We start from the raw sequence: 55,525 nt of genomic DNA, 5'->3' as shown, positions 1-55,525 counted from the left end.
CGTATCCGTTCCGCAGCGCGAACCGTGAGGGCTTCGCCGCGATGGGGGTCGCGGAGGTCCTGCTGCACACCCATGACATCGCCGAGGGACTCGGCCTGCCGTACCGGCCGCCGTCCGAGCTGTGCACCTGGGTCCTCACCCGGATCTTCCCGCACGTCCGGCCCGAACCCGACGCCCCGTGGAGCACGCTCCTGTGGGCCACCGGGCGCGGTGACCTGCCCGGCCGCGCACCGCTCACCGAGTGGCGCTGGAGCAACAACCTGGTGATCGACACCGAGCGGCTCACGCTCCAGGGGGTCACCCCGGCCGCCGCCGTCGATCTGCGCGCGGGCGGCACGGGCGGCTTCGAGTGGATCGAGGGCGGCCCGTTCGAGGGCACGCGGGACGCCGCCGGGATGATCGTCAAGGCGTACGAGGAGGGGGTGCACCGGCCGGAGTGGGGCATGTTCGTCCTCGTACGGCGCGAGGACGGGATGGCGGTCGGCGGGATGGGCTTCCACGGCGTGCCCGACGAGGAGGGGCGCGCCGAGGTCGGCTACGACCTGGCGGAGAACGCCCGGGGCCACGGCTACGCGACCGAGGCCTTGCGCGCCCTCTCCGAGCGGGCCCTCGCCCGCGACGACGTGAAGCTCCTGTTCGCCGCCATCGACCGGGACAACGCCCCGTCCCAGCGCGTGATCGCCCGCGCCGGTTTCACCCGCGTGAGCGAGGACGTGGAGCAGGTCGCCTACGAACTGCACGGCATGGAGAGATCGTTGCGGCTGTACGCCCGAGAGGGCTGAGACGGCGGGGCCGTTGGACGCGCGTGCTCAGCCCGCGTGTGGTCAGCTCGCGCGCTTACGGCGGCGCAGACCCGCCCCGTGCAGCAGCCGTACGACCTCGCGGCTGCTGACCTCCACCGCGCCCGCGGCGACCGCGTCGGTGTAGCGGTGCGAGGGGATGTCGTAGTGGTCGCGCTCGAAGGCGCGCGGGGGTGCACCCAACTCCTCGGCGAACGCGTGGAGTTCGTCGTAGGAGACATCACTGATCAGGTGGGACCACACCCGGCCGTGCCCCGGCCAGGTGGGGGGATCGATGTAGACGGTCACGAGGGTGGGTTTCCGCCGGTCGCCGAGCTCAGGGAGCCCACCGAGGCGACCTTCACGCCCGCCTGGTGGCACACCCAGTGCGGGTCGGGGCCCAACTCGGGCTCGACGTCGAGGGCGTGCGGGTCGCCGCTGCCGCACACCGGGCAGAGCGGCCACCGCCCGTACCGCTCCAGGAGCGCGTCCTGCACGTCCTGGGCGACGAGCCCGGCGACGAACCCGGCGCCCTCCGGCCACTGCTCGACCCACCAACGGCGCTGCACCACCGAGTCCTCGACGAGGGAGACGACGTCCGCTTCGGCGACCTGGCCCGCGATCAGGTCGGCGAGCACACGGGCGCGTGCCGCGTGCAACGCCTGCTCCAGGGGGCTGAGTGGGTTGCCGGTGGGGTCCATGCCCCTATTGTGCGCACCCTTGACCGTATGCCCCAAAGGAAAATATCTTTCATGGTGTGACCCATGACGTGAAGGAAATTTTCGCGGGTGAGGCACCGCCCGCCCCCGCCGCCCTCGCGGCCAAGGTGCGGACCCTCGCCCCCTCGATGACGCGCTCCATGCAGCGGGTCGCCGAGGCCGTCGCCGGTGACCCGGCCGGCTGCGCGGCCCTCACGGTCACCGGACTCGCCGAGCTCACCGGCACCAGCGAGGCCACGGTCGTGCGGACGGCCCGGCTCCTCGGCTATCCCGGATACCGCGACCTGCGCCTCGCGCTCGCCGGGCTCGCCGCCCAGCAGCAGTCGGGGCGGGCACCCGCCGTCACCGCCGACATCGCGGTCGACGACCCCATCGCCGACGTCGTGGCGAAGCTCGCGTACGACGAGCAGCAGACCCTCGCCGACACCGCGGCCGCGCTCGACACGGTCCAGCTCGGTGCCGCCGTCGCCGCCATAGCCACCGCCCGCCGCATCGACATCTACGGCGTCGGCGCGTCCGGTCTGGTCGCCCAGGACCTCCTGCAGAAGCTCATGCGGATCGGACTCATAGCCCACGCGCACAGCGACCCGCACCTCGCCGTGACGGGCGCGGTGCAGCTGCGCGCCAAGGACGTGGCGATAGCCATCACGCACTCCGGCTCGACCGGCGACGTCATCGAACCCCTCCGGGTCGCCTTCGAGCACGGGGCGACGACGGTGGCGATCACCGGCAGGCCGGGCGGACCGGTCGCGCAGTACGCCGACCACATCCTGACCACCTCGACCGCCCGCGAGAGCGAGCTGCGCCCGGCGGCCATGTCGTCGCGCACCAGCCAGCTCCTGGTGGTGGACTGTCTGTTCGTGGGGGTCGCCCAGCGCACCTACGAGACGGCGGCGCCCGCGCTGTCCGCCTCGTACGAGGCTCTGGCGCACCGCCACTCCCCGCGCAGCGGCCGATAGCCGCACCGCGCGAACAGACCAGCCGCCCGCACAGACCGGCCTCGCGAACAGACCAGCCTCGCGCACAGACCGGGGGACTCGAATCAGCGGGGAGACCGCGGTCCGTGGGTGGCTGGTCGCGCCCGCGCGGCGGTGCCGCACGTCGTCCCGGCCCGCACCCCTTTTCCGGGGCGCGGTACGACACCTCACCGGAAAGAGCCGCTCCCGTCATGACCTCCATGCCCAACTACGGCGATCTTCGAGCAGAGTTGGAGACGCTGACCACCGAGGCGTTCCGCCCCGAACTGTCCGAGATCGACCGGCTGCCCACGCTGGAGATCGCGCGGCTCATGAACGCGGAGGACGCGACGGTGCCGACAGCCGTCGCCGCGCAGCTCCCGCTCATCGCCGCCGCGATCGACGACATCGCGGAGCGCATGGCCCGCGGCGGGCGCCTCATCTACGCGGGCGCCGGCACCGCGGGCCGCCTCGGTGTGCTGGACGCCTCCGAATGCCCGCCCACCTTCAACACCGATCCGTCCCAGGTCGTGGGCGTGATCGCGGGCGGCCCGACCGCCATGGTCACCTCGATCGAGGGAGCCGAGGACTCCAGGGAGCTGGCGGCGGCCGACCTGGACGCGCTCGCGGTGACGGCCGACGACACGGTGGTCGGTGTCTCCGCCTCGGGCCGTACCCCGTACGCCGTGGGCGCGGTCGAGCACGCCCATAAGCAGGGCGCGCTCACGATCGGCCTGTCCTGCAACGCGCACAGCGCTCTCGCGGCGGCCGCCGACCACGGCATCGAGGTCGTGGTGGGCCCCGAGCTGCTCACCGGCTCCACCCGGCTGAAGTCCGGCACCGCGCAGAAGCTCGTCCTCAACATGCTCTCGACGATCACGATGATCCGGCTCGGCAAGACATACGGGAACCTGATGGTCGACGTACGGGCCTCGAACGAGAAGCTGCGGGCCCGCTCCCGCCGGATCGTCGCGCTCGCCACCGGCGCCTCCGACGAGGAGATCGAGCGCGCGCTGGCCGCCACCGACGGCGAGGTGAAGAACGCCATCCTGACGATCCTCGGCGACGTGGACGGCCCCACGGCCGCCCGCCTTCTGGAGGAGTCCGAGGGCCATCTGCGCGCCGCGCTGGCGAAGGCGTCCGACTGACCAGCACGCTCGGGGAGTGCGCACACCGGACTCCACCACAGCAGCGGCGATCCTCCCCCTCGTGGGCGGCCCGACGAACGTCCTCACCGTCGCCCACTGCATGACCCGGCTCCGACTGGGCCTGCGGGACTCGAACCTGGTGGACGAGGACGGCCTGCGGGCCCTGCCCGCCGTCCTCGGCCTGGTCGCGGACGGCGGCACATACCAGATCGTGCTCGGCCCCGGCACGGTCGCCCGGGTGACGCCGGAGTTCGAGGCCCTGCTGACGACCACGGCCGACCGGCTAGCCCTGCGCGGCAGCGAGCTGAAGGCCGCCCGGACCCGGCGCAACGCCACCCCCCTCAAACTCCTCCTGCGGCGGATCGCGGACGTCTTCGTGCCGCTGATCCCCGCCCTGATCGGCTGCGGGGTGATCGCGGGCCTCAACGGCCTGCTGATCAACCTCGGCGTGCTGACGGGTCTCACCCCCGCCCTGACCGCGATCGCCGCCGGATTCATGGCCCTGATCGCCGTCTTCGTCGGTTACAACACGGCCAAGGAGTTCGGCGGCACCCCGATCCTGGGCGGCGCGGTGGCCTCGGTCGTCGTGTACGCGGGGGTCGCGAAGGTGACGGTCCTCGGCGTGACGCTCGCCCCGGGCCAGGGCGGCGTCCTGGGTGCCCTGGCGGCGGCCGTCCTAGGGACGTACGTGGAGAAGTGGTGCCGCCGCTGGGTCCCGCCGACCCTGGACGTCCTGGTCACCCCCACCCTCACCGTGCTGCTGACCGGCCTGGTGACGCTGTACGCCCTCATGTACACGGCCGGTGAGCTGTCCTCCGCCATCGGCGCGGCCGCGAACTGGCTGCTCTCCACCACGGGCGCCTTCGCCGGGCTCGTCCTGGGCGCCCTGTTCCTCCCCCTGGTGATGCTCGGCCTGCACCAGGCCCTCATCCCCATCCACACCACGCTCATCGAGCAGCAGGGCTACACCGTCCTGCTGCCGGTCCTGGCCATGGCGGGCGCGGGCCAGGTCGGCGCCGCCCTCGCGGTGTACGTCCGGCTGCGCCACGACACCTCATTGCGTACGACGATCAGATCGGCGCTCCCTGCCGGTCTCCTCGGTGTCGGCGAACCCCTGATCTACGGCGTCTCCCTCCCTCTCGGCCGCCCCTTCCTCACCGCCTGCGCGGGCGGAGCGGCGGGCGGAGCCTTCATCGGCTTCTTCTCGATGCTGGGCGACCAGGTGGGCTCGACGGCCATCGGCCCCTCGGGCTGGGCCCTGTTCCCGCTGCTGTCCGGCAACCGGGGCCTCGGCCCCACCGCGGCGATCTACGCGGGCGGCCTGCTCACCGGGTACTTCGTCGGGTTCACGACCACTTATTTCTTCGGCCTCGGCGGTGTGACACCGGCCCGCCGGGCGGAAACGGCCACGGAACAGGCCGCCGTTTAGGACCTGTCCCGGCCGCACTGTCGGTGGCGCGTGCGAGGCTGGGTCCATGAACCACGCACAGCTGACCGCCCTCGGCCGCGCCCTGCGGCTGCTCGGGGAGCACGGCGACGCTCTGAACGCCGACACCCCCGACGCCAAGCTGCACGAGGTCAAGGCGGACCTGAAGCGGGCCCTGGACCTGCTCGACGAGACGGTGACGACGGCGGCGCCGACCACCCGCTGCTCCGAGCATCCGAACGGCCCGGTGGACGAGAGCGCCCCGGACCGCTGCCTGCTCTGCGAGACCCGCCGCCGCACCGCCCGCCGCACCGAGGTCAACGACGCGTACACGCACGGCCGGGCGCCCGCCCCGGACGAGCTGCCCGACCGCACCATGACCCGCTACGGAGTCCGCGCCGACCGCCCCCAGCCCCAGCAGCGCTGGCTCCCGGAGGTCTGGAGCGGCCAGGAGTGGCACCTCTGCGGCACTCCCCGGCGCGACCGCCAGGAAGCCGAGCGCTACCTCGCCGCCGAGCGCCGGACCCCCCGCCCCGGCATGGCCTACCGCCTCGTCCACGAGTTCACCGACTACGAGGTGCTCCGTATCTGGGGCACGCCCGTCAAGGTCGACATCGAACCGATGGGCAATCTGTAGGCGCCCGGTCCCGTCCCTGGCGCGCGGTCACGGCAGGCGCCCCTCCGCGTTGAGCCGCCGCACCCGCGCCCGAAGCACCTCCCCCGGCGGCGCCTCCCCCAGGGCCTCCGCGGGACAGTCCCACTCGCATCCGCCGCCGGGCGGCCGCAGTTGTACGTAGCCGCCCTCGCGCCCCATCACCTGGCCGAGCCGGCCGTCCCGCACGTCGATCGCGTACTCCTCCGTCGGCCGTACCCGGTTGCTCGACGTCATCTCCATCGCACCGATCCCTCCACGCTGAGTGTTCAAGTTCACCACCCAGCGTGGCCATCACCCCTCTAACCTGGCCAGAGTCGGCGCTCCAACAACCCCTCCTGTGTGACAGGGAGTTGCCATGCCCGGACCGAAGGACCTCGATCCGTCCTCCTCACCCCGCGCGATGATCGGTGCGGAGTTGCGGCACGCCCGCGAGAACGCGGGGCTCAGCCAGGCCGAGTTGGGCGAACCGCTCTTCGTCAGCGGTTCGTTCATCGGCCAGCTGGAGGCCGGGACCCGGCGGCTGCACCTCGAATACGCCGTCCAGATAGACGAGATCTTGGGGACGAGCGGGTTCTTCGAGCGCAATTGCAAGGCGCTGGCCAGGTCCAAGTACCCGGACCACTTCGCCGAGGCGGCGGAGGCGGAGGCGATCGCTACGGCGATCAAGCAGTACGCGGCGCTGCTGATCCCTGGCCTGTTGCAGACGCCGGAGTACGCGCGGGCCGTCTTCCGCGCGTACCGTCCGACGGCGACGAAGGATGTCATCGACGAGCTGGTGGCCGCCCGGCTGGAGCGCGCGCAACTGCTCGACGATCCAACAACGCCGCTGTTGTGGGCGGTTCTGGACGAGGCGGTACTGCGCCGAGAGGTAGGCGGAACCGGAGTGATGTCGGAGGCCCTGCGACACCTGACCGCGCTGATCCGACGGCACCGGATCATCGTGCAGGTGCTGCCGTTCGGCTCCGGGGCGCATGCTGCGATGGACGGGCCGCTGAAGCTCATGGAGTTCGAGGACGCACCCACACTCTCCTTCGTCGAGGCACCCGACATGGGGAAGCTGCTGGACGACCCGGCCACGGTCACCCGCCACGCGCTGATGTTCAACCTCCTCCAGGCAGAGGCGCTTTCACCTCAAGAGTCCCTGGCCCTGATCGAATCCGTGGCGCAGGATTACGAGCATGGAGACCAACACCCGTGAGAACGAACTGACCACCGTCGTCTGGCAGAAGTCCAGCTACAGCGGGGGCCAGGGCGGCGACTGCCTCGAAGTCGCCGACGGTCACCCCACGCTCGTCCCCGTCCGGGACTCCAAGAATCCGCTCGGTCCCTCGGTCACCTTCGGGGCCGCCGCCTGGACCGCCTTCGTCGGTCACCTCGGCGCCACCGGCTGACCGGCGCGGGGCAGCAAAAAAGGGACGGCGCCCGCGTTGCGGCGGGCGCCGTCCCTCCCCCGTTCCCCCGTGGTCCGGATGCCGAGCCCGCACGGCGGGCTCGGGTCGGCTCAGGTCAGCTCAGCGAGCGCAGCGCCGCCGCGTCGTACGGGGCCAGCTCGTCGAAGCGGCCGGCCAGGACCTTCGCGGCCCACTCGGGGTCCTGGAGCAGCGCGCGGCCGATGGCGACGAGGTCGAACTCGTCGCGCTCCATGCGGTCGAGGAGGTCGTCGATGCCCTTGACCGGGGAACCCTCACCCTGGAAGGCCTTGATGAAGTCGCCGTCCAGGCCGACCGAGCCGACGGTGATGGTGGGCTTGCCCGTCAGCTTCTTCGTCCAGCCGGCGAGGTTGAGGTCGGAGCCGTCGAACTCGGGCAGCCAGTAGCGGCGCGTGGAGGCGTGGAAGGCGTCCACTCCGGCGGCGGCGAGCGGCGTGAGGATCGCCTCCAGCTCCTCCGGGGTCTCGGCGAGCCGGGCGTCGTAGGCCTGCTGCTTCCACTGCGAGTAGCGGAAGATGACGGGGAACTCCGGCGAGACCGCGGCCCGCACCGCCGCGACGATCTCGGCCGAGAACTTCGTACGGGCCACCGGGTCGCCGCCGTACGCGTCCTCGCGGCGGTTGGTGCCCGCCCAGTGGAACTGGTCGAGCAGGTAGCCGTGGGCACCGTGCAGTTCGACACCGTCGAAGCCGATGCGCTCGGCATCGGCGGCGGCCTTGGCGAACGCCTCGATGACGTCGTCGAGGTCCTGCTGGGTCATGCTCTTGCCGGTGACCTCGGCGCCCTCCTTGTAGAGGCCGGAGGGGCCGACGGGCGGGGCGTCCGTGAAGGGCGGCTCGCCCGCCTTGCGGACCATGCCGATGTGCCAGAGCTGCGGGACGATCGTGCCGCCCGCCGCGTGCACGGCGTCGGCGACCTTCGCCCATCCGGCGAGCTGGTCCTCGCCGTGGAAGCGCGGCACCGCGTCGCTCTGTCCGGCCGAGTCGTGGCCGACGTAGGTGCCCTCGGTGACGATCAGGCCGACGCCCGCGGCGGCGCGGCGGGAGTAGTAGCCCACCACGTCCTCCCCCGGTACACCGCCCGGCGAGAACATCCGGGTCATCGGGGCCATGGCGATCCGGTTCGGGACGGTCAGGCCGTTGATCGAGACGGGACGGGACAGGATCTCGGCTGCGCGGGTCGCGGCGTCAGCGGTCACGTGGGGGCTCCTCGGCGGGGTGGTCGGTATGACGTCGTGGTCGGCGAGGCAGGAGATTCCATGCGGTATGTGCACATGCATCGACTGCTCTTCAGCGACAACCGCCGCACCGGGCACGGCATTCCGCCACGTCGCGAACTGCCGCTGTGATCCGGGCCACGCTCACGGGGAGGGAACCCGGCCGCAGGGACTCGGAAAACGCCCGAGGGCGGCACCCTCCCTCTCGGGAAGGTGCCGCCCTCGGAACGTCAGGACGATGATCGACCGGGGTCGATCAGAAGTCCATGTCACCGCCCGGCATGCCGCCCGGAGCGCCGCCGGCAGCGGCCTTCTCCGGCTTGTCGGCGATGACGGCCTCGGTGGTGAGGAACAGCGCGGCGATGGAGGCGGCGTTCTGCAGAGCAGAGCGGGTCACCTTCGCCGGGTCGATGATGCCTTCGGCGATCATGTCGACGTACTCACCGGTCGCGGCGTTCAGGCCGTGACCGACGGGCAGGTTGCGCACCTTCTCGACGATGACGCCACCCTCGAGACCACCGTTGACGGCGATCTGCTTGAGCGGGGCCTCCAGGGCGAGCTTCACGGCGTTGGCGCCGGTCGCCTCGTCACCCGTGAGCTCGAGCTTCTCGAAGACCGAGGAAGCCTGGAGCAGAGCCACGCCACCACCGGCGACGATGCCCTCCTCGACGGCCGCCTTCGCGTTGCGAACGGCGTCCTCGATGCGGTGCTTGCGCTCCTTGAGCTCGACCTCGGTGGCGGCACCGGCCTTGATGACGGCCACGCCGCCGGCCAGCTTCGCCAGACGCTCCTGGAGCTTCTCGCGGTCGTAGTCCGAGTCCGAGTTCTCGATCTCGGCACGGATCTGGTTGACCCGGCCGGCGACCTGGTCGGCAGAGCCGGAGCCGTCGACGATCGTGGTCTCGTCCTTGGTGATGACGACCTTGCGGGCGCGGCCCAGCAGGTCCAGACCCGCGTTCTCCAGCTTGAGGCCGACCTCCTCGGAGATGACCTCGCCGCCCGTGAGGATGGCGATGTCGCCGAGCATGGCCTTGCGGCGGTCACCGAAGCCCGGAGCCTTGACGGCGACGGACTTGAAGGTGCCACGGATCTTGTTGACGACCAGGGTCGACAGGGCCTCGCCCTCGACGTCCTCAGCGATGATCAGCAGCGGCTTGCCGCCCTGCATGACCTTCTCGAGGAGCGGGAGCAGGTCCTTGACGTTCGCGATCTTGGAGTTCGCGATCAGGATGTACGGGTCGTCGAGGACGGCCTCCATACGCTCCATGTCGGTGGCGAAGTACGCCGAGATGTAGCCCTTGTCGAAGCGCATGCCCTCGGTGAGTTCCAGCTCCAGACCGAAGGTCTGGGACTCCTCGACGGTGATGACGCCTTCCTTGCCGACCTTGTCCATCGCCTCGGCGATGAGCTCGCCGATCTGGGTGTCGGCGGCGGAGATGGAGGCCGTGGAAGCGATCTGCTCCTTGGTCTCGACATCCTTGGCCTGCTCAAGGAGGGCACCGGAGACAGCCTCGACGGCCTTCTCGATACCGCGCTTGAGGGCCATCGGGTTGGCGCCGGCGGCGACGTTGCGCAGACCCTCGCGCACGAGCGCCTGGGCCAGCACGGTCGCCGTGGTCGTACCGTCGCCCGCGACGTCGTCCGTCTTCTTGGCGACTTCCTTGACCAGCTCGGCGCCGATCTTCTCGTACGGGTCCTCGAGCTCGATCTCCTTGGCGATGGAAACACCATCGTTGGTGATCGTGGGCGCGCCCCACTTCTTCTCGAGGACGACGTTGCGGCCCTTGGGGCCAAGGGTGACCTTGACGGCGTCGGCGAGCTGGTTCATCCCGCGCTCGAGACCGCGCCGTGCCTCCTCGTCGAACGCGATGATCTTGGCCATGTGAAGTGGTCCTCCCGGACGGGGTGGATTGCTCCGGATCGTGCCCGCGCCCGCGACGGACGGCCTGCAAGCCTTGTGGTTCCTTGCCCCACAGGCCCGCGGGCCTCACTGGCCCGATCCAAGTTCTGTCACTCTCACTGGGAGAGTGCTAACGCCAATGATTAGCACTCGACCCCTGCGAGTGCAAGCGCCTCTCGTGAAAACGGGCCCCACGAGCGGCCTCCGTACGGGCCTCCGGGCGCAGCCTCCGCGCGGCGCCCGAGAAGGCGCTCGCGGGCGCGCGGGCGCGCGCAGGACAGCGGAGGGCGGCCGAGGACGCACGAGAGGCCCGCATCCCTGGTGGGATGCGGGCCCCCCGGCGTGAGTGCGTCGGTGGTCGTTCGCGCCCGGATCAGACGGCGAGTTTGACCATGTCCGCCTGCGGACCCTTCTGGCCCTGCGAGATTTCGAACTCCACTCGCTGACCCTCTTCAAGGGTGCGGTAGCCGTCCATCTGAATCGCGCTGTAGTGCACGAAGACGTCCGCACCACCGTCGACCGCGATGAAGCCGTACCCCTTCTCCGCGTTGAACCACTTGACGGTGCCCTGAGCCATGCCTAACTCCCCTATTACTGGCCCTTGCACAGATCCACACTTCGCGGATCCGGGTCAAACCTCACCCCCCCAACGGTTGGGGGTGTGCGCCGGAACGCGTCGACCGCGGCTGAATGTATCTGTCCAACTGCCGTCTGCAACAGGTCAATCGGACGAGAATTCTGGGCATGGCTGATCGCTGATATGCGGAGAATGTGCAAGGATTCAGGGCAAGTCGGGCCCCGTAAATGCCATAAACGGCTCAAATAGGCGGGGCAGTTTGGCTACTTCTTGTCGGATGCCGGGCAAGAACTCATATGCGTCCGGCATGAAACCAACATCGAAAGCGAAGCGACTTCCCCAACTGTAGCGCGCTCAACCCTACAGAATTGCCCCCTCCGTTTCTCTCACGGAGGGGGCAATTCGATGAACTCAGCGTGTTCGGCATTACCGAGGGTAACGATCAGCCTCCGGCGACGGCCGGAATGATCGAGACACCGACACCGTCCGGGGTCGCCGTCTGAAGGCCCTGCTCGAACCGGACGTCGTCGTCGTTGACGTACACGTTGACGAAGCGGCGCAGCTTGCCCTGGTCGTCCAGAACGCGCGCGGCGATGCCCGTGTGGTTGCTCTCCAAGTCGGCGATGACCTCGGCGAGGGTCGTGCCCTCGGCCGACACCTCGGCGGCGCCCCCGGTGTAGGTGCGCAGGATGGTGGGGATGCGGACGTTGACGCTCATGATGCGAGGCCAGCCTCTCGGAAGGAGTCGAGGTTCGGGCGGATGGTCGCGGTCAGCCCGGTGTCCGAGGCCACCGCGTCCAGAGTCTTGAGGCCGTCGCCGGTGTTCAGCACGACCGTGGTGAGGGTCGGGTCGAGAAGACCGTTCTCGATCAGCTTGCGGGTGACGCCCACGGTCACACCACCGGCCGTCTCCGCGAAGATGCCCTCCGTGCGCGCGAGCAGCTTGATCGCGTCGACGATCTGCTCGTCGTTCACGTCCTCCACCGCACCGCCGGTGCGCCGCGCGATGTCGAGCACGTACGGCCCGTCCGCGGGGTTGCCGATGGCCAGCGACTTGGCGATGGTGTCCGGCTTCTGCGGCCGTACGACGTCGTGGCCGGCCTTGTAGGCGACGGACACCGGGGAGCAGCCCTCGGCCTGCGCGCCGAAGATCTTGTACGGCTTGTCCTCGACGAGCCCGAGCTTGATCAGCTCCTGCAGTCCCTTGTCGATCTTCGTGAGCTGGGAGCCGGAGGCGATCGGCACGACGAGCTGGTCGGGGAGCTTCCAGCCGAGCTGCTCGCAGATCTCGTACGCCAGCGTCTTGGAGCCCTCGGCGTAGTACGGCCGCAGGTTGACGTTGACGAAGCCCCAGCCCTCGCCGGCCGGGTCGCCGATCAGCTCGGAGCAGAAGCGGTTCACGTCGTCGTAGTTGCCCTGGATGCCGACGAGCTCGCCGCCGTAGACCGCGGCCATGACGACCTTGCCCTGCTCCAGGTCGTGCGGGATGAACACGCAGGAGCGGAAGCCGGCGCGGGCCGCCGCGGCGCCGACGGCGCCGGCGAGGTTGCCGGTGGAGGAGCAGGAGAGGGTGGTGAAGCCGAAGGCGCGGGCCGCTTCGATGGCCTGGGCGACGACGCGGTCCTTGAAGGAGTGCGTCGGGTTGCCGGAGTCGTCCTTGACGAAGAGCTTGCCGGCGTCGACACCGAGCGCGCGGGCCAGGTTGTCGGCCTGGACGAGCTTGGTCCAGCCGGGGTTGATGTTCGGCTTCTCGGCCACGTCCGCGGGGACGGGCAGGAGGGGCGCGTAGCGCCAGATGTTCGCGGGTCCCGCTTCGATGCGCTTGCGGAGCTCCTCGGTTTCGTAGGCCGAGAAGTCGTAGGCGATCTCCAGCGGGCCGAAACACTCCTCGCAGGCGAAGACCGGACCGAGCGGGACGCGGTGCCCGCACTCGCGGCAGGAAAGCGCCGCGGCCGGGCCGAGGTCCACCGCTTCGGCGGAGCTCACGGAGTTCGTGGTGCTTGCAACTGTCTGCGCAGCCATGGAGGCGAGGCCCTTTCTCCTCATCTTCCTCACGACGCACTTCGCCGTGAGACGGATTTGGCACCTTCCCTAGCCGGGAGCCTCGCGACGCGATCGACATCGATCGGTACGAGACCGGCTGGAGGGTTGCCGGGGCTTCATCGGGCCGTATCCCTCTGCCCCTCTGGATGAGCGGTATTTAATTGTTGGACTGTTGAACGCGATACGTACCGACGATCCAGGACATGCGATGGTCATCCGCGTTGTTCAAGACTGTAACCGAAGGCCAGGACAGTTGAGATAGTCGTCCGAACCGCGAGACGACGGCAATCGATCTGCCGCTGGCCGCAGCGGGCACGCTGATGAGAGCGTGTGATCAGACAGTGAGGAGCCGCAGACCGTGCTGAAAGAAGTCGAAAGCTGGCTGGGCACACGCTCCTGGTCCCTGACCGACCGCCCGCTCCACAGGCTCATGGCCGCGAAACGCATCACGGGGTCGACGGTCAGTGTCGTGCTGCCCGCGCTCAACGAGGAGGAGACGGTCGGCGAGATCGTCGCGATCATCCGCCACGACCTGATGCAGCAGGTACCCCTCGTCGACGAGATCGTCGTCGTCGACTCGGGCTCGACGGACCGCACCTCCGCGGTCGCCGCCGCCGCGGGCGCGAGAGTCGTGCACCGCGACGACATCCTCCCGCGGATTCCGGCAGTGCCCGGCAAGGGCGAGGTGCTCTGGCGGTCACTGCTCGTGACGAGCGGGGACATCGTCTGTTTCATCGACGCGGACCTCAAGGAGTTCTCGTCCGACTTCGTCTCCGGAATCGTGGGCCCGCTGCTCACCGACCCCGGCGTCGATCTGGTCAAGGCCATGTACGACCGCCCGCTGGGCGGCGCCTCGGGACAGGGCGGCCGGGTCACCGAGCTGATGGCCCGCCCCCTGCTCAACATGCACTGGCCGCAGCTCGCGGGCTTCGTCCAGCCCCTCGGCGGCGAGTACGCGGCCCGTCGCTCCCTGCTCGAACAGCTCCCGTTCCCCGTCGGCTACGGCGTGGAGTTGGGCATGCTCGTCGACGCCCTGCACCTGGTGGGTCTGGACGCCCTCGCCCAGGTCGACGTCGGCGTCCGCAAACACCGCCACCAGGACGGCCAGGCCCTCGGCCGGATGGCCGCCGCGATCTACCGCACCGCCCAGCTCCGGCTGGCCCGCGGGCACCTGATCCGCCCCGCCCTCACCCAGTTCGAGCGCGGCCGGGACGGTTTCCAGCCGCGCACGTACTCGGTCGACACGGAGGAAAGGCCACCGATGACCGAAATCTCCGAGTACCAGCGGCGCAGAGCCGCGTAGACCAGCCCGACCGGCCGGCGATCGCATACGGCCGAAGGGAACGTTTGAGCGTTTCGACACGGGGCTAGGTTTCGAGGCATGGCTTCAACGCACGGTGCCCACCGGATTCTGGTCGCGTCCAACCGCGGCCCGATCACCTACGAGGTACGGGAGGACGACTCGCTGCACGCCCGGCGCGGCGGCGGCGGCCTCGTCTCGGGACTCTCGGCGATCGGGCCGGACGCGGGCGCGCTATGGGTGTGCTCGGCCCTCGGCGACGGCGACCGGGAGGCGGTACGGCGCGGAGTCGGCGAGGACGGCGTGCGGATGCTCGCCATCGACGCCGAGGTGCACGCCGACGCGTACAACGGCATCGCCAACTCCGTGCTGTGGTTCGTCCACCACATGCTGTACCAGACCCCGCTGGAGCCGGTCTTCGACGCGGAGTTCCGGCGCCAGTGGGAGTCGTACCGGACCTACAACCGTGCCTTCGCCGAGGCGCTGGCCGAGGAGGCCGCCGAGGGCGCCTCGGTACTGGTCCAGGACTACCACCTGTGCCTGGTGCCGGGGATGCTCCGCGAGCTGCGCCCCGACCTGCGCATCGGCCACTTCTCCCACACGCCGTGGGCACCCGAGGACTACTTCCGGATGCTCCCCGACGACATCCGCGCGGAGCTGGTGGGGGGCATGCTCGGCGCGGACCGGGTCGCGTTCCTGACCTGGCGGTGGGCGACGGCCTTCATGCTCTGCGCGGAGAAGGCCGACCCCGAGCGCTACTGCGCGACCTGGCCCTCGGGCACCCCCAGGGCGATCGAGCACCTGGACGGCGTCCGGCCGCCCGTGCGCGAGACCCTCGTCGGCGTGCACGGTCTCGGCGCGGACGCCGAGTTCCTGCGCGAGCGCTCCCACCGGCCGGACGTCGAGGAGCGGATGGCCGCGCTGCGCGAGGAGATCGGCGAGGGCCGCAGGACCGTCGTGCGCGTCGACCGGACCGAGCTGTCCAAGAACATCGTGCGGGGACTGCTGGCGTACCGGCAGCTTCTCGACGACCACCCGGAGTGGCGCGAGCGGGTGGTCCACGTGGCCTTCGCCTACCCCTCCCGGCAGGACCTCGCCGTGTACCGGGAGTACACCGCCGAGGTGCAGCGCGTCGCCGACGAGATCAACTCCCGGTACGGAACGCCCGGTTGGACCCCGGTGGTACTGCACGTCAAGGACGACTTCGCGCGCTCGCTCGCCGCGTACCGGCTGGCCGACGTCGCCCTCGTCAACCCCATCCGGGACGGCATGAACCTCGTCGCCAAGGAGGTCCCGGTCGTCTCCGACGAGGGCTGTGTGCTGGTGCTCTCGCGGGAGGCCGGGGCGTACGAGGAGCTGGGCGAGGACGCGATCTCCGTGAACCCGTACGACGTGACCGGTACGGCGCGGGCGCTGCACGAGGCACTCGTCATGCAGCCGGGCGAACGGGCCGAGCGCACCAAACGGCTGGCCGCCGCGGCCACCGCCCTGCCGCCGGCCCAGTGGTTCCTGGACCAACTGCGCGAGCTGGAGGCCTGAGCGGCAGGAGTTTCAGTCAGGTGAGATGGGCCGCGAGGGCCGCGAGGAGGCGGACGACTCCCGGCGGCCCGTCGACCACCAGGTCGGCCCGTTCGGCGAGTTCACCGACTTCGGAGCTGCCGCTGCACACCAGGAGTCCGGGGACGCCGTCGGAGCGGAGCTTGTCGACGGCGGAGAAGGCGGGCAGGTCGCCCAGGTCGTCACCCGCGTAGAGAACGGCTTCGGCGCCGATCTCCCGGACGTACTCCAGGAGGGCGACCCCCTTGTCCATGCCCGGCGGGCGCAGCTCCAGGACCATACGGCCGGGCTCGACGATCAGGCCGTGCCGGGCGGCCAGTTCGGCCAGCGGCTCACGGAGCGCCTCGAAGGCTGCCTGCGGGTCCGCGGCGCGGCGTGTGTGCACGGCGACCGCGCGGCCCTTCTCCTCGATCCAGGTGCCCTGCCAGGCGCCGATCCCGTCGAGGAACCCCGGCAGCTCGGCGCGGACGGTGGCCACACCGGGGTGCGGGGCGGGCGCGGTGACCGTGCCGCTCACCGCGTCCCAGCGCTCGGCGCCGTAATGGCCGAGGACGACGAGGTGCTCCAGGCCGGGGACGCCCGCGAAGCCGCCGTGCCGCACGGCCACACCGGCGGGGCGGCCGGTGACCACGGCGACGGAGGCGACCTTGGGGGCGAGTGCCGCGAGGGCGGGGACCGCGTCGGGGTGCGCTCTGGCCTGGTCGGGGTCGGGGACGATGGGGGCGAGGGTTCCGTCGAAGTCGAGTGCGACGACCGTCCGGGTGGGGCGGGTGAGGATCGCTTCCAGAGCGTCGCGCCCGGCGGGGGTCACCGGGGTCGGCAAGGAGTCCTTGGATTCGGGGTGGCTGCCCATGGGGCGACCCTATCCGGGTGCGGGCGGGCGCACCCCTGACTCATGGCCGAGCGGGGTACCCGCCCGGCCGGAATGCCTCGCTCCCACGGCTCCGCTTTGCCGAATCCCGGCTCTCGCCGATCCATCCTGCCCGAATCCCGGCTCTCGCCGATCCGTCCTGCCCGGATGCCCGGTCTCACAGATCCGCCCTGCCCTGATGCCCCGGCCTCACCGGTCCGCCCGGCGGGCCTCCCGCACCCGGCGCAGCCTGTTCACCGTCACCGGGTCGTGCGCCAGGGCCCTCGGATCGTCCAGCAGCGCGTTGAGCAGCTGGTAGTAGCGGACCGGGGCCAGGCCCAGCTGTTCGCGTATGGCGCGCTCCTTGGCGCCGGGGCCGGGGAAGCCGCGGCACTCCAGGGCCAGAATGCTCCGTTCGCGCGCGGGCAGCTCTTCCATGGACTGCACGGTAGTCCCCGGCACCGACAAGCACAGACAAGCACCGACAAGCACCGCCGCCGGCCGCCGCTAGCCGGCGCTGTCCGCCATGGTGGCGCCGGCCTGCAGGGAGCCCAGGATTTCGGCGGGATCGCCCTTCGCGCTCACGGCCTTGGCGATCTGGGTCTTGACGTCGGCGCTGACACCGGCCCAGGAGGTCTTGCCGACCGGGTAGAGCACCGAGGACGGAAGCTGGGCGAGGAAGGGCTTCAGGTCCGCGTCGTCCTTGTCGGCCGCCATCGCCTCGGACGCGGAGGAGGTGACCGGCAGCAGGTCGTACTTGTGGGAGAAGGCGAGGACGTTCTTGTCCTCGTAGACGAAGTCGAGGAAGTCGCCGGTCTGCTCGCCGTGGCCGTTCTTCTTGAAGGCCATCATCCAGTCGGCGACACCCATGGTCGCCTTGCTCGTGCCGTCGACGCCGGGCATCGGTACCATGCCGAACTTCACGCCCGCGGTGGCGGCCTGCTTCATCAGCGTGGGGTGTCCGACGAGCATCCCGACGTCACCCCGGGTGAACGCCGAGAAGGCGGCCGCGCGGTTCATCTTGGCAGGTGCGACGGGTCCGGTGAGCCCCTTGCCGACCAGTTCGTCCTTGAGCCAGGTGAGCGTCCGCACGTTCTGTGGAGAGTCGATGGAGTACGTGCCGAGATCGTCGGTGTAGCCGTTCCCGCCGCTCAGCAGCCACTGCATGGTCTCCGCCTGCGCCTCCTCGGGGCCGAGCGGCAGCGCGTAGGGGAACTTCACGCCCTTGGCCTTGAGCGCCCCGGCGTCGGCGGCGAGTTCGCTCCAGGTGTCGGGCGGGGTGATGCCGGCCTCGGAGAACAGGGTCTTGTTGAAGAAGAGCAGACGTGTGGACGCGGCGAACGGCATGCCGTACTGCGTGTGGTCCGTCTGCCCGGCGTCGGTGAGTTCGGAGGCGAAGTCGGCCTGTACGGGGATGGAGAGCAGGTCGTCCACCTTGTAGAGCTCGCCCTTCGCGGCGTAGTCGGCGTAGGCGCCGATCTGCGCCATGTCGGGGGCCTTGCCCGCCGCGACCATCTCCTTGACCTTGCGGTCCACGTCCGTCCAGGGGTAGACGCTGACCTCGACCTTGACGCCCGGGTGGCGGGCCTCGTAGTCCTCGACCAGGGCGTCCCAGTACTTCTGTGAGCTGGTGGCCTTGGAGTCTCCGTAGTCGGCGGCCACGAGTCTCAGCGTCACGTCGGAGGAACCGCCGCCCGGGCCGCCGCAGCCCGCGAGGACCGCCGTCATGCCGAGGGCCGAGATCGCCGAGATCGTTTCTGTCCTGCGCCGCTGCACCGCTAGCACTCCCCAGGCTGTGAGCCGTATCGGCTCCGTCTTTGCTTCTGCGTCCGTTGCATCCGTCTCGGAATGCGGATATAAGGTCTACACCACGTGAGTGGACTAGACCTCTCCAGGGGTAAGGGGCGACACTGTCCCCCGTGAGACATGTCATCGCCCTCGATGTGGGCGGCACCGGGATGAAGGCCGCCCTCGTCGGGGTGGACGGCGAGCCTTCCGCGGGCCGCCCCGACGAGCCGCCGTCGCGGGCCCCAGGGGCCCCCGCGCTGCTCCACCAGGCCCGCCGCGCGACCGGGCGCGAGCGCGGGCCCGACGCCGTCGTCGAGAACATCCTCGACTTCGCCGCCGAACTGCGCGGCTACGGCGAGGAGCACTTCGGCGAGAGCGCCCTGGCCGCCGGCGTCGCCGTCCCCGGCATCGTCGACACCCACAACGGCATCGCGGTCTACGCCGCCAACCTCGGCTGGCGCGACGTCCCGCTGCGCCGGCTGCTCGGCGAGCGGCTCGGCGGCGTGCCCGTCGCCCTCGGGCACGACGTGCGCACCGGCGGGCTCGCGGAGGGCCGGATCGGCGCCGGACAGGGAGCTGACCGCTTCCTCTTCGTCCCGCTGGGCACCGGCATCGCGGGCGCCATCGGCATCAACGGCAGCGTCGAGGAAGGCGCGCACGGCTTCGCGGGCGAGATCGGCCACATCGTCGTACGGCCCGGCGGGGCCCCGTGTCCGTGCGGGCAGCGCGGCTGTCTGGAACGGTTCGCCTCCGCGGCGGCCGTCAGCCAGGCCTGGGCCGAGGCGTCCGGCGACCCGGAGGCGGACGCGGCGGACTGCGCCAAGGCCGTCGAGTCGGGCGACCCGAGGGCTCGGGCCGTCTGGCAGGAGGCCGTCGACGCGCTCGCCGACGGGCTGGTCACCGCGCTCACCCTCCTGGACCCGCGCACCCTGATCATCGGTGGCGGGCTCGCCGAGGCGGGGGAAACCTTGTTCACACCCCTGCGGGCCGCGGTCGAGCGACGCGTCACCTTCCAGAAGTTGCCGTCCATCGTCCCCGCGGCTCTCGGGGACACCGCCGGTTGCCTCGGTGCCGGGCTCCTCGCCCGGGACCTCCTGAACACCACTTCTACGACTCCCCGGAGGTAACCACCCGATGGCCCCTAGCAAGGTTCTCGCCGGCGCCCGGGTGGTACTGCCCACCGGGATCGTGCACGACGGCCGCGTGATCATCGACGGTCCGCGGATCGCCGACGCGGGTGACCCCTCTGCGCAACCTGCCGGAGTCCTTGGGGGAGCCCCCGCGGACACGCCCGTGACCGACCTGTCCGGCCACTGGGTGGTCCCCGGCTTCGTCGACCTCCACAACCACGGCGGCGGTGGCGCCTCCTTCACCTCGGGAACCGCCGAGGACGTCCTGCGGGGCATCCACACCCACCGGCTGCACGGCACCACGACCGTCGTCGCCTCCACCGTCACCGGTGACATGCACGGCCTCGCCGAGCGCGCCGGGATGCTCTCCGAGCTGGCCGAGCAGGGCGACATCGCGGGCATCCACTTCGAGGGCCCGTTCATCTCGCCGTGCCGCAAGGGCGCGCACTCCGAGGAACTGCTGCGCGACCCGGACCCGGCGGAGGTCCGCAAGCTGATCGACGCGGCGCGCGGCCGGGCCAGGATGGTCACGCTCGCGCCCGAACTGCCGGGCGGCCTCGACTCCGTACGGCTGCTCGCCGAACACGGGGTGATCGCCGCGATCGGGCACACCGACGCGTCGTACGAGCAGACGAAGGCGGCCATCGACGCGGGCGCGACCGTGGCGACGCACCTGTTCAACGCGATGCCGGCGCTCGGACACCGGGCGCCTGGCCCCATCGCCGCCCTCCTGGAGGACGAGCGGATCACCGTCGAGCTGATCAACGACGGTACGCATCTGCACCCCGCCTCGCTGGAGCTGGCGTTCCATCACGCGGGGCCCGGCCGGGTCGCGTTCATCACCGACGCGATGGACGCGGCGGGCTTCGGCGACGGCCGCTACATGCTCGGCCCGCTGGAGGTCGAGGTCGCGGACGGCGTCGCCCGCCTGGTGGAGGGCGGTTCGATCGCGGGCTCCACGCTGACCCTCGACCGCGCCTTCCAGCGCGCCGTCACGGTCGACAGGCTGCCGGTCGAGGACGTCGTGGCGGCCATCTCCGCCAACCCCGCCCGCCTGCTCGGCATGGACGACCGGGTGGGCTCCCTGGAGCCGGGCAAGGACGCGGACCTCGTGGTTCTCGACGCCGACTTCGCGCTCAAGGGCGTGATGCGCCGGGGGGAATGGGTGGTCGCTCCCCAATTGGGCTGATCAGAGCGCCATTTCATCTACGACGAGTTGGCCAGACTCAAGTCGAGCCTGACTGAAATCTGATCGCCTCGAATGATCTTGGATCTAAGATACAGCCATGACCACAACAATGAATATCGTGGCGCGGGCGGCGGGGGCCGGGTCCGTGGCCCTTCTCCTCGCTGTAGCTGTGCCGGGAACCGCACAGGCCGCCGGTGATCCTCAATACGCGGGCTGCACCACAACGGGGGCCAGTGCTCTTATGCGCATCACCTCGATAACCAACGACGGCCCTGCCAGCAAGTACGCCGTCCATTTCGAAATCTCGGACACAGTAGCGGACGGCCACCACGCGAGCGTCCGCCTTCTCACCAAGGACGGCACTGGCACGTTGCATCGCTGGCCGTGGCACAGCAACACCAGCGGCACGGGCACGATCACCGTCAACACAACCGCCCAGGACGACCGGGGTATCTTCGCCTCTGGCGTCGAGGTCGCCAGGGCTGAAGGGTCTACCGTGCTCAACTCCTGCACCGACTGGACGTAGCGGCAGCGTTGACAGGCGCGGGGGTCTATCACAGCCCCCCGCGCGTTGGCATGATCGGGCCCGAAATGAATGGCACGCACACGCACTTCGAGGGAGGCCGGTCCGGGTGATCCTCACGGTCACGCTGAACACCGCTCTCGACATCACCTATCGCGTGCGGTCCCTGCGCCCGCACGGCTCGCACCGGGTGAGCGAGGTGACCGAACGTCCGGGCGGCAAGGGCCTGAACGTGGGGCGGGTGCTCGCCGCGCTCGGGCACGAGGTGACGGTCACCGGTTTCACGGGCGGCGCGACCGGCCGCACCGTTCGGGAGCAACTCACCGGAACGGCCGGGGTGGTGGACGCGCTCGTCCCGATGGAGGGATCGACGCGCCGCACGATAGCCGTGGTCGACACGACGACCGGTGACACGACTCAGCTCAACGAACCGGGACCGGTGATATCCGCCGCCGAGTGGGCGGCCTTCCAGGAGACGTACGAGCATCTGCTGCGCTCCGCCTCGGCGGTGGCCCTGTGCGGCAGTCTGCCCCCGGGGGTACCGGTCGGCGCGTACGCCCAACTCGTCCGCACCGCACGCACCCTGGCCGTCCCGGTCCTCCTGGACACCAGCGGCGAGCCGCTGCGCCGGGGGGTCGCGGCCCGCCCCGACATCGTCAAGCCGAACGCCGAGGAACTGGCCGAGCTCACCGGCTCCCACGAACCGCTGCAGGCCACCCGGAACGCCCGGCGGCGCGGCGCGCACTCGGTGGTCGCCTCCCTCGGCGCGGACGGGCTGCTCGCCCACACGGCCGAGGGCCACTGGCGCGCCGCCCCGCCCGTCCGGGCCCGCGGCAACCCGACCGGCGCGGGCGACTCGGCCGTCGCGGGCCTGCTGTCGGGCCTGGTCGAGAAGCTCGACTGGCCGGCCCGCCTCGCCCGCGCCGTCGCCCTGTCGACGGCGACCGTGGCGGCGCCCGTGGCCGGCGAGTTCGACCGGGCGCTGTACGAGAGCCTGCTGGACCGGGTCACGGTGACGGCGGAGTCCGTGGCAGCGTAGCGGCATGGTCCCGGAACGGCGAAGAGGCGGCGCCCGGAGCGCCTCCGCGCGCCCGGTCACCGCCTCGGCGGCCCTGGGACCGCCCCTGATCACCCGTGGTCCCGCAGGGCCCCGCACGGCCCACGGGAGCGTTTGCGGGACTACCTCTTGACCTGCCCCTTCTTCAGGGAGAGCTGGTCGAGCAGTATGTTGCAGCTGTCGCCGTCCCCGCAGGAGAGGGTGATCGTGTTGGTGCCCTTGTTGAGGGTGGGCCACGCATAGGTCGTCGTCCAGCCCTTGGCGAAGTCGCCCTCGGCGGCGTGCGCGTAGTTCTCCATGCTCAGCTTGGAGCCGAAAGCCTTGCCGTTGACGGTGAGCGTCATCGACGCGTCCTGGCCGGGCACGCTGTAGCGCGCGAACACGGTGTAGGCGCCGTCCTCGGGGATGCCGTTGAACGTCCAGGTCACCGAGGCGCCCGGATTGTTCAGTCCGGCCACGTAGACCCCGCCGTCGGACTGGGCGCCCTGGACGTCGAAGGCCGTCGTCACGCCGTTGCCCAGCTTCAGCGCCTTCGCGTCGACCTTGGGGAGCTCCGCGGGCTCGTCGGCGCCCTTCGACTCCTCCTGGGTCGGCGCGGCGCTCTGGGAGGCCGTCGGGGTCGTGTCCGCCTGGTTGTCGCCCTTGTCGTCGTCCCCGCCGCCGCCCGTCATGGCGATGGCGATGCCGATCACGACGGCGGCGACCACGGCGATCGCGCCGATGAGCAGACCCTTGGTGTTGGGGCCACGGCCACGTCCGCCGCCGTCACCGTGACCGGGCATCGGCGTGCGCGCCGTCTGCGCGCCGCCGGGGACGGTCTCGGGGGCCGCGTAGTGAGCGTTCTGCTGGCCGTGGCCGGCCTGCTGCGGCACCTGGCCGTACGGGGTGGTGGGAGCCTGCTGGCCGTAGGCGCCCTGAGCGGTCTGCTGGCCGTACTTGCGCTCGCCGACAGCCCGCACCCGGTTGACCGAGCCCGGGTAGCCGTAGCCACCGCCTCCAGAGGGCGGCGTGGCTCCGTTGGCCTGACCATCGGCGTACAGATAGCCGAACGGGTCGTCGTCCTCGGGCGTGCTCGCGCCGTTGTTGCCGGGCGTCATCCCTTGGTCTCCTCAGCGGGTGCGGTTCTGATGCGGTACACGAATGATTGGCGAGCCTACCCGGTTTCCCTGGACCAAACGGGGGGCCTTCACCGCATCGACCTACTGACCTGCGTGTTATCCAGCACGCCTGTGCTGTTTGGGACGAGACCGTTTCTCGACGTACATCCGTTCGTCAGCGGATTTCAACACCTCGTCCGCCGTCATGCCGCAGTGGGCCCATCCGATGCCGAAACTCGCGCCCACTCGGACGGCCCGCCCATCGACCCTGATGGGAGGAATGATCGCGTTCCGCAGGCGTACGGCGAGGTCCTGGGCGTCCGCCCGGCCGAGACCGTCGGCGAGCACCACGAACTCGTCGCCGCCGAGCCGGGCCACCGTGTCACCGTCCCGGACCCCGTGGGTCAGGCGACGGGCGACCTCGATGAGAACCTCGTCACCCGCGTTGTGCCCGAACCGGTCGTTGATCGACTTGAAGCCGTCGAGGTCGCAGAAGAGCACCGCGAGCCCCTTGGTGCCGTCGTCCGTCTCACCCTCGGGCGCGATGGTGTGCACATGGTGGTCGAAGGCGTCGAACGCCTCCGCGCCGGAGTCGAAGTCGAAGCCGTGCCCGTGCCCCTCGTAGGCGGGGAGGCCGTTGCCGTCGTAGTCGCCGCCCGGCAGCTCCGGGAAGTCCCCGTGCCCGTACGCCGCGTCCAGCGAGGCGACCGCGCCGGGCGGCAGGGACTGCGGGCGCTGGCAGAGGCGGGAGCTGAGCCGGGAACGCAGCTCGGCGGAGTTGGGCAGGCCCGTGAGCGCGTCGTGCGAGGCGCGGTGCGCGAGCTGGAGCTCACGGCGCTTGCGCTCCTCGATGTCCTCGACGTGGGTGAGCAGGAAGCGGGGGCCGTCGGCGGCGTCCGCGACGACGGAGTTGCGCAGGTGGACCCAGACGTAGGTGCCGTCGCGGCGCCCGAGCCGCAGCTCGGCCCGGCCGCCCTCGGCGGAGGTCCGCAGCAGGGTGCCGATGTCCTCGGGGTGCACGAGGTCGGAGAAGGAGTAGCGGCGCATCGCGGAGGCGGGCCGGCCGAGGAGCCGGCACAGGGCGTCGTTGGTCCGCAGGATGCGGCCGTGCTGGTCGCCCCCCATCTCGGCGATCGCCATGCCGGAGGGCGCGTACTCGAAGGCCTGCCGGAAGGACTCCTCGCTGGCGCGCAGGGCCTGCTGCTCACGCTCCAGGCGGACCAGTGCGCGCTGCATATTCGCGCGTAGACGCGCATTGCTGATCGCGATGGCGGCCTGGAACGCGTACATCTGGAGCGCTTCGCGCCCCCAGGCGCCCGGCCTGCGGCCGTTGCGCGGCCGGTCCACGGACAGCACGCCGATCAGCTCGCCGTGGCCGTTGCCGGAGACGTTCGGGGTGTACATCGGCGCGAAGAGGCGGTCGGAGGGGTGCCACTCGTCCTCGAAGCGGGGCGCGGGACCGTCGGTGTACCACTGCGGGACGTCGTCCTCGTCGAGGACCCAGCCCTCGGTGTGCGGTATGAACCGGAGGTCGCCCCAGGCCTCGCCCATGGTCAGCCGGCGGTCCCAGGAGGCGCGGGAGCCGACCCGGCCGGTGATGAGGGCCTCGGCCGCGGGGTTGCCGGCGAGAGCGGCGGCGACGAGGTCGCCGTCGGGGCGTACGAGGTTGACGCACGCCAGCTCGTAGCCGAGCCCGGTGACCACGCCGTCGGCGACGGTCTGCAGCGTGTCGGCCAGGCTGCGGGCGGTGTTCATGTCCGCCATCACCTGGTGCAGCTGCCGCAGGGTCGCAAGACGGACGTAGGGCTCCGACTCGGTCTCCATTCGCCCTCCCCTCGAGACCTCGCAGCAACTCCAGGGTTCTCTCGGCGTACTAGGTGCTCTTCGGTTCCGTGCTGACTGCTCGGTGCTCTCCGTGAACGGCTTTACGCCGTACTGCTTGGTAGCTTCCTGTGCAACGTCCCCGACACTGAATCACAGCGCGCTGCCCACTCGGTACACAGGGTCAACAAAATATCGGCCCTGTGACTCAAGTCACAGCGGAAGATGAGCAATTGAGTGGAGTTTCTGCATTTCAGCGTGCATTTACTGAACGCATTGTTGGACGACTGTGCAGAAGCTGTGCACGCTTGCGCCCACTGGATGAGTACGGATGAGAGTACGGCCGTCCCCGCTCCCGCTCCCGTCCGCCCCGCTTCCGTGTCCTCTCCGCCCCCGGACCTAGGTCCCGGTTCGGGCCGAGGTCCGATGTGCCGCCCCGGGAGCGGAGACTAGCGTTTCGGCGTGCTCACCACTCCCCCTGCCCTCCCCCTCGCCCCGTCCGTGCATGCTGAGGGGGTGAGCAACGACGAGTTCCGCGCCGCCATGACCCGGCTGGCCGCGGGCGTGGTCCTGGTGACCGCGCACGAGCCCGCGCTGGCCCCCGACGGGCCGGGCGGCGAGGACGTCGGCATGACCGCGACCGCCTTCATGTCCGTCTCCCTGGACCCGCCGCTCGTCATGGTCAGCCTGCGCGAGGGCTCCCGGATGGACGACCTGCTCGACGAACAGCCCCTGTGGGGCGTCTCCGTGCTCTCGGAGAGCCAGCGCCACATCGCGGGCCGCTTCGCCATGAAGGGCCGCATCAGCGACCGGCTCCTCTTCGAGGACATCCCGTACGTCCGCGGCGAGGCGTCCGGGGCCCTCCTGATGCGCGGCGCCCTGGCGACCCTGGAGTGCCGCACCGAGCAGCGGGTGCCCGCGGGCGACCACACCCTCGTCATCGCCCGCGTCCTGACGGCCCACGTGCCGAGCGCGGACGGCGGCCCCCTGGCGTACTTCAAGGGCCGCTACCGCCAACTGGGCTGAAGCGGCCCCGACCGGGCGAGCGCCTCAGCGGTCCAGAACCGTGACGTCGAGGCCGGCCAGTCGCTCGGGGTCGTTGACGATGTCGATCACGGCGATCCTGCCGTGTACGACTGTGAAGGCGAGAACGCCGGCCGGGCGCCCCTCGGAGATCACCACGACACCCGCGACGCCGTTGACGAGGGCGGGCCGCGCGATGCGGGCCAGGTGCGCGAAGCTGCTCGCGCCGGACGCGACGGCGATCGCTCCGGCCGTCACGCCTCCCTCCGAGCGGGCCACGACATCCGGGTCCAGGACGGCGACGAGCGCATCGAAGTCGCCGTCACGGGCCGCCGCGAGAAACGCCTCGACGACCTCCCGCTGCTGGGCGGGATCGGCGTCGGACACCGGTGCGCCGCCCTGCACCCGGCGACGGGCCCGGCTGGCCAGTTGCCGGGACGCCGCGGGCGTACGGCCCACGATGGGCGCGATCTCGTCGAAGGGCACGCCGAACAGGTCGTGCAGGACGAAGGAGAGCCGCTCCGCGGGTGTCAGCGTCTCCAGGACGACGAGCAGGGCGAGGCCGACCGAGTCGGCGAGCAACGCCTCCTGCTCCGGGTCGACGCCGCTGACGGAACTGAGCACCGGCTCGGGCATCCGCACCCCCTGCCCCTCCGCCGACGGCTCCAGCGGCTCCTCCCGGCGGGTCCTGCGCGAACGCAACATGTCCAGGCAGACCCGCCCCACCACGGTCGTCAGCCAGCCCCCGAGATTGCCGACCCGGCCGGAGTCGGCCCGGCTGAGCTTCAGCCACGCCTCCTGCACCGCGTCGTCGGCCTCGGCGAGCGAGCCGAGCATGCGGTAGGCGACGGCGCGCAGATGGGGTCGGTGGCTCTCGAACCGAGCCGCGAGGAAGTCGCCGCCGTCCCGCGCCTGCCCTCCGCCACCGTCCGGCATCCGCCCGTCCCGCGCCTGCCCGTCCTCCGGGAAGTCCTCATGGGCGCTGTCGCTCATCGCTGGTCACCACTCCTCGTCGCATGCCGTCATGGCGTTGACGGACCGCGGGGCACAGATGTGACAGCCGGGCCGGGCGACAGCCGACGGACGCGACCGCCGAGCCGATGCGATGCGGCAGCCGGACCGGACCGGGGCCTACCCCCAGTCGCGTCCGGTGCGGCCGCGCTTGGTGTCGGAGCGCTGCTTCTTCTCGCGCAGGCGGCGTTCGTTGATGCCGCGGGGGATGCGGGTGGCGCGGCGCGGCTTGGGCGGCGGCGCGGTGGCCTCGGCGAGCAGCGAGGCGAGGCGCACGGCGGCCGTCTCCCGGTTGCGCCACTGGGAGCGGTGCTCGGAGGCGCGGACGCTGATGACCCCGTCGACGAGCCGCCCCTCCAGCTTCGCGAGGGCACGGTCCTTCCACACGGGCGGCAGCGCCTCGGTGTTCGCGAGGTCGAACCGGAGCTCGACCTGGGTGTCGCTCGTGTTGACGTGCTGCCCGCCCGGCCCGCCCGAGCGCGAGAAACGCCACATGAGCTCGGCCTCGGGCAGGGAGACGGAGCCGCGGATGACATAAGGACCGGACATGTGTTCATGGTCCCGTGCCTGTCCGGTCCGCGTCACCCGGTTTTCAGCGTCTGTCCGGGTGATGTGCGGCTCCTAGGTAAAGAAAGTAAAGACAGGCGGAACCTCAGGGACCCCCCTTGGCGTTCATAGAGGTGACGGTAGCTTCGTCCCCAGTACGAAGCCCGTACGTCACGAGGGAAGGGACTCCCAACAATGGCTGTAAGCCTGTCCAAGGGTGGCAACGTCTCGCTCACCAAGGAGGCTCCGGGCCTGACCGCCGTCACCGTGGGCCTCGGCTGGGATGTCCGCACCACCACGGGCACCGAGTTCGACCTCGACGCCTCGGCCATCGCGGTCAACCCCCAGGGCAAGGTCTACTCGGACGCCCACTTCGTCTTCTTCAACAACAAGCAGACCCCGGACCAGACCATCGTCCACACCGGTGACAACCGGACGGGCGAGGGCGCCGGCGACGACGAGGCGATCAACGTCAACCTGGCGGGCCTCCCCGCCGACGTCGAGAAGATCGTCTTCCCGGTCTCCATCTACGACGCGGAGACCCGCACGCAGAACTTCGGCCAGGTCCGCAACGCCTACATCCGCATCGTCAACCAGGCCGGCGGCACCGAGATCGCCCGCTACGACCTCTCCGAGGACGCGGCCACCGAGACCGCCATGGTCTTCGGCGAGCTCTACCGCAACGGCGCGGAGTGGAAGTTCCGCGCGGTCGGCCAGGGCTACGCCTCGGGCCTGGCGGGTATCGCGCAGGACTTCGGCGTCAGCGTCTGAGCCTGAGCACCCGCACGTCGAGAGGAGCCCCCGACTTCGGCCGGGGGCTCCTCTCATGCGGCCGCGCCGCTCGCGATGCCCGACGGCCGTGGCGCTCGTGCCGCCCGAAGGCGTGATGCTCGTGCCGCCCGGCGGCTCACGGGTGGTCGGGCTTGCCCTTTCCGTACAGCCAGTCCTTCCAGATCCCGCTGAAGTCCTTGTCCGGCGCGGTCTTCTCGACGTACGCGGTGAACTCGGCCGTGTTCGCGTTCGCATGGCGGTGGGTGGCGGCCCAGCCCTGGACGATGTCGTAGAAGGTGTCGTCGCCCACCAGTTGGCGGATCTTGTGCAGCACCATCGCGCCGCGGTAGTAGACGGGCGGGTCGGAGATCACCGCGGCGCTGGGCGGCTCGGCGGGCGGGTAGGCCCAGATCTCGCTGTTGTCGGCCGGTTCGTAGTAGTCGCCCTGGTAAAGGGAGTTGAAGATCTCGTCGGCGGTGTCGCCGTCGTGGTCCTCCTGCCACAGCCACTCCGCGTAGGTGGCGAACCCCTCGTTGAGCCACATGTCCCGCCAGGACTTCGGGGTGACCGAGTCGCCGAACCACTGGTGGGCCAGTTCATGGACCAGGGTCTTGGTGTCGGGGGCGCCGGGGAAGACGGGGCGCGTCTGGGTCTCCAGGGCATAGCCCGCGTCGTCGCCGCGGTCCACGATCGCCCCGGTGGAGGAGAAGGGATAGGGGCCGAAGTTGTACTCCTCCCAGTCCAGGATCTCGGGGATCCCCGCGAGCACCTTCTTGCTCGCCTTCGACTGGGTCGGGTCCACCGCCACGTACACCGGCAGCCCGTTCTTCGCCGTCGAGCGGGTGATGTCGTATCTGCCGATCGCGAGCGTCGCCACATAGCTCGCCATCGGTTCGGCCGAGTGCCAGGCGTATGTCGTACGGCCCTTGGCGGTCGTCTCGCTCGTCAACTCGCCGTTGGAGACGGCCTGGAAGCCCTCCGGGACGGTGATGCCGATGTCGTACGCCGCCTTGTCGACGGGGTGGTGGTTGCCGGGGAACCAGGCCATCGACCCCGTGGGCTCCCCGAGGGCGAGGGCGCCGTCGGCCGTGCGCAGCCAGCCCTCCTCGGAGGTGTCGGGGTCGGTGATCGTCCTGGGGGTGCCGGAGTAGCGGACCGTCGCGCGGAACGTCTCCCCCTTGTCGAGGTCGTCGCGCGGGCGCACGGTCAGCTCCTGGCCCGCCCGGCTCCACCGGGCGCTCCGGCCCTCGACGGTGACGTCGGAGACGTTCAGCCCCGACAGGTCGAGATGGAAGGCGCTGAGGTCCTGGAGGGCCCGCGCGGTGATCTCGGCCGTCCCCTTCAGCCGCTTGCCCCGCGGGTCGTAGGAGAGAGTCAGTCCGTAGTGCGTGACGTCGTACCCGCCGTTGCCCATCTTCGGGAAGTACGGGTCGCCGACACCGGACGCGCCGGGCTTGCCGTGCACGTCGTCCCCACCGCAGGCGGTGAGGCCGAGAACGAGCGAGAGGGCCAGGGCAAAGGGGACGGTGGCGGAAGATCGGGGCACATCAGCGATCCTAGGCGGCGCCGCTCCGACAGGCCCTCCGCGAGCCCGAGGGTGGCCGGAAACCGCCGAGCGGGAAGCGGCACGCCCGGCGTGACACCATCACCTACGTGCTCGACATCGGCTACGCCCTCTCCAATCGCTTCCCCGACCCCCCGCAGACCGACTACCGCCGCGCTGACGTCCACGCGCTGCGGCACGACCTGTTCTGCGGTGACGTCTACCTCGCCGACACCAAGGCGGACCGGGAGGTGTCCACGGGCTGGGGATGGGTGCCGGTGCTCGACTTCGCGTGGGCGCTGTGCGACATCGTGGAGCAGCTCGACCGCGACCCGCTCGGCAGCCGTGCCTCCCGCCCTCAGCAGGCGGAGCTGGACTTCACCGAGTCGACCGACCGCATGCTTTTCGAGCGCCGCTTCGGCTGGGTGGACATCGAGGCCGACTGGATGCCGGGCGACGAGGAGCCGCTGACCTTCTCCCACACCGAGCTCCGCCGCGAGGCCCGCGACTTCCTGCACGACCTGCTCGCGGACCTCACCGACCTGCACGACGACCTCGCCGAGAACCCGGCGATCTGGACCCTCCAGGCCCGCTTCCCGCGCGTCTCCTAGACGGTGTAGACCAGAGGCCCAGGGGGCTCTGGCTCTCAGACCCCCTCCGCGCCCCCGTCCACCCGTACCCCCAGCGCCGCCGCCAGTACGGGCGCCAGATCGAGCAGCTGGTGGGTGCTGATGACCGCGCCCGCGAGCCGGTCCACGCCCCGCGCGATGTCCAGCTCCGCCGCCGCGCGCAGGTCCACGTCCGTGAGGGTGGCCTCGGTGAGGTCCGCTCCCTTCAGGACGCAGTCCACGAACTCCACCCGCTCCAGACGGGCGCCCCCGAAGTCCGGCTCGACCAGGACGCAGCCCTCGAAGACGACGTCCTTGAGCCTCGCCTTGCGCAGATTCAGATAGTCGATCTTCCCGCCGCGCACCAGCACCCGCTCCAGGACGGAGCCGTGCAGCTGCACTCCGCCGAGGCGGGCGTCGATCACCTCGACGTCACGCAGCGTCGACTCGGCGAGATCGGTGCCCACGCCCCGTATGCCCGTCAGGACCGAGTCCAGCACGCGCGCGTGGTGAAGGCGCGTCTCGTCCAGCGCGCAGCCCGTCAGGGCGCAGTCCATGAAGCGGGCTCCCCCGCCGTCCTGTCCGGCGAAGTCCACCTCGCGGAACTCCAGCCCGTCGTAGTCGCCGTCCGGCTCCAACTCCGCGCCGTCGTACGGCTCCAGCACCGGCAGCCGCACCTCCGGCCGCCGTGCCGCCTTCAGCCCCGTCCCCGGCGCCTTCGCGCCGGTCCCACCGCGCCCGCCCGCCGCTCTCCTCGCCATGCCCCCATCCTGCCCGCCCCCACTGACAATCGCCCTGGCCTGCGGAAACCCGGCACATGTCACATTCCGGGGTCCTTCAACGGTCCTACTCACAGGAAGGCCTGCTGTCAGAGCCCCGTCGGACCCCGAGCAGAGGAGACCTCCAGCCATGCACCGCATCACCGTCATCGGCGGCGGCTTCGCCGGACTGACCGCCGCCATCACCGCCGCCGAGGCGGGCGCCAAGGTCACCGTGTACGAAGCGCACCACACCCTCGGCGGGCGGGCGCGGACCGCCGAGGGGCCGTACCGGACGAACGAGGGGCCGCACGCCCTCTACAGCGCCGGTCCGCACTGGACATGGCTCAAACAGCGGGACCTGATCGGCGCGCTCGCCCCGATCCCGCCCATGGAGGCCGCCCGGCTGCGGCTGCACCACAAGGGCGCGCTGCGCCGCACCCCGCCCTTCGCGATGCTCAAGCTGCTGCGGCGCTCCTCCCAACAGGCGCCGGTGGACGTCGACTTCATGACCTGGGCGACCGGGCAGGCGGGAGCCGAGGGCGCGCGGGCGGCCGCCCACTACTCCGCGGTCGCCCTCTTCCATCACGATCCCGGTTCGCTGTCCGCGGCGTTCGTGCAGGAGCGGTTGCGCCGGGCCATGAGACTGCCGCCGGAGGCGCACTGCCCCCGGGGCGGCTGGGCGAACGTCATCGACCGGATGGCGGCGCGGGCCTGGAACCTCGGCGTACGGATGGAGACGCTGGCCCGGGTGGACGCCCTCCCCGTGGACCGGGGTCCGGTCGTCGTCGCCACCTCGCTCGCCTCCGCCCGCCGCCTCCTCAAGGACGCGTCGCTGACCTGGACGAGCGGCCGTACGGCCCTCGTCGACCTGGCCCTGCGGAGCCGGCGCGGCGACGCGTTCGCGGTCTCCGACCTGGACGCGCCGGGCTGGATCGAGCGGTTCACCGCCCGGGACCGCACCCTGGCCCCGGCCGGGGAGCAGCTCCTCCAGGGGCAGATCCCGATCGCCCCGGGGGAGTCCGGGGCCGACGGCGTCGCCCGCGCCGAGCATCTGCTCGACCTCGCCTTCGAGGGCTGGCGCGAGCGGGTCACCTGGCGGCGCGAGAGCGTCGCGAACGGCCGTACGGGCGCGGTCGACCTGCCCGGCACCAGCTGGCGGGACCGCCCGCGCGTCGACCGCGGCGACGGTGTCTACCTCGTGGGCGACCAGGTCGCCGCCCCCGGCGTGCTCTCGGAGGTCTCCTTCAACAGCGCGATGGAGGCCGTGGCGCTGGCTCTGCGCATCCGGGAACGCCTTGACCTCAAGCAAGCTTGAGGTTGAAGAGTGGGCGGTGCGCGGACCTGGCGAGGCGCCCCACGGGTCTCGCGGGTCTCGCGGGCCTGCCAGACCCCACGGGTCTCGCAGGCCTCGTACAGACCCCATTGACCTCACAGACCGCATAGACCGCATAGACCGCATAGACCTCGTAAATTTTGAGGAGCGCTGATGCACGCGATCCGGTTGCACGCCTTCGGCCCCGCCGAGAATCTCGTCCTTGAGCGGACCGAGGACCCCGAACCGGGGCCCGGCCAGGTCCGTATCGCCGTGGCCGCCGCCGGCGTCCATCTCCTGGACGCCGCCCTGCGCGAGGGCATGCGGGGCGGCCCGGCGCCCGCGCCGGCCACCCTGCCGACCGTCCCCGGCCGTGAGGTCGCCGGAACCGTGGAGTCGCTCGGCGAGGGCGTCGCCGGACTCTGGCTCGGCAGGCGGGTCGTCGCCCACCTCGGCTTCGCCCCCGGGGGCTACGCCGAGTTGGCCGTCGGGGACGTCGACCGCCTCCACGACATCCCCGGGAACCTCGACTTCGCGCAGGCCGTCGCCATGATCGGAACAGGCCGTACGGCCATGGGGATCGTGCAGTTCACCGAGTTCGGCCCGTCCTCCGTGGTCGTCGTGCCCGCGGCCGCGGGCGGCATCGGCACGCTGCTCGTGCAGTACGCGCACCACGCGGGCGCGACCGTGGTCGGCCTCGCGGGCGGCCCGGAGAAAGTGGCGCGGGCCCGCGCGAACGGCGCCGATCCGGCCGTCGACTACACCGACCCAGGCTGGCCGGAGAAGGTCCGCGCGCACCTCGGCGGCCGGACGGCGACCGTCGTGCTCGACGGCGTCGGCGGCGCCGTCGCGCGGGACGCCGTCGGCCTGCTCGGCCCCGGCGGCCGGCACATCGTCTTCGGCTGGTCCGGCGAGGGCATCCGCGACGGCTCCCCGTACCTCGTGGACGGGGTGTCCGAGCAGGTGCTCGGCCCCGTGATGATGCGGAAGGCGGGCGGCCCCGACCCCGTACGGACCCTGGAACTGCGGGCCCTGGCCGAGGCCGCGGCCGGGCGTCTCGTCCCGGCCGTCACCCGCTTCCCGCTCGCCGAGGCGGCCGCCGCGCACCGGGCCCTGGAGAACAGGGCCACGATCGGAAAGGTGGTGCTGGAACCATGACCACGAACCCACGGAAGGCGTCCCGCGACGCCCCGCCGACTGGAGATGCGACTCATCCCGTTCCATGGTCTTCTGGCCGGGTGAGTGTCACCCGGACAGGTGAACCAGAGGCGCCCGTGGGTCCCGACCGCCACCGTTGGTGGGCGCTGGTGATCATCGCGCTCGCCCAGCTGATGGTGGTGCTGGACGCGACCATCGTGAACATCGCGCTCCCTTCCGCTCAGCACGACCTCGGCATGTCCGACGGCAACCGGCAGTGGGTCATCACGGCGTACACGCTGGCCTTCGGCGGGCTGCTGTTGCTCGGCGGCCGGATCGCCGACCTCGTCGGCCGCAAACGCACGTTCGTCATCGGGCTGATCGGCTTCGCCGTCGCTTCCGGGATCGGCGGCGCGGCCAACACGTCCGGCATGCTCTTCGCCGCCCGCGCCCTCCAGGGCGCCTTCGCCGCTCTGCTCGCGCCCTCCGCGCTGTCCCTGCTGACCACGACGTTCACCGATCCGAAGGAACGCGGTAAGGCCTTCGGTATCTACGGGGCGCTGGCGGGCTCGGGCGCCGCGATCGGCTTCATCGTGGGCGGCCTGCTGACGGAGTACCTGAACTGGCGCTGGTGCCTGTACGTCAACATCCCGATCGCGGTCATCGCCGTCATCGGCGCGTTCGGGCTGCTGCGCGACCGGCCGGGCCACAAGAACGTCCACCTCGACGTGCCCGGCGCGGTGCTGGGCTGCGGCGGACTGGTGGCGATCGTCTACGGGGTCAGCGAGGCGAACTCGCGCGGCTGGACGGACTCGTTGGTGCTGGGCCTCATCGCGGGCGGCGTCGTGCTGCTGGCAGCGTTCGTGTGGTGGCAGAACAGGGCGCCGAGCCCGCTCCTGCCGCTGCACATCATCAAGGACCGCAACCGCGCGGGCTGCTTCCTGACGATGGGGCTCGCCGTCATCGCCCTGTTCGGCATGTTCCTGTTCATGACCTACTACCTCCAGGTCGTCCTCGGGTACTCGCCGGTGAAGACCGGTCTCGCGTTCCTGCCGCTGACCGTCGCGATCATCATCGGTTCGACGCAGATCTCGGCGCGGCTGCTGCCCCGAGTGGCGCCGCGCACGCTGATGGTCCCGGGCACGATCCTCGCCGCCAGCGGCATGGTGATCTTCACGCAGATGACCGTCGACTCCGACTACGCGGGCCAACTGCTGCCCGGTCTGCTCCTGACGGGTCTCGGCATGGGCCTGACCTTCATGCCGGTCTTCGCCACCGCGACCGCCGGGGTCGCCCCGCAGGACGCGGGCGTGACCTCCGCGACGGTCAACACCTCGCAGCAGGTGGGCGGTTCGATCGGCACGGCGCTGCTGAACACCATCGCGACCACCACCAGCACGGCGTACATCGCCGCCCATCTCCACAATCCCGCCCAGAAGGCGCTGATCGTCCGGGAGGGCGTCGTCCACGGCTACACCGTGGCCCTCTGGTGGGCCACCGGCATCCTGCTGCTGGCCGGCCTGGTCGCGGGCCTCATGGTCACCGCGAAGGCCCCGAAGCAGGCCGCGTCGGGCGCGGCGGTCCCGGAGTCCGTGGGCTGACCGCTCCGGCGGTGCCTGTTCAGTGGCGCCCCGACAACCGGTCCGCGAGCTGCGCCAGCCGGGACGACTCCGCGCTGTGGGTGGTCAGTTCGCGGCGGTCGGCCGTGCGGTAGGTCGCGTACATGCCGTGGACGCCGATCCAGCGGAAGGGCTCCGGTTCCCACTTGCGGACCTTGTGGTCGACCCAGGGCAGGGCGGTCAGGTCGGTCGTGCCCGCCTGGCCGGAGTCCAGCTGCACGAGGTCGCGCAGGGTGCGGGCGGCGAGGTTGGTGGTGGCGACGCCGGAACCGACGTAGCCGCCGGCCCAGCCGAGGCCCGTCGAGCGGTCCAGGGTGACCGTGGCGCACCAGTCGCGCGGGACGCCGAGAACGCCCGACCAGGCGTGGGCCACCTGGACGCCGGTCAGCGACGGGAAGAAGCGGACGAGGATCTCGTACAGGGCGTCGATGGTCGCCTGCTGGGTGCGGCCGTCGTTGTCGGTGCGCGATCCGAAGCGGTACGGGACACCCCGGCCGCCGAGCGCGATGCGGTCGTCGGCGGTGCGCTGGGCGTACATGTACGCGTGCGCCATGTCGCCGAGCGTCTCGCGGCCCTCCCAGCCGATCGTCGCCCACTGATCCGCGGTCAGCGGCTCCGTCGCGATCATGGAGGAGTTCATGGGCAGCCAGGTGCGCTTCTGGCCCTTGAGGTTCGCGGTGAAGCCCTCGGTGCAGCGCAGGATGTAGGGGGCGCGGACGGTGCCGTACGGCGTCACCGCGTGCTTCGGGCGGATCTCGGTCACCGGTGTCTGCTCGTGGATGGTGACGCCGAGTGCCTCGACGGCCGCGGCGAGGCCCTTGACCAGCTTCACCGGGTGCAGCCGGGCCCCGTGCGGGGTCCAGGCCGAGCCCACCGCGTCCGCGACCCGGATCCGCTCGGCGGTCTCCTTCGCGCCGTACAGCTCGCGGTCCTTCTCGCCGTACGACAGCTCGTGCGCGTGGAAGGCCTTGAGCCGGGCCAGTTGGGCGGGCGTGTACGCCACTTCGAGGACGCCGCCCTGGTGGATGTCGGCCTCGATGCCCTCCTCGGCGGCCACCCGGACTACCTCGTCCACGGTGTCGTTCATGGCCTGCTGGAGGCGTACGGCCGCCTCCTGGCCGTGCAGCTTCGCGTACCGGTCGCGGCCGGCGATGCCGTTGTAGAGCCAGCCGCCGTTGCGGCCCGAGGCGCCGTAGCCGCAGAACTTCTGCTCCAGGACGGTGACGCGCAGGAAGGGCGCCGCCTTCTTCAGGTAGTACGCCGTCCACAGTCCCGTGTAGCCGCCGCCGACCACGACGACGTCGGCGGACGCGTCACCGGGCAGCGGCTCGCGGGGTGCGGGCAGACCGTCGTCCGCGTACCAGAAGGAGATGCCACCGTTCACGACCTTGCTCGCCGAACCGCTCATGAGCTGGACGTTAACCCCGAAGAGCGGCCACTGTCTCCTTCGGATTCCATGCTTTTCCGCGCCCTCTGACCAGCGGATAACAGGCGAGACCGATCAGAACGGAGGCGAAATGCCCGAGATCGGTGAGGGTGCGCGCGGTCAGGAACGGAACCCCGTACACCGCCAGCACGATCACCAGATACGGGTACCGCCAGGGCGCCGCGATCCGGTACGTGAGCACGCCGATCACCCCCGCCAGGGCGTAGCTCACCCCGATGTCGAGGGTGTCGACCGCGGAGTGCGGTGCCATGCCGTGCCGGATCGCCCACAGCAGCGCACCCTCGCTGATCAGCGTCGACAGCACGTGCGCGGCCGCGTTGACCGCGAGCCAGCGGGCGGTTCCGAGCCAGCGTTCGGCCGGCGCCTGGAAGACGGTGTAGAGAACGGCGTACGGCAGCCAGTGCCCGCCGTCGATCCACATCGCGCTGGCGAACAGCACCCGCACCGGGTTGTTCGACAGCTCATGGATGTTCGTCGAGCGCTGCCGCAGGAAGTCCGCTTCGAAATCCGGAGACATGTGGTGCATGGCCACCGTGGTGATGAAGAGAATCGCCAGCCAGATGTACGTGCCCGGGGCGCCGCGCACGTACATCCACACCCTGTGGAAGCCCCGGTCAATACGCATGACCCGATTCACCCATGCCGTCAGTGTCCCTTATGTGATCGACATCCCGGACGGTCCGACCGCGTCACGCGCGAAGCCCGCGGAACTCCCCGGAGGAACTCGAGAACAGCTGTCGACCGGCCCCGGACCGTCTGGAGCGGGACGGCGTCCGCCGGACCGCCGGAGCTAGTCTCGCCGCATGATCCGTACCGCGACCCCCGACGACATCCCCGTCATCCACGCCCTGGTCCGTGAACTCGCCGCGTACGAGAAGGTCCCGGAGGAGGCGAGGGCGACGCCGGAACAACTGCGCGAGGCCCTGTTCGGGGAGAACCCGGCCGCGTACGCGCACATGGCGGTGGACGACACCACGGACGAGCCCGTCGGCTTCTCGCTGTGGTTCCTGAACTTCTCGACCTGGCGCGGCGTCCACGGCATCTACCTGGAGGACCTGTACGTACGCCCCACCGCGCGCGGCGCCGGCCACGGCAGGGCGCTGCTCACGGAGCTGGCGCGGATCTGCCGGGAGCGCGGCTACCAGCGCCTGGAGTGGTCCGTCCTGAACTGGAACCGCCCCTCGATCGACTTCTACGAGTCGCTGGGCGCGCGCCCGCAGGACGAGTGGACGATGTACCGCCTGACGGACGAGGCACTGGACGTCCTCGGAAAGCGCGGCTGAGCCCCGAAACGGAAGGCCCACGACCGAGGGCGGCGCGGATGTCCCGCGCCGCCCTCGACGACGTAATCCCGAGCCCCCTGTCGGATTCGAACCGACGACCTACGCATTACAAGTGCGTTGCTCTGGCCATCTGAGCTAAGGAGGCCTGCCGCGCGCGCGTGGCGTACGTGCCCGTGCAGTGTACCCACGTCACAGCGGGCCCCTGTCGAAAGTTTCCGCGAACTTCACCGGTCTCGGAGTACTGACAGAACGCATGAACGCCAGGTAGCGTCCTGAGTCGGTTCACTCATGTGGACTACACCACTATGGGCGTTTCCATAGTGGATCACCACCTTTACAACGGATCGTCCGGCACGTTCCTGCCGGTGAAGGGGGCCCATCACCATGGCCACTGTCTCGTTCAACAAGGCGACCCGCATCTACCCGGGTGGCGACAAGCCCGCCGTCGACCAGCTCGAGCTCGACGTCGCGGACGGCGAGTTCCTCGTCCTCGTCGGTCCCTCCGGCTGCGGAAAGTCCACCTCCCTGCGCATGCTCGCGGGTCTCGAGGACGTCAACGCCGGCTCGATCCACATCGGTGACCGCGATGTCACGCACCTGCCGCCCAAGGACCGGGACATCGCCATGGTGTTCCAGAACTACGCGCTGTACCCGCACATGACCGTCGCCGACAACATGGGCTTCGCGCTCAAGATCGCCGGCGTCAACAAGGCCGAGATCCGCCAGAAGGTCGAGGACGCGGCGAAGATCCTCGACCTCACCGAGTACCTCGGCCGCAAGCCGAAGGCCCTCTCCGGCGGTCAGCGCCAGCGTGTCGCCATGGGCCGCGCCATCGTGCGTGAGCCCCAGGTCTTCCTCATGGACGAGCCGCTGTCGAACCTCGACGCCAAGCTCCGCGTCTCCACGCGTACGCAGATCGCCTCGCTCCAGCGCCGTCTCGGCATCACCACGGTCTACGTCACCCACGACCAGGTCGAGGCCATGACCATGGGCGACCGCGTGGCCGTACTCAAGGACGGTCTGCTCCAGCAGGTCGACTCGCCGCGCAACATGTACGACCGCCCGGCCAACCTCTTCGTCGCCGGCTTCATCGGCTCCCCGGCCATGAACCTGGTCGAGGTCCCGATCACCGACGGCGGCGTGAAGTTCGGCAACAGCGTCGTCCCGGTCAACCGCGAGGCCCTGAAGGCCGCCTCCGACAAGGGCGACCGTACGGTCACCGTCGGCGTCCGCCCCGAGCACTTCGACGTCGTCGAGCACAACGGCGAGGCCGCCAAGTCGCTCTCCAAGGACACCGAGGACGCCCCGGCCGGCCTCGCCGTCTCCGTGAACGTCGTCGAGGAGCTCGGCGCCGACGGCTACGTCTACGGCTCCGCCAAGGTCGACGACAAGCTCACGGACCTCGTCGTCCGCGTCAGCGGCCGCGCCGTCCCGGACAAGGGCGCCACGCTCCACGTCGTGCCGCGTCCGGGCGAGATCCACGTGTTCTCCACCTCGACGGGCGAGCGCCTGTCCGACTGACGTCCGCGTCATCCGGGCCGAACGCACACCCCTCAGGGGTCGAAATTCACCCAAGTTGACGAAGAGGGCCCCGCAGCCTGCTGCGGGGCCCTCTTCGTTGTCGACAAATACCCCGGACCGGGCATTTCGATATCTGTGCGTCAACGCACTACCCAGAAGACGCAGTTTCCCCATCCCCCGAACCGGTGACTAAATGTCGCCACATCATCACCCCGCGCTACCCTCACTCGCGTGAAGCACTCCACCACTAACCAACGGACCCGGCGTGGCCGTGGCCCCGCCCGCCGGATCGGCCGCACCCTCGCCCTCGTTCTGCCTGTCGTCCTGGTGCTCTCCGGGACTCTCGCGGTCACCCGAGTCAACTGGTCGGGGAACCCCTCGAGCTCGGTGCTCACCGCGTCCTCCGAAGACGTCTCGACACGAGCCGTCTCCCGTGCCCCGCAGGACGTCCTGCGCGACAAACTTCTCCTGGAACTCCAGGAGAAGAACCCGGGCGTCGCCCTCACTCACCTCCAGCAAGAGGTGAACGGCCGTCCGTCGCTCGCGAAGCACTGCGTCTCCATCGCCCGCGCCCTGGGCCGCGCCGCGGTCCGTGCGTACGGCCCCACGCGCGCCCAGTCCTTCGCCCGGCCGGTCTGCGACACATCGTTCGCCTCGGGGGTCGCGGCCACCCACATCTGAGGTCACCGCCCCCTGCCCGGGGCACGCTCCCCTCGGAGGCCACAGCTCTCTCCGAGGGGCACCCTTCCGCGCCCGCCGTCCCACGGCTTCGCGAACCGTCCGATTCCGGGCCGTCCGGCAACAGCTGATTAAGGGACGGTTGCCGCAGGAGGCCGCGTGCGGGGCGCCACGTACAGTTCGGGCATGACCGATCCGAACGCCGCGCCGCGCCCCGTTCAAGCCGTTGTCCTGGCCGGCGGCCAGGGTTCTCGGCTGCGTCCCTACACCGACGACAGGCCCAAGCCGATGGTCGAGATCCCCGGCACGGGGACACCGATCATCGGCCACCAACTGACCTGGCTCGCCGAGGAGGGCGTCACCGACGTCGTCGTCTCCTGCGGGCACCTCGCCGAGGTCCTGCAGAAGTGGCTGGACTCGGCCGACCTCCCGCTCAACGTCACGACGGTCGTCGAGACGGAGCCCCTCGGCCGCGGTGGCGGCCTCAAGTACGCCGCGGCGCACCTCCCGCACCCCGACCTGCCCTGGTACGCGACGAACGGTGACATCTGGACCCGTTTCTCGCTGCGCGACATGGCGGACTTCCACGCCGAGCGTGACGCGGTCGCGACCCTCGCGCTGGCCCGCCCCCGCATCCCCTGGGGCGCCGTCCAGACGGACGGCTTCGGTCACATCACGGACTTCATCGAGGCCCCGCCGTCCACGTTCGAGATCAACGCGGGCGTCTACGTCTTCTCCCCCGAGTTCACCGGGATGCTCCCCGAGCGCGGCGACCACGAGCGCACCACCTTCCCCCGCCTGGCCCGCGAGCGTCAGCTGGCCGGCTTCCCGATCCCGCAGGGCGCGTACTGGCGCGCCATCGACACCGCCAAGGACCTCACGGAGGCGGCGAAGGAGCTCGCGGCCCTGGGCCGCTAGAGACGCCAGGAAACGCCCTCCCGGCCTCACGAGAGCTGCCCGGGCACAAGAGAACGCCGCAGAACGACGACAGGGCCCCGCACGCGATCGTGCGGGGCCCTGTCGTCGTCCTGCGCCTGGCCGGTGGGTCAGCCCAGCAGGCCGCCCACCAGGCCCGGCTGACCGCCGGTGGACGCGTTCCCGCCGGTGGAGGTGCCGCCCGTGGAACCGGCGCCGCCCGTGCCTCCGGTGCCGCCGGTCGACGTGCCGCCGCTGCTGGTGGGGCCCGCGCTGCTGCTCGGGGCCTGGTCGACCGGCGAGGACTGCTGGGGCGGGGCCTGGCCGCTGCCCTGCGTCTGGCTGGGCTGCCCGCCGCCGACCTGGCCTGTCTCCTGGGCCGCGCCCGGTGTGGTGGCCGCTTGCGACGGCGTCGAGGAAGCGCTCCGGGTGGGCGTCTGAGAGGCCGAAGGGGTGGCCTTCTCGTGCCGCTTGCCGGGCGTCTCGGGGAGCGGGGAGCCGGGCAGTTCGTTGCGCGGGGCCTCACCGGGACCGGGGACGACGATCCGGTCGGAGTCGCGGACGGCGCCGCCGAGGAGCGAACCGATGAGCAGGGTGAGTCCGACGACGATGGCCGTGATGATCGCGCCGCGGCGCAGCACACGCGCGCGCAGGTCCCAGATGTCGGTACGCGGACCCAGCGTGCGCCAGGCCTCACTGGCCAGCCGCCCGTCCGCGGAGTAGACCGGGGCACCCGCGATGATGAGCGGGGACCAGGCGGCGAGGTAGATGATGTCGGGCGCGTCGTACGCGGGCACCGTCTTCCAGCTGACCGTGACGATGAGCGCCGCCGACAGCATCGCGCCGACGACGGCGGCCACCCGCTGCCACAGCCCGAGGACGGTCAGGACGCCGACGATGACCTGGAAGAAGGCGATGACGAGCCCGGAGCCGACGGGGTGCTGGAGCGCGAACTGCCGCAGCGGCTCGGCGACTTCCCACGGGTGCAGCGTGTTGAGCCACTTCACCATGGAGCCGCGCTTGCCGCCGTCGAAGTAGACGGGGTCGCAGAGCTTGCCCATGCCGGCGTAGATGGAGATGAACCCGAGGAAGACGCGCAGCGGGAGCAGCACGACGCCGAGGTTCATCCGGCGGCCCGGGTGGTACGCGTGCCGGACCGGATCGGAGCCGCTCCGCTTGCCGGGGGCGTCACCCGCCGTCCCGTCGAGGTCGTCGTCCTCGAAGTCCGCGTCCCCGAAGTCGGCGTCCGCGTAGGCCAGTTCGTCGTAGGCCAGTTCGTCGTAGGCGCTGCCCACGCCGCGCATATGGGGCAGCAGCCGCTGCTCCTCGCCGAGGGGTGCGCGCTGACTGCCGACGAGGGGCGTCTCGACCGTGTCGACGGTCAGATCGCCCGCGTAGCCGGGCTGTTCGCCGATGCGCGGGATGACCTGGGTCGAGCCGGCGTGAGCCGTCGGCCCCGCGGCGCCGTGGGTCACGCCCGCGTTCCGTGCGGCCTGGAGCAGGCGGTGGGCGCCCGTGTCGTCCGGCGCGGACTTCCCGCTCCAGACGACGGGGGCCCGGCGGCGGGCCCCGTCGGCCGGACCGGCCTCACCCGCTCTGCCCGGCGCACCCGCGACGGGGATCCGCGAGGTGTCGCCGGAGCTCAAGTGCCGTGCGATGCGCGGGGACTGGCCCCGCGCCGCGCCCGCCAGCTGAACGCGGAAGCTCGCATGATTGACGATGACCTGCGCCGGATCGCTCGGCACCTTCACCATGCTCAGCGCGGGAACGTCGTCGAATCCCGACGAGCGGTCCCCCGTGGGTGTGCGGGGTGTTCTGGTGTCCACACTCATCTAACCGAGTGACGCGTGGTTAGGACACTGCTTTGCCCACGCCGATCTGTCCGGACCGCGTCAAGATCGTCCAGAACATCCCGATTGTCCCACGAGGGCGACCGCCAGGACGTTTGTTCAGGCGCGTCGCCGCGCGGCCTCGTACAGCACAACTCCCGCGGCCACACCGGCGTTCAGCGACTCCGCGCCACCGGGCATCGGGATCCGCACCCGGAAGTCGCAGGTCTCGCCGACCAGCCGGGACAGGCCCTTGCCCTCGCTGCCGACGACGATGACGACGGGGCCGCCCAGCGCCTCCAGCTCGCCGACCTCGACCTCGCCGTCCGCGGCGAGTCCGACCACGACGAGGCCGGCCTTCTTGTACGACTCGAGGGCCCGCGTCAGGTTGGCGGCGCGCGCGACGGGCGTACGGGCGGCGGCACCGGCCGACGTCTTCCAGGCACCGGCGGTCATGCCGGCCGCACGGCGCTCGGGCACGACCACGCCATGGCCGCCGAAGGCCGAGGCGGAACGCACGACCGCGCCGAGGTTGCGGGGGTCGGTCACGCCGTCGAGGGCGACGATCAGCGGGTCCTGGCCCTCGTCGTACGCGGCGGCGGAGAGGTCCTCGGGGTGCGCGTACTCGTACGGCGGGACCTGGAGGACGAGACCCTGGTGGTTGAGCCCGTTGGTCATGCGGTCGAGCTCGGGACGCGGGGCCTCCATCAGGTGGATGCCGCCGCGCTCGGCGACGAGCTGGAGCGCCTCGCGGACCCGCTCGTCGTTGTCGATGAACTGCTGCACGTACAGCGTCATCGCGGGGACGCCCTCGCGCAGCGCCTCGACGACGGAGTTGCGCCCGACGACCATCTCGGACGTGCCCTTGCCGCCGCGGCCCTTGGGGTGGGCGGGGCGGCGGACGATCTGCTTCGCCTTGGCGTTGGCGACGCGGTTCTTCTTGTGACCCTTGCGCGCCTCGGCGGGCGGGGTCGGACCCTTGCCTTCCAGGCCCCGGCGTCGCTGGCCGCCACTGCCGACCTGCGCGCCCTTCTTGCCGGACATGCGGCGGTTGTTAGCAGCCATGACCTACCTGTCTGTGTGAGGCGTGCGTACGTATGTATATGAAGTGTGCCGCCCGGAGGTCCGGGCGGCACAATCGATCAAGGCCGACGGAGGTCGGCCGGGGCCGCCGGAGCGGTCGCTCAGCGCGGTCCGAGCGTCCAGCGCGGCCCCTGTGGGCCGTCCTCGATGACCAGGCCGGACTGGTTGAGCTGGTCGCGGATGGCGTCCGCGGTGGCCCAGTCCTTGCGGGTGCGGGCGGCCTCGCGCTGGTCGAGGACCATCCGGACGAGGGTGTCGACGACGCCGTGGAGGTCTTCGCCACGGTCGCTCTCGTCGGCCCACTGCGGGTCGAGCGGGTCGAGCCCGAGGACGCCGAGCATGGCCCGTACCTCGGCGAGGCGGGCTACGGCGGCTTCCTTGTCGTCGGCGGCCAGGGCGGAGTTGCCCTGGCGGACCGTCGTGTGCACGATGGCGAGCGCCTGCGGGACGCCGAGGTCGTCGTCCATCGCCTCGGCGAACGCGGGCGGCACCTCGGCGGACGGCTCGACGACGCCCCCCGCCTTCTCGACGACCCGCTGCACGAAGCCCTCGATGCGCGCGAACGCCGACTCGGCCTCGCGCAGCGCCTCTTCGCTGTACTCGATCATCGAGCGGTAGTGCGGGGTGCCGAGGTAGTAGCGCAGCACGATGGGGCGCCACGCCTTGACCATCTCGGACACGAGCACCGAGTTCCCGAGGGACTTCGACATCTTCTCGCCGCTCATGGTGACCCAGGCGTTGTGCACCCAGTACTTCGCGAACTCGTCGCCGAAGGCCTTGGCCTGCGCGATCTCGTTCTCGTGGTGCGGGAAGATCAGGTCGATCCCGCCGCCATGGATGTCGAAGACGCTGCCCAGGTACTTGTGGGCCATGGCCGAGCACTCCAGGTGCCAGCCGGGACGGCCCCGGCCCCAGGGCGTCTCCCAGCTCGGCTCGCCCGGCTTCACGGCCTTCCACATGGCGAAGTCACGCGGGTCGCGCTTGCCGGTCTCGCCCACCCCGGAGGGCTGCTGGAGGTTGTCGAGCTCCTGGTTGGAGAGCTGGAGATAGCCGTCGTACGACCGCACGTCGAAGTAGACGTTCCCGTCGGCCGCGTACGCGTGACCGCGCTCGATGAGCCCCCGCATCATCTCGATCATCTCGGGGATGTGGCCGGTGGCACGCGGTTCGTACGTGGGCGGCAGGCAACCGAGCGCGTCGTAACCGTCGTTGAAGGCGCGCTCGTTGTCGTAGCCGATGGACCACCAGGGACGGCCCTGGTCGGCCGACTTGGCGATGATCTTGTCGTCGATGTCCGTGACGTTCCTGATGAACGTCACGTCATAGCCGCGGTACTCGAACCAGCGGCGCATGATGTCGAAGTTGAGGCCCGAGCGGATGTGCCCGATGTGCGGTGCGGCCTGCACGGTCGCGCCACACAGGTAGATCGAGACGCAACCCGGCACGAGCGGGGTGAAGTCACGAATCTGCCGGGCGCTGGTGTCGTACAGGCGAATAGTCACCACTCCAGGGTAGTGGGCCCTGGGTAGTGCCCCGCGACCCTTCCCCCGCGGGCGCCATGTATTCGTGACATACGGGGGACGGCCCGGCCCGTCCGGCCTTCGAGGACGAGCCTTTCGGGCGAACGGAACCTTCCCCGGTGTCAGCCCGTACGGACGACCAGTGCCGTGGCGACCGCCATCAACCCCTCGTCCCGGCCCGGGAAACCGAGCCCGTCCGTGGTGGCGCCCGACACCGACACCGGCGCCCCCACCGCGTCCGACAGGATCTTCTGGGCCTCGTCCCGCCGCTTGCCGATCTTCGGGCGGGGTCCGACGACCTGGACCGCGACGTTGCCGACGGTGAAGCCGGCCTCGCGGACGATCCGCGCCGCCTCCGTCAGCAGCACGACGCCCGCCGCCCCGGACCACTCCGGGCGCCCGGTACCGAAGTGGGCCCCGAGATCACCGAGGCCCGCCGCCGAGAACAGCGCGTTGCAGGCGGCGTGCGCGACGACATCCGCGTCGGAGTGCCCGGCGAGTCCGGGCCCCTCCCCCTCCCACTTCAGGCCGGCACACCACAGCTCCCGCCCTTCCTCGAAGGCGTGGATGTCGGTGCCGATCCCGACCAGCGGGATCACGAGACCCGGAACCGGACCCGGACCGGAGCCCTGCCCCTGCGTCTCTCCCTGTGCCTGTGCGTGTGCCTGTGCGGTCGTCCGCTCGGGAGTCTCAGAACCCATCGTTCAGCCTCCGCCGTGCGAGAACCGCCTCCGCCAGCACCAGATCCAGCGGCCGCGTCACCTTGAACGCCTCTTCGTGTCCGGGCACGACCACGACCGGCACACCCAGCTGCTCGACCATGCTCGCGTCGTCGGTCACGTTGTCGGTGACGGTCTCGTGGGCCCGCAGAAGCGTCGCGCGGTCGAAGCCCTGGGGCGTCTGCACGGCACGCAGCCGCGCCCGTTCGGGGGTGGCCACCACCGGCTCGGGCTCCCCGGTGACCGCCGCGGGCTCGACCTCCTTGACGGTGTCCGCGAGCGGCAGCGCCGGTACGACGGCGGGCGCGCCGTCCCGTACGGCCTCGATGACGGCGTCCACGGTGTCGACGGGGACGAGCGGCCGGGCCGCGTCGTGCACGAGGACGATGTCGATGCCGGGCGGCAGCGCGTCGAGCCCGTACTTCACGGACTCCTGGCGGCTGTCACCGCCCGGGACGACGAGGAAGTCGGTGCGGTCGGGCAGCGCGTGCGCGTCGAGCAGCGTCTTCACCTCGGCCGCGCCGTCCGGCGGAGCCACGACGACGACCAGGGAGACCGCGCGGGACGCGGCCATCGCGCGGACCGCGTGGATGAGCATGGGCGTGCCGTTCAGCGCGCGGAGCGCCTTGGGAGCGCCCGGACCGAGGCGCACACCCCGTCCGGCGGCCGGAATCACGGCGGCGGTACGGGCCCCCGACGGCGAAGAGAGCGAAACGTCAGACATCGGTTCCTGTCAGGTTTGTGTGCTCGACCGGGATGGGTATGGCCTGGGGGTACCCCCTGCTCGGAGAGCTGGGGGAGTGCCGGGCGCGACGCCTTGACCGGACCCTTCCGTGACAGCCGGTCGAGTCGACCGCCCGGGTCGGCACCCCAAGTATCGGATACGCCGGTATACCGCGGGGAAGCCGATGCCGGGTGAACGTCCGGTTTACCGAATGGGTGCGGGTACGAACATGCCGCAGCGCCCGGCGACAGCAATTGCGTCATCGGGCACCGCGGCATTTCATTGCGCTACAGCGCGGGCTTGGGCGTACGTCAAGACGACAGGCGTCTCGGCGACTGAGCCGGCGTCAGGACGCGAGAACCTCGTCGAGCAGGGCCTCGGCCTTGTCCTCGTTGGTGTTCTCCGCGAGGGCGAGCTCGCTCACCAGAATCTGGCGCGCCTTGGCGAGCATGCGCTTCTCACCTGCGGAGAGTCCGCGCTCGCGCTCACGACGCCACAGGTCACGCACGACTTCCGCGACCTTGATGACATCGCCGGAGGCGAGCTTCTCCAGATTTGCCTTGTAGCGACGCGACCAGTTCGTGGGCTCCTCGGCATACGGCGCGCGCAGCACCTCGAAGACCCGGTCCAGCCCGTCCTGACCGACCACATCACGCACGCCGACGAACTCCGCATTGTCCGCTGGCACACGTACCGTCAGGTCACCCTGGGCGACCTTCAGCACCAAGTAGGTCTTGTCCACGCCTTTGATCTGGCGAGTTTCGATGGCCTCGATCAGCGCGGCCCCGTGATGGGGATAGACCACGGTGTCGCCAACCTTGAACGTCATGTGACAGGTACCCCTTCCGTGGCTATCCAGAGTAACACGGAAACGGCGTCTTCTGAATGGCGTTTTCGCAGGTCAGGGCATATCTCGGGGCTTGACAACCGCAACAGGAACGTGCTGCGAGGGGCGAGCGGAAGAGGGTATTCGCAGGTCGGAGCGGCTGTCCAGGCGGAGTGAAACGCGTACGTTACACACACCCGAAGCCTGCACCCAGGGTCCGAACATCCCGTTTTGTCCGGCTCCAAGAGCGCGAGTTCCGCTACTCCGTTCGATGAGCGGAGCCGAGTACGAGACGAATCCGGAATTGATCAAGATGTTCGATGATCACGTACTGATCGGCCCTCGATGACCCCGTGATCCATTTCCAGGAGGCCCGGGCATTCATTCCCCGAAATGCGCAAGCCTAAGTCCGAGGAACTTATGTGAATGGCGGACAAGGGCGCGATCAAAGTAGCCGACGCGCCGCAGGAGCGGGATACGAGGAGCCGGGGCGCACACCCGGCGCAACGGAGCCCGCGGGCGCATGTCCCGCGACCCGTCCTCACCCGGAGCACCCCCGCTCACCCCTTGGGCTGGCAAAGTCGGCGGCTTGGGGAGGGTCGGGTGCGGCGGCGCGGGAACGGATCGGTAACCTAAGGCCGCTGACAGACCCTTAGGGCGGCTTTACACAGACGTCGTCCTGCTTCGCCCACGTTCAAGGAGTTGCCGCCGCCGTGAGCAGCAGCCTTCGACGCGGCTCACTCGCCGCCGCAGTCATCGCGTTCTCGATCGCCTCGCTCGCCGCGTGCGGTGCCGGCAACAACGCCCAGACGTTGGAGGTCAAGCCGGACAACGCGGCCACCTCCGTGGGCGACATCAAGGTCCAGAACGCGCTCGTCATCACCCAGCCCGACGTCAAGGCCGAGGGTCCGGCGGTGATCTCCGCGACGCTGTTCAACAACGGCACCACCGCGCAGACCGTGGACTCGATCAACGTCGCGGGCGAGGGCACCGCCCAGATCACGCCCGCCGGGGGCAAGGGCAAGCTGACCGTCCCGGCCGGCGGCTCGATCGTCATCGGCGGCAAGGGCAACGCCTCCGCGGCGCTGGCCAACCCCTCCGAGACCGTTCTGAACGGCAGCGTCCAGAAGGTCACCTTCGGCTTCAGCAAGACCGGTGACGTGAGCCTGAGCGCCTTCGTCGTCCCGGCCGAGAGCTACTTCTCCAAGTGGGGCCCGAGCGACATCCCGGCGGCGCCGACGCCTTCCGAGGCCCCGTCCACCAAGCCGTCCGAGTCGGCCACGGGCTCCCCGTCCGAGTCCACCTCGGGCGAGCCGGGCACCAGCGCGACGGGCACCGCTTCGGCGTCGGAGTCCGCCGCCCAGTGAGCTGACGCCGGGCGCGCACCAGGCCCGTACGCGCTCCCGGCAGTCCGTACGACGAAGGGCGGGACCCCTCCTGGAGGGGTCCCGCCCTTCGTCGTACGGACTGCGCAGTGCCCTGTGCTCTGTGCTCTGCGTCGTGCTCCAGGCTCGCACCGGGAGGTGGGGACGGTTTACGGCTCGAACTTGTAGCCGAGACCGCGCACCGTCACCAGGTACCGGGGCGCGCCCGGGTCCGGCTCGATCTTCGCGCGCAGGCGCTTGACGTGGACGTCGAGGGTCTTGGTGTCACCGACGTAGTCGGCGCCCCAGACCCGGTCGATGAGCTGCATACGGGTCAGCACACGGCCCGCGTTGCGCAGCAGCATCTCCAGGAGGTCGAACTCCTTCAGCGGAAGGTCGACCTTGGAGCCGGAGACGGTGACCACGTGGCGGTCGACGTCCATCCGGACAGGACCGGCCTCAAGGGCCGCCGGGGCGACCTCCTCCGGCTCCCCGCGGCGGCGCAGGACGGCCCGGATACGGGCGACCAGCTCCCGGGAGGAGAAGGGCTTGGTGACATAGTCGTCGGCTCCTATTTCGAGCCCGACCACCTTGTCGATCTCGCTGTCCTTGGCGGTGACCATGATCACCGGGACGTTGGAGCGGCCACGCAGCTGGCGGCAGACCTCCGTGCCGGGCAGCCCCGGCAGCATCAGGTCGAGGAGGACGAGGTCGGCGCCGTTGCGCTCGAACTCGTCGAGTCCGTCGGGCCCGGTGGTCGCGATGGCGACCTCGAAGCCCTCCTTGCGAAGCATGTACGACAGGGCGTCGGAGAAGGACTCCTCGTCCTCGACGACGAGCACACGGGTCACGGAAGGACCTCCGGGGCAGGAAGCGGTTCGTACGGGGATGTGACGGTGGAAGTCCCGTCGGGCTGCCCGGTCTCGTCCTCTTCGTCGAGTCCGGGCATGTGGTGATCGGTCACGCGGTCGCGGGCCGCATTCGCCTCCGGCAGCCGCAGGGTGAACGTGGAGCCCTGACCCTCGGAGCTCCACACCGTGACCTCCCCGCCGTGCGAGGCGGCCACGTGTTTGACGATCGCCAGCCCGAGACCCGTACCGCCGGTGGCACGGGAGCGGGCCGGGTCGACACGGTAGAAGCGCTCGAAGATGCGCTCCTTGTCCTTGTCCGAGATGCCGATGCCCTGGTCGGTCACGGCGATCTCGATGTGTTCCCCACCAGGTGCCGTCACCCGGCGGGCGGCTATCCCGACGCGGGTGCGGGCGGGCGAGTAGTTGACGGCGTTCTCGACGAGGTTGCCGAGGGCGGCGGCGAGCTGGCCCCGGTTCCCCCACAGGCTGAGGTCGGCGGTGCCGCCGGCGGCCATGGTGATCTGCTTCGCGCCGGCCTGGTGGCGGGAGCGGTCGATCGCCTCGGCGACCAGTTCGTCGACGCGGACGGGCTCGGCGTCCTCCAGGGGGTCGTCGTTCTGCACCCTCGACAGGTCGATGAGCTCCTGGACGAGGTTGGTGAGCCGGGTGGCCTCTATCTGCATGCGCCCGGCGAACCGCTCGACGGCCTCCGGGTCGTCCGAGGCGTCCATGACGGCCTCGGAGAGCAGGGAGAGCGCTCCGACGGGAGTCTTGAGCTCATGGCTCACGTTCGCGACGAAGTCCCGCCGTACTGCTTCTATGCGGCGCGCCTCGGTCAGGTCCTCCACCAGAAGGAGGACGAGCCGCGATCCGAGGGGCGCCACACGCGCGGAGACGGCGAGGGCCTCACCCCTCCCCGTCCCCCTTCTCGGCAGGTCCAGCTCCACCTGACGTATCTCCCCGTCACGACGGGTGTCACGCGCCATGTGGAGCATCGGTTCGACAGCCAGTTTGCCGCCGCGCACCAGTCCGAGGGCGTACGCCGCCGAACTGGCCTTGACCACGGCGTCCGCTTCGTCGAGTACGACCGCCGAGGACCTGAGCACGGACAGCACGGTGTCGACACCCGCCGGAAGCACCGCGTCCGTGTGCAGAGATGTGCGGGTCGGTCGTTTCTGGTCGCGCTCGCTCCAGCGGAACGCCAGCATGGCGATGACACCGGTGAGCACTCCGGCGATCGCTGCCGCTGCGGCGACCGCCGCGTTCACGTCCATGCACCCAGGTTAGGCATGCCGTCGCTCCTGGCCACAGCCATCCGGGTGCGACCTCGAACACTCGTCGCCCAGAGTTCACCCAGGAGCCAGAAGTGGTTCATTTGGGGTGCCGGAAACGGACGCGTACGGGCCTGACCGTGGGAGCGTGGGGTTCACGGGTCCGTACGGCGGCCGTACGGCGGCCGGAACAGCCAGGTCCCGGACCCCGGACCCCCCAAAGCTGACGTAGGAGAGGGACAACCACATGCGTGACGCGTATCACGAGGAACTTGACTCGATCGGCGACGGCCTGGTCGAGATGGCCCGGCTCGTCGGGTCGGCGATCGGGCGCGCCACGACGGCGATCCTCGACTCCGACCTGAAGCTGGCCGAGAGCGTGATCGCGGCCGACCAGAAGGTCGACGATCTTCAGCACGATCTGGAGGCGCGGGCGATAGCCCTGCTGGCCCGCCAGCAGCCGGTGGCGACGGATCTCCGTATCGTCGTCACCTCGCTCCGTATGTCGGCCGACCTGGAGCGCTCCGGCGACCTGGCCCAGCACGTGGCCAAGCTGGCCCGGCTGCGCTTTCCGGACCGCGCGGTCCCGCACGACCTGCACGCCACGGTCCTGGAGATGGGCCAGCTCGCCCAGCGCCTGATGGCCAAGGCCGCCGAGGTCGTCATCACCAAGGACATCGATCTGGCGATGCAGCTGGAGCAGGACGACGACGAGATGGACCTGCTGCACCGGACGCTCTTCCAGCACCTGCTGGACGACAAGTGGCAGCACGGCATCGAGACGGCCGTCGACGTCACCCTCCTCGGCCGCTACTACGAGCGCTTCGCCGACCACGCCGTCTCGGTCGCCAAGCGCGTGGTCTACCTGGTCACGGGCGAACACGCCGACGAACTCCAGCCGGACATCCAGCCGGTCACGGGAGTCGAGGGGGCGTAGCCCTCTCCGGTCGGGCCAGGGCCCCCGGCCCGACCCGGCTCCCCCGGACGGGCGCAGCCCTCTCCGGACGTACGAAGCCCGCGGGCCCAGCCTTCCCCAACGGGGGACGACTGGGCCCGGCCTCGTTCCCGGACGGGCGAAGGCTGCAGGCCCAGTCCCTTCGGCCGGCGGTGAATGGTGCCTGCGCGTTCCTCCCCCGGCGGGCGAAGGCTGCGGGCCGATCTCTCGCCGACGGGCGAAGGCAGCGCGCCCAGCCCGCGGACCGCCCCGCGCGGGATTCGCACCCCTGGCGCGTGAGACGCCTCAGTGCGCCGTTGATGCGCCCGCCCGACTGGGCATGAGATGGGCGACAGAAGCTGTGCGGCGCAGCGTGCCTCGCACACTTCCGTGCCTGAAGGAGGGACCCATGGCCGAATCCCCCAGCACGCCCGACCCGACCCAGAGCCGGGACACCCAAGAGCCCGCCGAGATCAAAAGTCTCCCGTTGTTCGGCGCCTGCGGTTGCGGCTCCGGCTGCGGCTGCGGCTGCCAGTCGGGCAACCCCTGCCAGTGCGGCTGATCGCGTCTTAGGTACGTCCAGGAGGGCCCCGCCTTCACGGCGGGGCCCTCCTGCGGCTGCCGCGACTGCCGCGACTGCCGAACCGTCTCCCTGCGGCTTGCTGAGCCGGTGGGAATCGAGGCGACACGGCGGCCGAGGGCTCGTATTCTCCGGACCGGAAAGGGACGGGGAGAGCGATGACGGAGTACTTCCTCCTGGTGTGCGACGACGTGCCCCATGACGTGGTGCTCACCGACCCTGGCCCCCGTGGACTGGACACGGCCCACGTCGTACGCCGACTGACCGGACTGAGCCTCTGGCGCAGCAAGGTCCTCGCGGACAGGGCCCCGGTCGTGATCCTCGACGGCGTACCCAAGGAGACTGCAAAGGCAGCGGTCGCGGCTCTGCTCGACGCGGGGGCACAGGCAAAGGCGAGGGAACGCCAGGTCCAGCGGCGCCCCCTCCTCTTCCTCGACGTCGACGGCCCCCTCATCCCGTTCGGTCCGTCGCCCGGTCGGGAACAGCTTCCTTACTCGGGCGCCGATTCGTCCCCTGATCAGGGGAACCCACTGCTTGGGCGGCTCGACGAGTCCGTGGGCCCACGCCTGATGGCGCTGGGGTGCGAGCTGGTGTGGGCCTCGACGTGGATGTACGAGGCGAACGAGTCCGTCGGCCCACGGCTCGGGCTGCCCTGGCTGCCTGTGGTGGAGTGGCCCGAGACCTCCTCCGCCGACGACGGCCCACGCGGCCTGCACTGGAAGACCCGCACCCTGGTGGAGTGGGCGGACCGCCGCCCGTTCATCTGGGTCGACGACGAGATCAGCGCGATGGATCGCCTCTGGGTCGCCGCGCAGCACGAGGGCCCCTCACTGCTTCACCGTGTCGACCCGGCTGTGGGCCTGGACGAGCAGGACTTCTCCGTCCTCGCCGACTGGCTCCGTACGGCCGTACCGGACCTCGCCTCGGGAGCAGGTGGCTAGCTGCCTGCGACCGGCACCGATCGCAGGGGCCCTCGGGCTTCTTGCCGCCGGAGGGTCAGATGTGCGCGCCTATGTACTTCGGTACCGGGCCGTACTCGTTCTCTCCGGGCTGGCTGTCGCTGCAGTAGAAGACCAGCAGGACGACGTCGCCGATGAGTGGAATCAGTCCGATCAGGAGCCACGAACCGCCGCGGCCCGTGTCGTGCAGACGCCGGACGCGCACGGCGAGCGAGGGGAGGAACAGCGCCAGCGCATAGAACGCATACAGCACATAGGGCGCACGGAGCGGACCGAAGCCCAGCTCAGCTCCGGCCACGACCAGCACCAGGCCGATCACGTAGCTCAAGAGACTGAACATCCAGAACTCGGCGCGGCGTGCGCGCCCGCTGAACGTCGCGTACTTCTTGAGCACGTCTACGTACCAGTGCATGTCGTGCCCCCACGGCCGTCATCGGACGCCCGTCTTGAAGTGATCGAGCACGCGGAACCTACGGTTCCCGTCCGGCGCAGGTCAAGACACGTCATCGGTCGTCATTGGTCGTTGTGCTGAGGAGGTGCCGGTTGCACGTGCCGGCACCCCTGGACCGGCTCCGCCTCCGATCCCCGATCGGAGCCGCCCTCGCTACCAGATCCACATCCCGCCCCGCGAACGGAAGTTGAGCGGAAGGCGTCTCAGTCCAGTCTCTTCCCCATGCGCGCTGAAAACTTCTCCGTGTCCTTCGTGTGCCACCACTCGAATAGGTGGGTGCGCTCAAGGAACCTCCGTGGCCCTGTAGTCCTGAAAGCCTTCAGGTGAGCGCTTTGCCGATCCCTGCCGAATGCACCGGCCAGGACGCGTCAGGCGTGGTCTACAGTTCCTGCCCGTGACACGGATAGATACGACGCTCGCCCTCATCGCCCGCCGACGTGGTCGGGGATTCCACTTTTACTACTTCGGTGGGACAGGGTGGCTGGTGGGGCTGACGTGCCTCATCGTCGTCGTAGCACTCGCCACGTGGTGGCACGTCTCAAAGCAGCGCGCCGAGACGACGATCGAAGAATGAGCGGCACCGGCGCCGGCACAGCATCACCCGGGGGTCGGCATGATCCTCAACCCACCACTCCCCCAGCTTCCAGCCCGTCTACCGGGTGCCTACGAGTGGCGGCGCCCCACCGACGTCCGACGGACCAGCCAAGCAACTGACGGCCCAGAGACGGCCCAGCCCCACCAAAAAGCCCCCGCCCTGCGAGAAACTCGCTGGCGGGGGCTTATCGGCGTCGCGTTCTCTACTTCTTCTTGCCCTGGGTCTTGCCGGAGATCTTGGTGAGCTGCGTTTCCGCAGGTGTGGGCAGTGCTCCCACATGTCTCAGTGGTCGTCATCGGTCGTCGTTGGCCACTGCCGAGCAGCGTCGGACGGCCCAGAGACGGCCCAGACTCGCATCACTGTCGGCCACAACCACTCTGCCTCAGCATGCCGGTCACTCATACATCGTGGCTGCCGTGAGCGCGTGGGCGAAGTACGTCCAGTTGCCGTCCGCCGGCAGAACTTCCCCCAAGTTGCGCTCGT

General features: G+C 70.5%; 54 protein-coding genes, 1 tRNA gene, 1 pseudogene and 1 riboswitch (1 of these 57 cut by a window edge). Of the genes and pseudogenes, 27 read left to right on the top strand and 29 right to left on the bottom strand.

Translation table 11 applies throughout. The features are described 5' to 3' along the window. Positions 1-782, top strand: partial view of a GNAT family N-acetyltransferase gene (locus ABZX90_RS37775; RefSeq protein ID WP_355212765.1) — the 3' portion only. It extends 325 nt beyond the left edge of the window; the window shows 782 of its 1,107 coding nt (coding positions 326-1,107); its start codon lies off the left edge, out of view; it ends in the stop codon at positions 780-782. A gap of 42 nt (positions 783-824) precedes the next feature. Here ABZX90_RS37775 and ABZX90_RS37770 read toward each other — a convergent pair whose 3' ends face one another. Both ABZX90_RS37770 and ABZX90_RS37765 read right to left on the bottom strand, forming a co-directional pair. After that, a complete protein-coding gene (locus tag ABZX90_RS37770) occupies positions 825-1,088 on the bottom strand; it encodes a DUF4031 domain-containing protein (protein WP_351120648.1) in 264 nt (87 codons plus the stop codon). After that, positions 1,085-1,480 (bottom strand): hypothetical protein, encoded by a 396-nt coding sequence (locus ABZX90_RS37765; protein ID WP_351120650.1) that lies wholly within the window; start codon positions 1,478-1,480, stop codon positions 1,085-1,087. The genes ABZX90_RS37770 and ABZX90_RS37765 overlap by 4 nt, the downstream gene beginning before the upstream one ends. Before the next feature lie 56 nt (positions 1,481-1,536). Between ABZX90_RS37765 and ABZX90_RS37760 the strand changes: the two genes are divergently transcribed. The 4 genes from ABZX90_RS37760 (at position 1,537) to ABZX90_RS37745 (ending at position 5,665) form a co-directional block, all read left to right on the top strand. After that, complete coding sequence (locus ABZX90_RS37760) at positions 1,537-2,457, top strand: MurR/RpiR family transcriptional regulator (RefSeq protein WP_355212762.1); 921 nt, start codon at positions 1,537-1,539, stop codon at positions 2,455-2,457. A 209-nt stretch (positions 2,458-2,666) separates the two neighbouring features. Then, positions 2,667-3,602 (top strand): N-acetylmuramic acid 6-phosphate etherase, encoded by a 936-nt coding sequence (gene murQ, locus ABZX90_RS37755; RefSeq protein ID WP_355212761.1) that lies wholly within the window; start codon positions 2,667-2,669, stop codon positions 3,600-3,602. Positions 3,603-3,618: 16 nt separating this feature from the next. Beyond that, entirely contained in the window at positions 3,619-5,031 is a 1,413-nt protein-coding gene (locus ABZX90_RS37750) for a PTS transporter subunit EIIC (RefSeq protein WP_355212759.1), read from the top strand. 46 nt (positions 5,032-5,077) lie between these two features. Then, positions 5,078-5,665 carry a hypothetical protein gene (locus ABZX90_RS37745; protein WP_351120658.1) on the top strand — a complete coding sequence of 196 codons (588 nt, stop codon included), beginning with the start codon at positions 5,078-5,080 and terminating at the stop codon, positions 5,663-5,665. 27 nt (positions 5,666-5,692) lie between these two features. Here ABZX90_RS37745 and ABZX90_RS37740 read toward each other — a convergent pair whose 3' ends face one another. Beyond that, complete coding sequence (locus tag ABZX90_RS37740) at positions 5,693-5,917, bottom strand: hypothetical protein (protein WP_351120817.1); 225 nt, start codon at positions 5,915-5,917, stop codon at positions 5,693-5,695. A 121-nt stretch (positions 5,918-6,038) separates the two neighbouring features. Between ABZX90_RS37740 and ABZX90_RS37735 the strand changes: the two genes are divergently transcribed. Both ABZX90_RS37735 and ABZX90_RS37730 read left to right on the top strand, forming a co-directional pair. Beyond that, entirely contained in the window at positions 6,039-6,881 is an 843-nt protein-coding gene (locus ABZX90_RS37735; protein WP_355212756.1) for a helix-turn-helix transcriptional regulator, read from the top strand. Continuing rightward, positions 6,862-7,074, top strand: coding sequence for a DUF397 domain-containing protein (locus tag ABZX90_RS37730; protein WP_351120662.1), 213 nt, complete (start codon positions 6,862-6,864; stop codon positions 7,072-7,074). Before ABZX90_RS37735 ends, ABZX90_RS37730 begins: the two co-directional genes overlap by 20 nt. A gap of 115 nt (positions 7,075-7,189) precedes the next feature. Here the strand turns inward: ABZX90_RS37730 and ABZX90_RS37725 are convergent, their stop codons facing one another. The 5 genes from ABZX90_RS37725 to thrC all read right to left on the bottom strand — a co-directional run bounded on the left by ABZX90_RS37725 (position 7,190) and on the right by thrC (position 12,828). Continuing rightward, positions 7,190-8,311 (bottom strand): NADH:flavin oxidoreductase, encoded by a 1,122-nt coding sequence (locus ABZX90_RS37725; protein ID WP_351120664.1) that lies wholly within the window; start codon positions 8,309-8,311, stop codon positions 7,190-7,192. Between the two features lie 274 nt (positions 8,312-8,585). Further along, positions 8,586-10,211: a chaperonin GroEL gene (groL, locus tag ABZX90_RS37720; protein ID WP_266760010.1), complete on the bottom strand. Its 1,626-nt coding sequence runs from the start codon at positions 10,209-10,211 to the stop codon at positions 8,586-8,588. A gap of 391 nt (positions 10,212-10,602) precedes the next feature. Further along, positions 10,603-10,806: a cold-shock protein gene (locus ABZX90_RS37715; RefSeq protein WP_005315736.1), complete on the bottom strand. Its 204-nt coding sequence runs from the start codon at positions 10,804-10,806 to the stop codon at positions 10,603-10,605. A gap of 442 nt (positions 10,807-11,248) precedes the next feature. Continuing rightward, positions 11,249-11,524 (bottom strand): MoaD/ThiS family protein, encoded by a 276-nt coding sequence (locus ABZX90_RS37710; RefSeq protein ID WP_351120667.1) that lies wholly within the window; start codon positions 11,522-11,524, stop codon positions 11,249-11,251. Continuing rightward, on the bottom strand, positions 11,521-12,828 hold the full coding sequence (gene thrC / locus ABZX90_RS37705) for a threonine synthase (protein ID WP_351120668.1): 1,308 nt from the start codon (positions 12,826-12,828) through the stop codon (positions 11,521-11,523). The genes ABZX90_RS37710 and thrC overlap by 4 nt, the downstream gene beginning before the upstream one ends. A gap of 17 nt (positions 12,829-12,845) precedes the next feature. Beyond that, a riboswitch (SAM riboswitch) is annotated at positions 12,846-13,002 on the bottom strand. Between the two features lie 205 nt (positions 13,003-13,207). Between thrC and ABZX90_RS37700 the strand changes: the two genes are divergently transcribed. Continuing rightward, positions 13,208-14,152: a glucosyl-3-phosphoglycerate synthase gene (locus tag ABZX90_RS37700; protein ID WP_355212753.1), complete on the top strand. Its 945-nt coding sequence runs from the start codon at positions 13,208-13,210 to the stop codon at positions 14,150-14,152. A gap of 78 nt (positions 14,153-14,230) precedes the next feature. Next, positions 14,231-15,688: a trehalose-6-phosphate synthase gene (locus ABZX90_RS37695; RefSeq protein ID WP_351120672.1), complete on the top strand. Its 1,458-nt coding sequence runs from the start codon at positions 14,231-14,233 to the stop codon at positions 15,686-15,688. A 16-nt stretch (positions 15,689-15,704) separates the two neighbouring features. Here ABZX90_RS37695 and otsB read toward each other — a convergent pair whose 3' ends face one another. From otsB to ABZX90_RS37680, 3 genes are all read right to left on the bottom strand, one after another. After that, positions 15,705-16,559: a trehalose-phosphatase gene (otsB, locus tag ABZX90_RS37690; protein WP_355212751.1), complete on the bottom strand. Its 855-nt coding sequence runs from the start codon at positions 16,557-16,559 to the stop codon at positions 15,705-15,707. Between the two features lie 207 nt (positions 16,560-16,766). Then, complete coding sequence (locus ABZX90_RS37685; RefSeq protein WP_351120676.1) at positions 16,767-16,994, bottom strand: DUF3263 domain-containing protein; 228 nt, start codon at positions 16,992-16,994, stop codon at positions 16,767-16,769. A 69-nt stretch (positions 16,995-17,063) separates the two neighbouring features. Further along, on the bottom strand, positions 17,064-18,284 hold the full coding sequence (locus ABZX90_RS37680; protein ID WP_351120819.1) for an extracellular solute-binding protein: 1,221 nt from the start codon (positions 18,282-18,284) through the stop codon (positions 17,064-17,066). A gap of 191 nt (positions 18,285-18,475) precedes the next feature. Between ABZX90_RS37680 and ABZX90_RS37675 the strand changes: the two genes are divergently transcribed. The 4 genes from ABZX90_RS37675 to ABZX90_RS37660 all read left to right on the top strand — a co-directional run bounded on the left by ABZX90_RS37675 (position 18,476) and on the right by ABZX90_RS37660 (position 22,225). Continuing rightward, complete coding sequence (locus ABZX90_RS37675) at positions 18,476-19,471, top strand: ROK family protein (RefSeq protein WP_351120678.1); 996 nt, start codon at positions 18,476-18,478, stop codon at positions 19,469-19,471. A 7-nt stretch (positions 19,472-19,478) separates the two neighbouring features. Then, positions 19,479-20,663, top strand: coding sequence for an N-acetylglucosamine-6-phosphate deacetylase (gene nagA, locus ABZX90_RS37670; protein ID WP_355212749.1), 1,185 nt, complete (start codon positions 19,479-19,481; stop codon positions 20,661-20,663). Positions 20,664-20,760: 97 nt separating this feature from the next. Next, entirely contained in the window at positions 20,761-21,189 is a 429-nt protein-coding gene (locus tag ABZX90_RS37665; RefSeq protein ID WP_355212747.1) for a hypothetical protein, read from the top strand. A 106-nt stretch (positions 21,190-21,295) separates the two neighbouring features. Then, a complete protein-coding gene (locus ABZX90_RS37660) occupies positions 21,296-22,225 on the top strand; it encodes a 1-phosphofructokinase family hexose kinase (protein ID WP_355212746.1) in 930 nt (309 codons plus the stop codon). A gap of 140 nt (positions 22,226-22,365) precedes the next feature. Here the strand turns inward: ABZX90_RS37660 and ABZX90_RS37655 are convergent, their stop codons facing one another. Beyond that, a complete protein-coding gene (locus ABZX90_RS37655; RefSeq protein WP_355212744.1) occupies positions 22,366-23,340 on the bottom strand; it encodes a carbohydrate-binding protein in 975 nt (324 codons plus the stop codon). A gap of 117 nt (positions 23,341-23,457) precedes the next feature. Continuing rightward, complete coding sequence (gene cdgB, locus ABZX90_RS37650; RefSeq protein ID WP_351120686.1) at positions 23,458-25,164, bottom strand: diguanylate cyclase CdgB; 1,707 nt, start codon at positions 25,162-25,164, stop codon at positions 23,458-23,460. Between the two features lie 459 nt (positions 25,165-25,623). On the opposite strand from cdgB, the gene ABZX90_RS37645 reads away from it, so the two are divergent. After that, positions 25,624-26,187 carry a flavin reductase family protein gene (locus tag ABZX90_RS37645; RefSeq protein WP_351120688.1) on the top strand — a complete coding sequence of 188 codons (564 nt, stop codon included), beginning with the start codon at positions 25,624-25,626 and terminating at the stop codon, positions 26,185-26,187. Positions 26,188-26,211: 24 nt separating this feature from the next. On the opposite strand, the gene ABZX90_RS37640 is transcribed toward ABZX90_RS37645, so the two are convergent. Both ABZX90_RS37640 and arfB read right to left on the bottom strand, forming a co-directional pair. Beyond that, a complete protein-coding gene (locus ABZX90_RS37640) occupies positions 26,212-27,120 on the bottom strand; it encodes a sigma-70 family RNA polymerase sigma factor (protein WP_355212780.1) in 909 nt (302 codons plus the stop codon). A gap of 195 nt (positions 27,121-27,315) precedes the next feature. Beyond that, on the bottom strand, positions 27,316-27,744 hold the full coding sequence (arfB, locus tag ABZX90_RS37635; RefSeq protein WP_351120690.1) for an alternative ribosome rescue aminoacyl-tRNA hydrolase ArfB: 429 nt from the start codon (positions 27,742-27,744) through the stop codon (positions 27,316-27,318). 192 nt (positions 27,745-27,936) lie between these two features. Between arfB and ABZX90_RS37630 the strand changes: the two genes are divergently transcribed. After that, complete coding sequence (locus tag ABZX90_RS37630) at positions 27,937-28,512, top strand: TerD family protein (RefSeq protein ID WP_351120692.1); 576 nt, start codon at positions 27,937-27,939, stop codon at positions 28,510-28,512. A 136-nt stretch (positions 28,513-28,648) separates the two neighbouring features. On the opposite strand, the gene ABZX90_RS37625 is transcribed toward ABZX90_RS37630, so the two are convergent. Beyond that, a complete protein-coding gene (locus tag ABZX90_RS37625; RefSeq protein ID WP_351120694.1) occupies positions 28,649-30,058 on the bottom strand; it encodes a M1 family metallopeptidase in 1,410 nt (469 codons plus the stop codon). A gap of 107 nt (positions 30,059-30,165) precedes the next feature. Between ABZX90_RS37625 and ABZX90_RS37620 the strand changes: the two genes are divergently transcribed. Then, positions 30,166-30,666 (top strand): hypothetical protein, encoded by a 501-nt coding sequence (locus tag ABZX90_RS37620; RefSeq protein WP_351120696.1) that lies wholly within the window; start codon positions 30,166-30,168, stop codon positions 30,664-30,666. A gap of 35 nt (positions 30,667-30,701) precedes the next feature. On the opposite strand, the gene ABZX90_RS37615 is transcribed toward ABZX90_RS37620, so the two are convergent. Then, positions 30,702-31,424 carry a pentapeptide repeat-containing protein gene (locus ABZX90_RS37615; protein WP_351120698.1) on the bottom strand — a complete coding sequence of 241 codons (723 nt, stop codon included), beginning with the start codon at positions 31,422-31,424 and terminating at the stop codon, positions 30,702-30,704. A 148-nt stretch (positions 31,425-31,572) separates the two neighbouring features. Between ABZX90_RS37615 and ABZX90_RS37610 the strand changes: the two genes are divergently transcribed. The 3 genes from ABZX90_RS37610 (at position 31,573) to ABZX90_RS37600 (ending at position 35,474) form a co-directional block, all read left to right on the top strand. After that, positions 31,573-32,739 carry an FAD-dependent oxidoreductase gene (locus ABZX90_RS37610; protein ID WP_355212740.1) on the top strand — a complete coding sequence of 389 codons (1,167 nt, stop codon included), beginning with the start codon at positions 31,573-31,575 and terminating at the stop codon, positions 32,737-32,739. Positions 32,740-32,910: 171 nt separating this feature from the next. Next, a complete protein-coding gene (locus tag ABZX90_RS37605) occupies positions 32,911-33,894 on the top strand; it encodes a zinc-binding dehydrogenase (RefSeq protein ID WP_355212738.1) in 984 nt (327 codons plus the stop codon). 80 nt (positions 33,895-33,974) lie between these two features. After that, on the top strand, positions 33,975-35,474 hold the full coding sequence (locus ABZX90_RS37600) for an MFS transporter (protein ID WP_355212736.1): 1,500 nt from the start codon (positions 33,975-33,977) through the stop codon (positions 35,472-35,474). A gap of 19 nt (positions 35,475-35,493) precedes the next feature. On the opposite strand, the gene ABZX90_RS37595 is transcribed toward ABZX90_RS37600, so the two are convergent. Further along, entirely contained in the window at positions 35,494-36,900 is a 1,407-nt protein-coding gene (locus ABZX90_RS37595) for an FAD-dependent oxidoreductase (RefSeq protein ID WP_355212734.1), read from the bottom strand. A gap of 10 nt (positions 36,901-36,910) precedes the next feature. Further along, a complete protein-coding gene (locus ABZX90_RS37590; protein WP_355212731.1) occupies positions 36,911-37,564 on the bottom strand; it encodes a rhomboid-like protein in 654 nt (217 codons plus the stop codon). 178 nt (positions 37,565-37,742) lie between these two features. Here ABZX90_RS37590 and ABZX90_RS37585 point away from each other — a divergent pair, with 178 nt between their 5' ends. After that, the gene (locus ABZX90_RS37585; protein WP_351120710.1) at positions 37,743-38,222 is read left to right on the top strand and encodes a GNAT family N-acetyltransferase; all 480 of its coding nucleotides are present in this window, start codon (positions 37,743-37,745) and stop codon (positions 38,220-38,222) included. 71 nt (positions 38,223-38,293) lie between these two features. Here the strand turns inward: ABZX90_RS37585 and ABZX90_RS37580 are convergent. Next, a tRNA-Thr gene (locus tag ABZX90_RS37580) sits at positions 38,294-38,367 on the bottom strand. Between the two features lie 239 nt (positions 38,368-38,606). Between ABZX90_RS37580 and ugpC the strand changes: the two genes are divergently transcribed. The 3 genes from ugpC to ABZX90_RS37565 all read left to right on the top strand — a co-directional run bounded on the left by ugpC (position 38,607) and on the right by ABZX90_RS37565 (position 41,339). Next, positions 38,607-39,743 carry a sn-glycerol-3-phosphate ABC transporter ATP-binding protein UgpC gene (gene ugpC / locus ABZX90_RS37575; protein WP_351120754.1) on the top strand — a complete coding sequence of 379 codons (1,137 nt, stop codon included), beginning with the start codon at positions 38,607-38,609 and terminating at the stop codon, positions 39,741-39,743. 231 nt (positions 39,744-39,974) lie between these two features. Beyond that, the gene (locus tag ABZX90_RS37570) at positions 39,975-40,424 is read left to right on the top strand and encodes a hypothetical protein (RefSeq protein WP_351120755.1); all 450 of its coding nucleotides are present in this window, start codon (positions 39,975-39,977) and stop codon (positions 40,422-40,424) included. A 183-nt stretch (positions 40,425-40,607) separates the two neighbouring features. Then, entirely contained in the window at positions 40,608-41,339 is a 732-nt protein-coding gene (locus tag ABZX90_RS37565) for a nucleotidyltransferase family protein (protein ID WP_351120757.1), read from the top strand. A gap of 128 nt (positions 41,340-41,467) precedes the next feature. Here ABZX90_RS37565 and ABZX90_RS37560 read toward each other — a convergent pair whose 3' ends face one another. The 6 genes from ABZX90_RS37560 to ABZX90_RS37535 form a co-directional block, all read right to left on the bottom strand. After that, positions 41,468-43,168 (bottom strand): DoxX family protein, encoded by a 1,701-nt coding sequence (locus tag ABZX90_RS37560; RefSeq protein ID WP_355212726.1) that lies wholly within the window; start codon positions 43,166-43,168, stop codon positions 41,468-41,470. A gap of 117 nt (positions 43,169-43,285) precedes the next feature. Continuing rightward, positions 43,286-44,230 carry a 23S rRNA (guanosine(2251)-2'-O)-methyltransferase RlmB gene (gene rlmB / locus ABZX90_RS37555; protein WP_351120761.1) on the bottom strand — a complete coding sequence of 315 codons (945 nt, stop codon included), beginning with the start codon at positions 44,228-44,230 and terminating at the stop codon, positions 43,286-43,288. A 119-nt stretch (positions 44,231-44,349) separates the two neighbouring features. Next, positions 44,350-45,750, bottom strand: coding sequence for a cysteine--tRNA ligase (gene cysS, locus ABZX90_RS37550; protein ID WP_351120763.1), 1,401 nt, complete (start codon positions 45,748-45,750; stop codon positions 44,350-44,352). Between the two features lie 140 nt (positions 45,751-45,890). Further along, positions 45,891-46,469: a 2-C-methyl-D-erythritol 2,4-cyclodiphosphate synthase gene (gene ispF / locus ABZX90_RS37545; protein WP_355212722.1), complete on the bottom strand. Its 579-nt coding sequence runs from the start codon at positions 46,467-46,469 to the stop codon at positions 45,891-45,893. Next, entirely contained in the window at positions 46,459-47,211 is a 753-nt protein-coding gene (gene ispD, locus ABZX90_RS37540) for a 2-C-methyl-D-erythritol 4-phosphate cytidylyltransferase (RefSeq protein ID WP_351120765.1), read from the bottom strand. Before ispD ends, ispF begins: the two co-directional genes overlap by 11 nt. 346 nt (positions 47,212-47,557) lie before the next feature. Next, on the bottom strand, positions 47,558-48,040 hold the full coding sequence (locus ABZX90_RS37535; protein ID WP_003953493.1) for a CarD family transcriptional regulator: 483 nt from the start codon (positions 48,038-48,040) through the stop codon (positions 47,558-47,560). A 710-nt stretch (positions 48,041-48,750) separates the two neighbouring features. Here ABZX90_RS37535 and ABZX90_RS37530 point away from each other — a divergent pair. After that, entirely contained in the window at positions 48,751-49,404 is a 654-nt protein-coding gene (locus ABZX90_RS37530; protein WP_351120767.1) for a DUF461 domain-containing protein, read from the top strand. A gap of 167 nt (positions 49,405-49,571) precedes the next feature. Here ABZX90_RS37530 and ABZX90_RS37525 read toward each other — a convergent pair whose 3' ends face one another. Together ABZX90_RS37525 and ABZX90_RS37520 are read right to left on the bottom strand one after the other, a co-directional pair. Continuing rightward, a complete protein-coding gene (locus tag ABZX90_RS37525) occupies positions 49,572-50,252 on the bottom strand; it encodes a response regulator transcription factor (RefSeq protein ID WP_043441515.1) in 681 nt (226 codons plus the stop codon). Then, positions 50,249-51,526 carry an ATP-binding protein gene (locus tag ABZX90_RS37520; RefSeq protein ID WP_351120769.1) on the bottom strand — a complete coding sequence of 426 codons (1,278 nt, stop codon included), beginning with the start codon at positions 51,524-51,526 and terminating at the stop codon, positions 50,249-50,251. Before ABZX90_RS37520 ends, ABZX90_RS37525 begins: the two co-directional genes overlap by 4 nt. Positions 51,527-51,770: 244 nt before the next feature. Here ABZX90_RS37520 and phoU point away from each other — a divergent pair, with 244 nt between their 5' ends. The 3 genes and pseudogenes from phoU to ABZX90_RS37505 all read left to right on the top strand — a co-directional run bounded on the left by phoU (position 51,771) and on the right by ABZX90_RS37505 (position 53,978). Continuing rightward, positions 51,771-52,460, top strand: a complete 690-nt coding sequence (gene phoU / locus ABZX90_RS37515; protein ID WP_351120771.1) for a phosphate signaling complex protein PhoU — start codon at positions 51,771-51,773, stop codon at positions 52,458-52,460. Positions 52,461-53,195: 735 nt separating this feature from the next. After that, positions 53,196-53,414 (top strand): annotated as a pseudogene (locus tag ABZX90_RS37510) (ribosomal protein L7/L12); the annotation flags it as partial. Further along, positions 53,403-53,978 carry an HAD domain-containing protein gene (locus ABZX90_RS37505; protein ID WP_355212778.1) on the top strand — a complete coding sequence of 192 codons (576 nt, stop codon included), beginning with the start codon at positions 53,403-53,405 and terminating at the stop codon, positions 53,976-53,978. The pseudogene ABZX90_RS37510 and the gene ABZX90_RS37505, both read left to right, overlap by 12 nt. A 55-nt stretch (positions 53,979-54,033) precedes the next feature. Here ABZX90_RS37505 and ABZX90_RS37500 read toward each other — a convergent pair whose 3' ends face one another. Next, positions 54,034-54,408, bottom strand: coding sequence for a DUF805 domain-containing protein (locus ABZX90_RS37500; protein WP_355212716.1), 375 nt, complete (start codon positions 54,406-54,408; stop codon positions 54,034-54,036). Between the last annotated feature and the right edge of the window lie 1,117 nt (positions 54,409-55,525).

The sequence above is a fragment of the Streptomyces sp. NPDC002935 genome, from assembly GCF_040611295.1.
GTDB lineage: Bacteria > Actinomycetota > Actinomycetes > Streptomycetales > Streptomycetaceae > Streptomyces.
Note: the sequence above shows the minus strand (reverse complement) of the source record. Positions and strands in the feature narration are given on the sequence as shown.

Bases quoted from the DNA above. Each gene is read 5' to 3' on its own strand.
- ABZX90_RS37765 (WP_351120650.1), bottom strand. From the start codon at position 1,480: ATGGACCCCACCGGCAACCCACTCAGCCCCCTGGAGCAGGCGTTGCAC.
- murQ (WP_355212761.1), top strand. From the start codon at position 2,667: ATGACCTCCATGCCCAACTACGGCGATCTTCGAGCAGAGTTGGAGACG.
- ABZX90_RS37745 (WP_351120658.1), top strand. From the start codon at position 5,078: ATGAACCACGCACAGCTGACCGCCCTCGGCCGCGCCCTGCGGCTGCTC.
- ABZX90_RS37740 (WP_351120817.1), bottom strand. From the start codon at position 5,917: ATGACGTCGAGCAACCGGGTACGGCCGACGGAGGAGTACGCGATCGAC.
- ABZX90_RS37735 (WP_355212756.1), top strand. From the start codon at position 6,039: ATGCCCGGACCGAAGGACCTCGATCCGTCCTCCTCACCCCGCGCGATG.
- ABZX90_RS37730 (WP_351120662.1), top strand. From the start codon at position 6,862: ATGGAGACCAACACCCGTGAGAACGAACTGACCACCGTCGTCTGGCAG.
- groL (WP_266760010.1), bottom strand. From the start codon at position 10,211: ATGGCCAAGATCATCGCGTTCGACGAGGAGGCACGGCGCGGTCTCGAG.
- ABZX90_RS37715 (WP_005315736.1), bottom strand. From the start codon at position 10,806: ATGGCTCAGGGCACCGTCAAGTGGTTCAACGCGGAGAAGGGGTACGGC.
- ABZX90_RS37710 (WP_351120667.1), bottom strand. From the start codon at position 11,524: ATGAGCGTCAACGTCCGCATCCCCACCATCCTGCGCACCTACACCGGG.
- thrC (WP_351120668.1), bottom strand. From the start codon at position 12,828: ATGGCTGCGCAGACAGTTGCAAGCACCACGAACTCCGTGAGCTCCGCC.
- ABZX90_RS37695 (WP_351120672.1), top strand. From the start codon at position 14,231: ATGGCTTCAACGCACGGTGCCCACCGGATTCTGGTCGCGTCCAACCGC.
- otsB (WP_355212751.1), bottom strand. From the start codon at position 16,559: ATGGGCAGCCACCCCGAATCCAAGGACTCCTTGCCGACCCCGGTGACC.
- ABZX90_RS37685 (WP_351120676.1), bottom strand. From the start codon at position 16,994: ATGGAAGAGCTGCCCGCGCGCGAACGGAGCATTCTGGCCCTGGAGTGC.
- ABZX90_RS37680 (WP_351120819.1), bottom strand. From the start codon at position 18,284: ATGACGGCGGTCCTCGCGGGCTGCGGCGGCCCGGGCGGCGGTTCCTCC.
- nagA (WP_355212749.1), top strand. From the start codon at position 19,479: ATGGCCCCTAGCAAGGTTCTCGCCGGCGCCCGGGTGGTACTGCCCACC.
- ABZX90_RS37665 (WP_355212747.1), top strand. From the start codon at position 20,761: ATGACCACAACAATGAATATCGTGGCGCGGGCGGCGGGGGCCGGGTCC.
- ABZX90_RS37655 (WP_355212744.1), bottom strand. From the start codon at position 23,340: ATGACGCCCGGCAACAACGGCGCGAGCACGCCCGAGGACGACGACCCG.
- cdgB (WP_351120686.1), bottom strand. From the start codon at position 25,164: ATGGAGACCGAGTCGGAGCCCTACGTCCGTCTTGCGACCCTGCGGCAG.
- ABZX90_RS37640 (WP_355212780.1), bottom strand. From the start codon at position 27,120: ATGCCGGACGGTGGCGGAGGGCAGGCGCGGGACGGCGGCGACTTCCTC.
- arfB (WP_351120690.1), bottom strand. From the start codon at position 27,744: ATGTCCGGTCCTTATGTCATCCGCGGCTCCGTCTCCCTGCCCGAGGCC.
- ABZX90_RS37630 (WP_351120692.1), top strand. From the start codon at position 27,937: ATGGCTGTAAGCCTGTCCAAGGGTGGCAACGTCTCGCTCACCAAGGAG.
- ABZX90_RS37615 (WP_351120698.1), bottom strand. From the start codon at position 31,424: ATGGCGAGGAGAGCGGCGGGCGGGCGCGGTGGGACCGGCGCGAAGGCG.
- ABZX90_RS37610 (WP_355212740.1), top strand. From the start codon at position 31,573: ATGCACCGCATCACCGTCATCGGCGGCGGCTTCGCCGGACTGACCGCC.
- ABZX90_RS37605 (WP_355212738.1), top strand. From the start codon at position 32,911: ATGCACGCGATCCGGTTGCACGCCTTCGGCCCCGCCGAGAATCTCGTC.
- ABZX90_RS37595 (WP_355212734.1), bottom strand. From the start codon at position 36,900: ATGAGCGGTTCGGCGAGCAAGGTCGTGAACGGTGGCATCTCCTTCTGG.
- ABZX90_RS37590 (WP_355212731.1), bottom strand. From the start codon at position 37,564: ATGCGTATTGACCGGGGCTTCCACAGGGTGTGGATGTACGTGCGCGGC.
- ABZX90_RS37585 (WP_351120710.1), top strand. From the start codon at position 37,743: ATGATCCGTACCGCGACCCCCGACGACATCCCCGTCATCCACGCCCTG.
- ugpC (WP_351120754.1), top strand. From the start codon at position 38,607: ATGGCCACTGTCTCGTTCAACAAGGCGACCCGCATCTACCCGGGTGGC.
- ABZX90_RS37565 (WP_351120757.1), top strand. From the start codon at position 40,608: ATGACCGATCCGAACGCCGCGCCGCGCCCCGTTCAAGCCGTTGTCCTG.
- ABZX90_RS37560 (WP_355212726.1), bottom strand. From the start codon at position 43,168: ATGAGTGTGGACACCAGAACACCCCGCACACCCACGGGGGACCGCTCG.
- rlmB (WP_351120761.1), bottom strand. From the start codon at position 44,230: ATGGCTGCTAACAACCGCCGCATGTCCGGCAAGAAGGGCGCGCAGGTC.
- ispF (WP_355212722.1), bottom strand. From the start codon at position 46,469: ATGGGTTCTGAGACTCCCGAGCGGACGACCGCACAGGCACACGCACAG.
- ispD (WP_351120765.1), bottom strand. From the start codon at position 47,211: ATGTCTGACGTTTCGCTCTCTTCGCCGTCGGGGGCCCGTACCGCCGCC.
- ABZX90_RS37535 (WP_003953493.1), bottom strand. From the start codon at position 48,040: ATGACGTTCAAGGTTGGCGACACCGTGGTCTATCCCCATCACGGGGCC.
- ABZX90_RS37520 (WP_351120769.1), bottom strand. From the start codon at position 51,526: ATGGACGTGAACGCGGCGGTCGCCGCAGCGGCAGCGATCGCCGGAGTG.
- phoU (WP_351120771.1), top strand. From the start codon at position 51,771: ATGCGTGACGCGTATCACGAGGAACTTGACTCGATCGGCGACGGCCTG.
- ABZX90_RS37500 (WP_355212716.1), bottom strand. From the start codon at position 54,408: ATGCACTGGTACGTAGACGTGCTCAAGAAGTACGCGACGTTCAGCGGG.